Here is a 57,286-nt window from a genome sequence, read left to right as displayed (position 1 = left end):
CTGGATGCCGCTATCATGATCGTGGGCGGCAACCTGCTGGCCGCGCAGGGTGCAGCGCTGATGGACGGTCTGATCGGACATTTTATCCCATTCGGGGTAAGCTATACCGGCGCGGCTGCTTCGGCAGCAGCATCGGCAGCGGGCATTGCCATCATTGGCGGCGCAGATGGCCCTACGGCGATCTTTGTCACGACCCTCATTACAGCGCAGGAGCTGTGGGGTCTGTGCGTCAAGGTATTCTCCAACGTGGTGGTCGTGGTGCTGAACTATGTGTTCAGCAAGCTGATCATCTTTAAAAATCGCAAGTGAGATACTTTCTCCGCCGCAGGCGGAGAAAATATCCAATATAATTTAGGAGGTACGGTATTATGAAACGTGGTCTGAAAGGGTTCGCATTCCTGGTCTCTGGTCTGGTGCTGGGCATCATTGGTGCAACGGTATCGGCGACTGCGATCGCACTGAGCGCTGTGGGCATGGCAAAGGTGCGCCGTGCCAGCAAGTAAAATAACGGAGGAACAAGCATGAACCGCGAAGAGATCCTGTCCCATGTCGATCATACCCTGCTGAAGCCGGAGGCCACCTGGCCCCAGATCCAGCAGCTGTGTGACGAAGCCATTGCAAACCACACCGCATCCGTCTGCATCAACACCTGCTACGTCAAGCAGGCTGTGGAGTATATGGCAGGCCGCATCCCCGTGTGCTGCGTGGTGGGCTTCCCTCTGGGCGCAATGGATACCGCCAGCAAGGCCTTTGAAGCCAAGACTGCCATCGCCAACGGTGCAGCCGAGGTGGATATGGTCATCAACATCGGCCGTCTGAAGAACAAGGAGTACGATGCTGTCCGCGAGGACATCCGTGCCGTGAAGCAGGCTGTGGGTGATAAGATTTTGAAGGTCATCATCGAGACCTGCCTGCTGACCGAGGAAGAAAAGGAAAAGATGTGCGACATCGTCTGCGAGGCCGGTGCCGACTACATCAAGACCAGCACCGGCTTCTCTACCGCAGGTGCAAACTTCCACGATGTGGAGCTGATGGTCAAGGGCGTGCATGGCCGCTGCAAGGTCAAGGCTGCCGGCGGCATTTCCACCGTGGAGGATATGGAGACTTTCCTTGCACTGGGCGCTGACCGTCTGGGCACCTCCCGCGCTGTCAAGATCCTGAACGGCGAGCAGGCAAAGGGCTACTAAGCTTTCTGCGTAGAAAGGGCATTGTCAGCCAAGCCTGCGGCTAGGCTGAGCTGCAAAGGATGATTTCCCAAAGGCTGCTGCACAAATTGCCGTGCAGCGGCCTTTTTTGCGCCCAAGCCTTGCAAGCAGGGCGCGGCAGGGTGTATAATACAAATAGGTACTGTATAAAATAGGAGCTGCACGCTTTATGGGGTGAGGCGGGCAGAGGAGGAAATGCAATGAATATACCCGAGATCCTTGTAGCCAATGGCACAGGGGCGGTGCTGGTAAGCTTTCTGCTTTTACTGCGGGTGCGCGGCGAGAGTAAAAACAGCGTGGGAACAGAGCTGTTCTGCCGGATGCTGGTGGTGACGCTGCTGGCACAGGCAACAGAGACGATCAGCTTTCTGCTGGACGGCGCGCCCGGCGCGGCAAGCCGCTTCTGGCTGTACCTGACCAACACCATCTGCACCGGCGCTACCGTGTGCGTGGGCTATGCGTGGTGCTTGTATGTGGACTTCCGGGTCTACCGCAGCACCGGACGCCTGCGCAGAAGGCATCTGCTGCTGGGCGCGCCGCTGCTGGCGCTTTTGGTGCTGCTGGTGGCAAACCTTTTTGGCACGGGGTGGATCTTTACCATCTCCGCGGACAACGTCTACCGCCGCGGTCCGCTGAACATTTTGCTGTATCTGCTGCTGTTCGGCTATTATGCCGAGAGCGTGTGGCAGGTGCATAAGGCAAGGCGCGATGGCGTTACGGTGGAGTTTTTCCCGGTGTACTACTTCGTGGTCACCTGTGCGGTGGGCACGGTGCTGCAGGGCGTGTTCTACGGTATGGCCTTTGGCTGGCTGTCGGTGGCCATCGCCTTTGTGTTCGTGGACAGCCAGACCCGCAGCCTGCGCGGCTATACCGACGAGCTGTCCGGTCTGTTTGGGCGCAAGTACATGAACTACTGTCTGGACCGCATCCACGCCACACAGGAGAAGGACGTTTACGGCATCATGATGGACGTGAACTGCTTCAAGGAGATCAACGACACCTACGGTCATGCCGAGGGCGACCGGGCAATCCAAGAGATCGGGCATATCCTGTCCGGGGCGCTGGCGGCAAACTCGGTGGCCATCCGCATGAGCGGCGATGAGTTCATGGTGCTGATCCGGCACGGCTCGGAAGAACTGCTGGATAAGACCTGCGCCGCCATTGAGCAGCGGGTGCAGCACTATAACGCCACCGCCCCGGCGGGCAGCTTTCAGCTGTCCTTCTCCACCGGTGTGGCAAAGTACGAGGGCGGCAGTGTGGAAAAGTTTCTGGTGGAGCTGGATCGGCGGATGTACGCGGAAAAGCGCGCTTTCCACGCCGCCCGGGACGGCCATGCCGCACCGGAGCAGGGAAATACTCCATCAATTTAAAAGGAATGTCTAAAATAAGTGCGACTTATCTTGACAATCTGACGCTGCAATGATAGAATATGGGACGTACCAATTGAATACCGACTTATCAAGAGCGGCTGAGGGGACAGGCCCTGTGAAGCCCGACAACCTGCGCGAGAGCGTAAGGTGCCAAATCCTGCGGGAAACCGGAAGATAAGAGTGCAACGCTCAGAGCTTTCGGCTCTGGGCGCTTTTATTTTTCAGAACAAACTTGATGGAATGGTAAATACACGCAACTGCAACATTTAGGAGGCAAAAAATGGCTAGACACCTGTTTACTTCAGAGTCCGTCACCGAGGGACATCCCGACAAGATCTGCGACCAGATCTCTGATGCAATTCTGGACGAGATCCTGACCCACGACCCCGATGCCCGCGTGGCCTGCGAGACCTGCGCATCCACCGGCCTTGTGCACATTATGGGCGAGATCACCACCAGCTGCTATGTGGACTTCCAGAAGGTCGTCCGCGAGGTGGTGGCAGATATCGGCTACACCCGCGCAAAGTTCGGCTTTGACGCCGACACCTGCGCCGTCATCTCCAACATTGACGGCCAGAGCCCCGACATTGCACTGGGCACCAACGATCAGGTGGGCGGTGCAGGCGATCAGGGCATGATGTTCGGTTATGCCTGCGACGAGACCCCCGAGCTGATGCCCATGCCCATCAGCCTTGCCCACAAGCTGGCAAAGCGCCTGACCGAAGTGCGCAAGAGCGGCGAAATGGATTACCTGCGCCCGGATGGCAAGAGTCAGGTGACCGTGGAGTACGACGAGAACAACAAGCCCGTGCGCGTGGACGCCGTGGTCATCTCCAGCCAGCACAGCGAGAGCGTGAGTATGGAGCAGCTGCGCGCAGATGTGATGGAAAAGGTCATCAAGGCCACCATCCCCGCCGAGCTGCTGGACGAGAACACCAAGTACTACATCAACCCCACCGGCCGCTTTGTTGTGGGCGGCCCGCAGGGCGATACCGGCCTGACCGGCCGTAAGATCATCGTGGACACCTACGGCGGCTATGCACGCCACGGCGGCGGTGCCTTCTCCGGCAAGGACCCCAGCAAGGTGGACCGCAGCGCAGCCTACGCTACCCGCTGGGTGGCCAAGAACATCGTGGCTGCGGGTCTGGCAAAGCAGTGCGAGGTGCAGGTGGCCTACGCCATCGGCGTGGCAAAGCCTGTGTCCATCATGGTGGATACCTTCGGCACCGGCACCGTGGCAGACGAGAAGATCGAGCAGGCTGTGGAGAAGGTGTTTGACCTGACCCCCGCCGCCATCATCCGTGAGCTGGATCTGCGCAAGCCCATCTACCGCCAGCTGGCTGCCTACGGCCACATGGGCCGCGAGGATCTGGGCGTGAAGTGGGAGAATACCGACCGCGTGGATGCTTTGAAGGCTGCCGTGGCTGCCCTGTAAAAAGCGTTTTACCCTGATGGAAGGTAAGTGAAGAAGGCTCCTCACCGGAATGTGAACGGTGAGGAGCTTTTTGTATATAAATCAGTGCAAACGGTGCTGAAATATGCTATACTGTACATAGGATAAGAGAGGTATTTGAGGTGGTAAAATTCGTAGCGACCACACGCCGCCGGTAACGACAGGAACTTCGGTTCTGAGAGATGCAGGAGAATGCTACGCCTGCCAAATACCAATCGATGGGGAACAGTTTTGATGCCGTTCCCCGTTCCTGTTTTTAGGGGGACTATGGGGATAAGAATATCAACGAGGAAAAGTACTGCTTTTCCTCAAAAATCAGATAAACTTTGCGAAACGGTAAAGATTTTGTCGGGTTTTTGTAAGAAACTCACATTCTCTTGAAGGAAAAGGAAAAACAGCTGTGCAAGGCGCAGAAAATCCGCACATGAAACAAATTGATATGGAACAATCGACAAAATGTGATAAAATAAAACCAGATATGAGCACTTGTGTGCATGATACGGATCGTAAACAGCAATAAGGAGTTATGTGACTATGTCTATTGAAATTTCCCCGAAGTCCTTCTTTGAGCAGCCCAGTGTGGCGGATATGCGGCTGATCGCCTGCCCCGGTGCCGAGGAGCTGACCGGCCTGATCGACAAGCACCTTGTCCGTTGGGCAAAGGCTGCCGGAATTGAAAAAGACACCTTCATTATTCCTTGCGACTGCCCCCGCTTCCAGAGCGGCGACGCCAAGGGTCTGGTCAAGGAGTCTGTCCGCGGCGATGATATCTTTATCGTGGTGGACCCGGGCAATTACAGCGTCACCTACAAGCTGTTCAACTACGAGAACCACATGTCCCCGGACGATCACTTTGCAAACCTGAAGCGTCTGATCCAGGCTGTGGCCGGTAAGGCACACCGCGTTTCCGTCATCATGCCCAGCCTGTACGGCGGCCGTCAGCACCGCCGCGTGGTGCGCGAGAGCCTGGACTGCGCTGTGGCGCTGCAGGAGCTGCAGACCATGGGCGTGCGCAACATCATCACCTTTGACGCACACGACCCCCGCGTGCAGAACGCAGTGCCCCTGATGAGCTTTGATAACGCCATGCCCACCTATCAGGTGCTCAAGAGCCTGCTGAAGAAGGACCCCACCCTGTCCTTCGACAAGGAGAAGTTCACCGTGGTCAGCCCGGACGAGGGCGCGATGAACCGCAATATGTACTTCTCCAGCGTGCTGGGCTGCAACCTGGGTATGTTCTACAAGCGCCGCGATTACACCCGCGTGGTGAACGGCCGCAACCCCATCGTTGCCCATGAGTATCTGGGCGAGAGCGTGGAGGGCAAGACCGTCTTTATCGCAGACGATATCATTGCTTCCGGCGAGAGCATGCTGGAGGTCGCCAGCAATCTGAAGGAGCGCGGCGCTGCCAACATCATCGCCAACGCCACCTTCCCCCTGTTCACCAGTGGTCTGGAGAAGTTCGACAAGGCTGTGGCAGACGGCACCCTGACCTACGTTGTGGGCACCAACCTGACCTACCGTATGCCCGAGCTGCTGACCCGCGACTGGTATGTGGACGTGGACGTTTCCAAGTACGCTGCATACTTTGTGGTGGCTCTGAACCACGATATGTCCGTTTCCAGCATCATCGACCCCCTGAAGAAGATCGAGAACCTGCTGGCAAACCGCAAGTAAGATCGCTTTCCAAAGCCCCTGCACCCTGTGTGCGGGGGCTTTTTGCGTGGGACGATTTAACTCCCTCAGGCAAAGCCGTAGGCTTTGCCAGTTCTCTCTGGGAGGAAGCCTCTGGCGCGAACGGGCACTTTGCACTTGAGCCGGGAACTGTACCGCCATGCCAAGGCCTCTCCCTTTGGGAGAGGTGGATTTGCGGAGCAAAGACGGAGAGGGCGAGGACGGTAAGGTTTGCACCTGCCGCTTCCGGCAGCGACCCCTCCTGTGAAAATAGCGTTTGGAGCGCTCCGCAGAGCGCGACAAACGCGAAATAAAAATAATCATTCCGCTGGATATGTGCAGAGCGCAGCGGAGCACATTCAAAATCGTCCCGCCTCCCGGCAGGGGCTGAGTGTTCAAAAGTCCCCTATGATACACAGGGGGTTTTGAACAACTAAAAAATAGTGCGCAGAAAAGCGCAGCTTTCGGCGGCTTTTCAGCCTTGCGAGAAAATAAATAACGGATATACGTTATATCTCTAGTTGTTCAAAAAGCAGAGGGGGTTTTGAACAACTAGAAACGCTAACCGAACAAAAACGGTGTTTTTTGCCCTAGTTGTTCATCTTGAACAACTAGGAATAAGCATAGATACGTTGAAAAGTTCTAGTTGTTCAAAAGTCCATAGTAGTAATAGAGTTATATAAAGGGGTTTTGAACATTCAGAAGCCCTGCGGCGCATGGGGCAGCGGTCTGTCACCGCCCTTTTACATTTTATGGCGTTGTCTGTTAAGTTTTTGAAAATTCGTGCCGGGGGCTTTGCAAAACCCGGTGGGTTTATGCTATATTTAAGTTGAAATACTTTGCATTCTGACAGAAAGGAAAAACGCCATGGAGCATTTTGTGGAGTTTGAAGATGTCTGTAAATATTACCAGACCGGCAGTGTGAAGATCGCTGCCGCAGACCACCTGAATTTCTATGTGGACAAGGGCGAGTTCTGCATCATTGTGGGGCCCTCCGGCGCGGGCAAGACCACCCTGCTGAACATTCTGGGCGGCATGGACAACTGCGACGAGGGCAACGTCTGGCTGGACGGCCGCAACGTGAGCCGCTTTTCCGCCCGGGAGCTGACCACCTACCGCCGGTATGACGTGGGCTTTGTGTTCCAGTTCTACAACTTGGTGCAGAACCTGACCGCGCTGGAAAACGTGGAGCTGGCCAGCGAGATCTGCCGCGACCCGCTGGACCCCACCGAGACCTTGCGCAGCGTGGGTCTGGGCGAGCGGCTGAACAACTTCCCGGCGCAGCTTTCCGGCGGCGAGCAGCAGCGGGTGTCCATTGCCCGCGCACTGGCCAAAAACCCCAAGCTGCTGCTCTGCGACGAGCCCACTGGTGCGCTGGACTACCGCACCGGCAAGCAGGTGCTGGGTCTTTTGCAGGATACCTGCCGCAAGACCGGACGCACCGTCATTGTTATTACCCACAACACGGCACTGACCGGTATGGCCGACCGCATCATTCAGGTGCGCAGCGGCCGCATCGTGTCCAATCGGGTCAACGAGCACCCGGTGCCGGTGGAACAGATCGAGTGGTGAGTACTGTGCAGAAAAGTTACCGCAAAAATATCCTGCGCGAGATGAAAAGCAGCATCAGCCGGGTGGTGTCCCTGTTTGGCATCGTGGCGCTGGGGGTGATGATGCTCACCGGCCTGATGTGCATTGCCCCCGATATGCGCTCCGCTGCCCAGAAGTACTATGTGCAGCAGAATGTGTTCGACCTGCGGGTGCTGTCCACCCTTGGCCTGAGTCAGAGCGATATCGACGCCATTGCCGCTGTGGACGGTGTGGATGCCGTGCAGGCGGTGAAGTATCAGGATGTGGAAGGCCACTGGACAGGGGACGAGCAGACCACGGTGGCGCGGCTGTATCAGCTGCCTGCCGACCCGCAGGCCGATACGCCGGAGAATATGAACCGCCCGGTGCTGCTGTCCGGCCGGATGCCGGAAGCTGCCGGGGAGTGCGTGGTGCATGTGATGGGCCACGGCAGCCCGGTGGAGCTGGGCACCCAGCTGACCCTGCCCGAGGAGACCGAGGGGGTCAGCGGGCAGGTGTTCACGGTGGTGGGCACGGTGCAGGACCCGCTGCATTTTTCCTCCGATTCCGAGAGCAGCACCGTGGGCGATGGTCAGCTGGACTACATCCTGTTTGTGCCGGAGGGCACTTTGACCGCAGATTATTATACGGTGTGCTATATCAAAGCGAAAAACGCCGGGCTGTATGATAATTATTCCGATGAATATCAGGCCGCAGTGGATGCCGTAGCCGAAAACCTCAAGGCCATTCAGGGCGTGCAGTGTACCGCCCGGCGGGAAGAGCTGATGGACACCGCCAACGACAAGCTGACCGAAGCGCGCGCGGAGTACGACAGCCAGAAGGCCGAAGCCGAACGTCAGTTCGCCGAAGCCGAGGCAAAGCTGGCAGACGCGCAGCAGCAGCTGGAAGCCGCCAAGGCGCAGCTGGAAGCCGGTGAAAAAGAGCTTGCCGCCCAGAAAGCCGCCCTGCCGGACACCATGCAGAGCGGTGCGGACAAGCTGGTGAGCAGCGAAGCGCAGGTTCTGGAATTTGAGGAGCAGCTGCAGCAGATGGAGCTGTTGGTCAACCTGAAAAAGGTGGCAGACCCCTTGCTGAGCTACGCGGAAGCCGCCCTGCGCAACGCCGAAAAGGCGCTGGACGAGGCCGAGCCGGAGGACGAGGATTACATTGAACTGCGGGATGCGCTGGCCAAGGCGCAGGCCGCTTACGACAACATCTATAACCAGCTGCAAGGCTATCAGCAGCAGCTGGACGCGGGCAAGCGGCAGATGTACCAGCAGGGGCTGATCTCCTCGCCGAACCTCTCCAACGACCAGCTGGTGACCGAAGCCAAGGCTGCGCTGCGCAAGATGAAATTGCAGCTTTTGCAGGGGCAATTGCAGCTGACCACCGGCACCGCCAGCGCCTACACCCAGTTCGATGCCGCACAAAAGCAGCTGGAAGAGGGCTGGGCAGAGTATAACGCCGGGCAGACCCAGCTGGAAGCCTCCCGCACTGAGTACGAGAGCCAGAAAGCTGAGGCAGAGCAGAAACTGGCAGACGGCCTTGCCCAGCTGAATGACGCCGAGGAGCAGGTGAGCCAGATCAAAAAAGGCGAGTGGTATGTGCTGGACCGCACCTCCACCATGAGCTGCGTCACCTTTGCCCAGTACGCCGACCGCATGGACGCCATTGCCCGGGTGTTCCCGGTGTTCTTCTTCCTTGTGGCGGCGCTGGTGGCTACCACCACCATGACCCGCATGGTGGACGAGAACCGCCTGCAGATGGGCACCTTAAAGGCGCTGGGCTACTCCAATTTCAGCATCGCGGGCAAGTATTTGTTTTACGCGCTGCTTGCCACTATTCTGGGCAGCATCGTCGGCATGGTGGTGGGCTTTGTGGTATTCCCCATCATTATCTGGAACGCCTATCAGCTGGTGTTCACCCTGCCCACCTTCACCCTGCACTTCTACCCGGGCATGGCAGCTGCCAGCGTGGGCATCAGCGCTGCCGTCATCGGCTTTGCCACATGGTACGCCTGCCGTTCCAGTCTGGCCGAAAAGACCGCAGCTTTGCTGCTGCCCCTGGCCCCGTGGCGGGCAAGCGCATCCTGATGGAGCGCATCACCCCGCTGTGGCAGCGGATGTCCTTCTCCCAAAAGACCACAGCCCGCAACCTGTTCCGGTATAAAAAGCGGTTCTTCATGACCGTGCTGGGCGTGGCGGGCTGCACCGCGCTGCTGCTCATCGGCTTTGGCATTCAGGACTCGCTGCTGCCCATCGTCACGAAGCAGTCTACCGAGCTGACCCACAACGATATGTCCATCACCCTCAGCGACCCCAAAGCCCTGACCATGGAGCAGGGGCTGGCAGAGGAGCTGGACAGCAACAGCGCCGTGCAGAACTGGAGCGCGGTGTATACCAAATCCACCACCATCTACAATGCCGAAGGCGAGAGCGCAAGCGTGAGCATCGTGGCCGCCGCCAAGGACAGCGACCTGACCCGGTACGTCACCTTCCGCACCCGCAAGGGGCACAAGGCCATCAGCTTTGACAGCGGCAGCGCCATCCTGACCGAAAAGACCGCCGAGAACCTGGGCCTGCACACCGGCGATACCTTCTGGGTGGAAAACACCGAGGGTGCCCGGGTGGAGCTGACCCTGACCGGCATCACGGAAAACTATATGTTCACCCGGTTGTACCTCCCCCGCGCACAGCTGGAAAGCCTGCTGGGCACGGCAGAGATCCCGTGGAACACGGTCTACGGGCAGACCACCTGCACCGATGCTGCCGGTTACAACGCCCTGCGCACTGACCTGCTGGACTGCAACTACGTCAGCAGCATCAGCTTTACCGAGGACACCACCGAGCTGTTCGATAATCTCATCGTCAGTCTGGGCTATGTGGTGGTGCTGATCATCATCTGCGCGGCGGCGCTGGCGGCAGTGGTGCTGTATAACCTGATCAGCGTCAACCTTGGGGAGCGCAAAAAGGAGCTGGCGACCATCAAGGTGCTGGGCTTCTACGATCAGGAGGTGTACCGCTACATCTTCCGCGAGATCGAGCTGCTGGCGCTCATCGGCTCCGGCGTGGGCCTGGCGCTGGGTGTGCCGCTGCACAAGTTCATCGTGCTGACCGTGGAGATGGATCAGCTCATGTTCATCCGCACTATCGCTCCCCGCAGCTACCTGTTGGCGGTGGCACTGACCATGGTGTTTACCGTGGCGGTCTGTTTTGTGATGCGGCGGCACGTCCGGCGCATCAGCATGGTGGAAAGCATGAAGGCCCCGGAGTAATTACAAAGTAAAACCATAAAAAAGCACCCCCTGCGGTCTGTACGGGCAGACCGCAGGGGGTGCTTGGCTTTTTAGACGCGCAGGGAATTAGAGGAACACATACTTGAGGATGAACAGCACGGTGAGTACATACATCAGCGGGCTGATCTTCTTCTCCTTGGCCTTGCCGGTGATCACATTGATGATGGTCCAGGAGATGATGCCGATGGCGATACCCTCGGAGATGCTGTAAGCGGTGGGCATAGCCAGAATAGTCAGGAAGGCGGGGATGCCCTCGCTGGGATCATTGAAGTCGATCTTGACGGCAGAGCCCATCATGTAGAAGCCCACGATGATCAGAGCCGGAGCGGTAGCAAAGCTGGGGATGGTGAGGAACAGCGGGCTGAAGATGGTAGCCAGCAGGAACAGCACGCCGGTGGTCATAGCGGTCAGACCGGTGCGGCCACCCTCGGTAACGCCGGAGGCGCTCTCCACGAAGGTGGTGGTGGTGGAAGTGCCCAGCACAGCGCCCACGCAGGTGCCGATGGAGTCTGCCATCAGTGCGCCCTTGATGCGGGGCAGACGGCCGTCCTCGTCCAGCATATCAGCCTTGGAGGCCACGCCGATCAGAGTGCCCAGCGTGTCGAACAGGTCCACGAACAGGAAGGAGAACATCACGGCGAAGAAGTTCAGCAGGCCGACACCGGAGAAGTCGGTCTTGAACACCTGACCAAAGGTCTCGCCCAGTGCGGAGAAGTCGAAGCTGACAAAGGCGGTGGGGATCACGGAGTACATGCCGGCTTCCACATCGGGGACGTAGATGCCGGTCAGCTCGCACACGATGCCCAGCAGCCAGGTGATCAGGATGCCGTACAGGATGCCGCCCTTGACCTTTTTGACCAGCAGAATGGCGGTGATGACCACGCCCAGCAGAGCCAGAATGGCGCCCACGCCAACGCTGTGGAAGGTTGCGCCCTTGAAGTGCTGGTAGGTGACCAGCGTGGAATCGCTGTTGACGATCAGCTTGGCGTTCTGCAGGCCGACAAAGGCCACGAACAGGCCGATGCCCACGCTGACGGCGCTCTTCAGGGTCATGGGAATGGCATTGAAGATGCCCTCGCGCACATTGGTCAGGGACAGTGCAATGAAGATGATGCCCTCAACAAAGACGGCCATCAGAGCCAGCTGCCAGCTGTAACCCATGGTCAGCACGACCGTGTAGGCAAAGTAGGCGTTCAGGCCCATGCCGGGAGCCAGTGCAAAGGGGTAGTTGGCCAGCACAGCCATCAGTGCGGTGGCAATAAAGGATGCCAGCGCAGTGGCGATCAGCACTGCCTTGGAATCCATGCCCGCTGCGGACAGGATGTTGGGGTTGACGGCAAGGATGTAAGCCATGGTCATGAAGGTGGTGATACCGGCCATGATCTCGGTCTTTACATCGGTGTGGTTTTCTTTCAGGTGAAAGAACTTTTCTAACATGAGAAACCTCCTGTTTCTAATAAAACACTCCGCCGGTTGCGGACGGCGGAGAAAGAACAGCTCCCATTCTATCAGCTGAAAACGTTTTTGTCCACACCGGAAACACACAAATTTCGCAATTTGTTCAAATTTTCTTAAATAAGTATGACTTATCCGACAAAAAATCTGGCTTTTTTTGGTAGTTTGGACGGAATGCAGGCAATTTGTGCAGAAAAATGTCTGTGGAAAAAAGCTCGCCCTCTCATGCGCTCCCGCGCCAGATTCCCCCTTTTGTCACCTGCGGTGACATCTTCCCCCGGAGCGGGGGAAGTCTTTCCTCAAAGGGGGAGCCAAGCCATTAACCTCAATGCTAAAGTATTGAGTGCAATGAGAAAGCTTCCGGCAGTGCTCTTGGCTCTCCCTTTGGGAGAGCTGGCAAAGCCAGAGGCTTTGACTGAGAGGGCGTACGCCGTTGCCCTTAGTGCTAAAGGTGTCAAGTGCAGCAAAAACTTTCCCGCCGCACCGCCGCTTCCGCAGGAAGCAGGCGCGGCAGCCGCCGTTTGCCGTTACGACCCCTTCCCGTGAAAATGCAATGCCGGAGCGTCCGCAGACGCTCCGGCATTGCTCTATTAAAAATAATTTTTCCGCTGATTATGGCCAAAGCGCACGCGACGGCCATTTAAAATCGTCCCGCCCGCAGCGCAAACGCTTACAGCGTCTCTACCCGGTCGAACAGATCCTTCGCGGCTTCCACGGCGTCCTTGCTGCCAAAGGCCACCCGCACGCCGCCGGACAGCACGTCAGACAGGGCTGCGGCCTGTGCTTTGAGCAGGGCGGCGTCCACGCTGCACAGCGCCTTGCGGTCGGCGGCGCGCATCTCGTCCGTGATGCCGCAGAAATACCGGTGATCCAATTCCCGGGCAGCGGCACGCGCCTTGCGGGGCGTGTCCAGTTTGGCGGCGGTGCCCACGATGAACTCGTCCAGATCCCGGGCAGTGTAGTCCCGGGCGGCAAGGGCGGCAGGGGCGGCTGCAAAGGTGTCGTAGCTTTCTCGCAGGTGGGGGTCCCGGTAGGTGTACAAAAACTCGATGCCGTCGGCACAGAGCATTCCGGTGCCGTAGGCGCCGCCCACCTCCCGGATGGTGTGCCACAGGTACTCGTAGCTCATCACCCGCGCCAGCACCCGGCGGCGGCTGTCCCGGGGCATGGGCCATGCCAGCACATCGTAGTTCACGCCGCCGTCAATGATAAAGGCTTCGTTCACCGGGGGCGTCAGGGGCTGGGTATAGGGCTGCGCCGGGGTGCGCCGGGCGGCGGCAAAGCGGCTTTCCGGCAGCAGGGCACGCAGCTTTTCCAGTGCGGCTTCGGTGCCGTGCAGGCTGACGGTCAGGGCGGCGTTTTGCAGCACCCGGGCGCGCAGCGCATCCAGCTTTGCGCCCAGTTCCGCCCAGTCGGCCTTTTCCAGCAGACCGCACAGGAAGTGGTAATAGCTCACGCCGGTGCAGGCTTCGTCCGCAGCGCCCTCTACATAATAATGGGCGCGGGCGCGGGTGGAAGCGAACTCGTTGCCCTGCTGGATGAACAGCTGCTCCATGCGCAGCTTCAGCTGGCTGACCACCCGGGCATAGGCGGCTTCGGCGGCAGTGCCGGTAAGGACGGTATCGTACAGCCACTCGCCGCCGATCTCTACCGCCTTTTCTAAGCTGCGCTCCAGCAGGCTCAGGCAGAGGGAAAGCTTTGCGTGGCAGGGGCTGCCCTCCTGCCGCCCGGTCCAGATGTCCAGCTGGGCGCGGCTGTCGCCCAGCCATGTGCTGCGCAGGGTGTTCAGCTGCTGGGCGGTATGGGCGGGGGTATCCAGCTCGTCCAGCACATCGGTGAGCAGGTTCAGGTATTGCAGCTCCTCCGGGGCAACAGTGCCCAGATCATAGTAGAAATTCAGGTACAGGCTGCCGGCAGAGGGGTGGCGCAGCAGGGTGGCACCTGCCAGCTGCTCGACGCTGCCCTGCGGGGCGGTATCGCCCGCGCCAAGGTCGGCGGCGGTGAGAGGGTGCTCCAACACCAGCTTTCCATCGGTGCGCACCGGGGCAGCGGTGTCCTCCGCTTTGGGTGCGGTGGGGATCTGCAGCACCTGCACCGGGGCGGGGGCAAACAGCTCCCGCAGCAGGGTGTCGAACCAGCCCTCTTCCAGCTTGCTGCGCAGGGCGGCGAAGAGCTTGTCGGTATGCAGCAGCAGGGCGGCATCGCCGGTGTGCAGCCAGCCGGTGGCGGCGTTGATGGCGTCCAGCACGCCGTCCGGCAGACTGCCCGGGCGCTCCAGCGAGGCAAACTCGGCCTCGTTCAGAGCAGCCAGCAGCAGCTCGCGGGGGATGCCGTCCTCCAGCAGCTCATCCACGGCCTTGCGCACGGCGGGGGCAAACTTGCGGGCAGAATCCACCGTAGCACCGCGCAGCAGCAGCTCCAAGGTGGGCTGCAGGGTGCTGTCGTCAAAGCCGATGTCGATATCGGCACCCAGCTGCTCGGCCAGCAGAGCGGCCTTGAGGGGGGAGCTGTTGGTGCTCAGAAGCGCACCCAGCAGGATCTCCACACCCAGCTGCCGCTCCCGGTCGGCAAATGCGCCGGTGTACCATGCCAGTGCGCACTGCACCTCGTCCGGCTTGGGCTGGTCGGTGTAGTAGGGCAGCTCCACGAATGCGCCGGGCTGCTCGTCCTGCATGGTCAGGCGGGGACGGGCAGCGGCCTTGGGCATCTTGGACAGGTAATCCTGATCCAGCCGCGCCAGCTTGTCGGCCATGTCCATCTTGCCGTACAGGGTGATGCAGCAGTTGTCGGCGCTGTAATGGCGGCGGTACACCCGCTGGTATTTCTCGTAGGTCAGCGCGGGGATGGACGCCGGGTCACCGCCGGACACAAAGCCGTAGGCGGTATCCGGGAACATCGCCCGTTGCAGGGCGTTTTGCAGCTGAGCATCCGGGGAGGCCAGCGCGCCCTGCATCTCGTTGTAGACCACACCGCTGACCGTGCCGTCCGCATCCCGATGCCAGCCTTCCTGCTCGAACACGGCAGAATCCACCATAGCCAGCGGGCAGAACACCGCGTTCAGGTAGACATCCATCAGGTTGCAGAAATCGGTCTCGTTGGGGGTGGCAAAGGGGTAGACCGTCTTATCCGGGAAGGTCATTGCATTGAGGAAGGACGCCATGCTGCTTTTGAGCAGCTGCACGAAGGGGGAGCTGACCGGGTATTTTTCGCTGCCGGCCAGCACGGAGTGCTCCAGAATGTGGAACACGCCGGTGTCATCGGAGGGAAAAGTGCCGAAGCCGATGCCGAAGGCCTTGTTGACGTCCTCGTTTTCCACCAGCAGCACGGCTGCGCCGCTGACGTCATGGGTGAGCAGGGTCAAAGTACCGTGCTGCTCGGGGCAGTCCTCGGTGCGCAGGACGGTATAACCGGGATAGTGTGCCATTTTTATTCTCCTTTACGGGATGTTTTTCACAGAGGATGCGCCTGCGGCTCAGCCGCCGAACAGGCCGAAAAAGCTGGTGTGGGTCACACCCAGCACAAGGAAAAGAGCGATCAGGGCGAACAGCACGCCGATGATGATGTCCATCTGGTGCACCGTGAGCGGGAATTTATCGTAAAGCTTTTCCTTGGGGTTTACAAAGTCCTTGTTGCCGTTGTCCAGCAGGCGCTTTTTGCCCTGCTCAAAATCGGCCTTCTGCGCCTGCAATTCAGCCTGCTGGCGGGCAAGTTCTGCCTCGCGGGCGGCCAATGCGGCCTCGCGGCGTTCAAGCTCGGTCTGCGTATCCGGGGTGGGCTGTGCCATGGAAAGTCCCTCCTGTAAGCATAAGATGTTTTTCCTTATGATACCACAAAAATGTGGACAAAAAAAGCACCCGCAGTGCAAAGACTGCGGATGCAAAGGGGGATGATGAGGAGATTACTTCTTAGCCAGATACTTGCGGATATCAATGGCGACAGCCACAATAATGACAAGACCCTGAACGATGTAGGTGTAGGAGGAGTTGACGTTCATGAACTGCAGAGCGACCTTCATCAGCTCAAAGACCAGAACGCCGACCAGAACGCCGGGAACAGTACCAACGCCGCCGGTGGTGGAAACACCGCCGATGGTGCAGGCTGCGATGGCGTCCAGCTCATAGCCCATTGCAGTGTTGACGGATGCGCCGCCGGACTTTGCAGCCAGCAGGCAGCCTGCCAGACCGAACATGCAGGAGGCCAGGATGTAGATGCGGATCTTGGTAGCGATCACGTTGACACCGGCCACCTCAGCAGCAGCCTCGTTGCCGCCGATGGCGTACATGTACTTGCCGTGGCGGGTCTTGTTGTACAGGAACCAGAAGCAGACAGCCACGATCAGGGCGATCCAGATCAGCACGGGGACCTTCAGGATGGTGTTGGAGGCCAGAGAGGTGAAGTTTTTGTTCAAAGAGCCGATGGGGGTACCGCCGGTGTACACAAGGCAGATACCGTAGACCACCTGCTGCATACCCAAGGTAGCAATGAAGGGCTGCACCTTCAGGTAGCTGACCACCAGTCCGTTGCACAGACCCACGATGGCGCAGATGGCAATGACCAGAATGAACACCACGGGGGTGGACAGGGTGGGCATATTGGGGTAGAACTTGCCGGAAGCGCCTTCGGTCTGCGCAAAAATGCAGGCAAGGCAGGCGGCAAAACCGGCCAGACGGCCAGCGGACAGGTCGTTACCGGTGGTGATCAGGCAGCCGGAAATGCCCAGCGCGATGATGTAGCGGATGGACACGTTCTTGAACAGGTTGATCATGTTGGTGCCGGAGAAGAAGTTGGGGTGAATGATGCCAACGACCAGAGTGATGGCCAGCATCATCATGATAATGGCGTTGTTGCTGAGCCACTTGCCCACAGCCTTGCCATTCAATTTTTTGGTAGCTTCCACGATAGACAGCCTCCTTAATTACTGATTTGCCGCAGCTGCGTCAGGTGCGGTCTCGAACTGGGTAGCCAGCGCCATGATGTTCTCCTGCGTGGCATCCTTACCGTTGATAAAGCCGGTGATACGGCCATCGCACATGACCATGACACGGTTGGACATACCGATGATCTCGCTCATTTCAGAGGAGATCATGATAATGCTCTTGCCCTGCTTGGCCAGATCGGCGATGATGCAGTAAATTTCGTACTTTGCACCGACGTCGATGCCGCGGGTAGGCTCGTCCAGAATGAGCACATCGGGGTTGTTGGCAAGCCAGCGGGCGATCAGCACCTTCTGCTGGTTGCCGCCGGAAAGGCTCTTGATCTGGGTCTTGGGGCTGGGGACCTTGATGGCCATCTTTTCCTTGTTGGTAGCCACCAGATCTAGGATCTTTTTGTTGTCCAGCATGATGGGACCCTTGCGCAGGGCGTCCAGAGAAGCGATGGAGATGTTATCGGCAACGCTCAGCACGCCCAGAATGCCGGTAGCACGGCGGTCCTCGGTCAGCAGAGCAACGCTCTTCTGGATGGCATCGCGGGGCTGCTTGATGTTGACCTCTTCACCCTTGATCCACACCTTACCGGAGGTATGGGCACGCAGGCCGAAGATGCCTTCCATCAGCTCGGTACGCTGTGCGCCCACCAGACCGGCAACGCCCAGAATCTCGCCCTTTTTCAGCTCAAAGCTGCAATGGCGGAAGGAGCGGGGATGGATGGAGGTGAAGTCCTCCACCTTCATCATGACCTCGTCCGAGGGCACGTTCTCCAGCGGGGGGAACAGGTTGGACAGCTCACGGCCGACCATCTTTGCAATGATCTCTTCCTTGGTCATGTTGGCAACGTCCCACTTACCGATGTACTGGCCATCGCGCATGATGGTGACTTCGTCCGCAATCACCTTGATCTCGTCCATCTTATGGCTGATGTAGACCAGAGCAACGCCCTGCTCCTTCAGCTCCCGCATGATGCGGAACAGGCTCTCGACCTCGTTCGCGGTCAGAGAAGAGGTGGGCTCGTCCAAAATCAGCACCTTACAGTTGGCGGAAACGGCCTTGGCGATCTCCACCATCTGCATCTGGGCGATGCTCAAAGAGCCCAGCTTTGCATGGGGGTCGATGTCCAGCTTCAGTTTCTTCAGCAGTTCATCGGTATCTTTGTACATTTTGGCATGGTCCACAACAGTGACGATGCCGTATTTCTTGGTGGGGTAGCGTCCCAGCCAGATGTTCTCGGCCACGGTACGGGCCGGGATGGGCTGCAATTCCTGATGCACCATGGCGATGCCACGGTCCAGTGCATCCAGCGGGGTGGGAATGGTTACCTTCTGCCCCTCGTATTCGATCTCGCCCTCGTCCATCTTGTAAATGCCGAACATACATTTCATCAGAGTGGACTTACCGGCGCCGTTTTCACCCATCAGAGCCATGACTTTGCCGGGACGGAGCTCCAGCTGTGCATGATCCAGGGCTTTGACACCGGGGAAGGTCTTGACCACGCCTTTCATTACCAGACGGTATTCTGACATTCCGCAAAAGCCTCCTTTTTGGTTGTTTACAGGCGGGCAGTTTTTTCCAAAATAAGGCGCGCGCGTGGAGACGTTTTCTCGCACGCACGCGCTTTTTAGCTTACATTCAAGCCGTTAAGGCCTGCTGCGCACCTTGCATTGGTTCCGGGAAACTTTGGTCTTACTTCAGGTACTGAGAAGCGTTGTCCTTGGTGACCTTGACGTAGTCGACCCAGTAGTACTTCTCGACATCCTTGCCCTCAACGAACAGCTTGGTAGCCTCGGCAGCCTTGGTAGCCTGACCAACGTCGTCGTTCAGAACAGTACCGGTCATGTTGCCGTCCAGAACGTCCTGAACAGCCTCTGCCAGAGCATCGACGCCGACCAGATAGATGTCCTTGCCGACGGTGCGGCCGGCCTGCTGGATGGACTGCAGAGCGCCCAGTGCCATTGCGTCGTTGTTGCAGAAGACGACTTCGATCTTATCGCCGTACTGAGACAGAGCGTTTGCAACGTCCTGCTGAGCGGTGGTCTGATCCCAGTTGTCCAGGTACTCGTACAGGCACTCAACTTCCTTGCCGGCATCGGTCAGAGCCTTGATGGAGAACTCGGTGCGGTACTGAGCATCGATGTTCTCGGGGTCGCCCTTGCACATGATGTAGGTGATCTTGCCGTCACCGTTGATATCGCCCTGGGTCTCGGTCTCGAGGATCAGCTCGCCCTGATAAGTACCGGACTGACGTGCGTCAGCACCAACGTAGCAGCACTTGCCCTTGTAGGAATCCAGCACGCTCTCCTCGGGCTCACGGTTGATGAACACGATGGGGGTGCCGGAGGGAGAAACGGTATCAACGATGGTCTGAGCGGAAGTGGTCTGGACGGGGTTGATGACCAGCACGTCCACGCCCTGCTGCAGGAAGGTGTTGATCTGCTCGGTCTGGGTGTTCTGGTCGTTCTTGCCGTCCATGATGGTGACGGAGTAGCCCATATCCTTCAGGTAGCCTTCCAGATCGGAGCGGTACAGGGTCATGAAGTTATCAGCAAACTGATAGATGCAAACGCCGATGTTGGCAGAGCCGCTGGTAGCAGCGGCAGAAGCAGCGGTGGAAGAAGCAACGCTGGAAGCAGCGGTGCTGGTGGAGGAAGAGCCGCCGCAAGCGGTCATAGCAGCGGTAGCGCCCACAACGGCAGAAGCCTTCAGGAAGTCGCGGCGAGAAATCATTTTCATAATAGTAATCTCCTTCATTTGTGTGTCACAGCATATTCACAGACGCATTTGTCGCATGCGTCCGTAATCCCTGACAGTATTATACCCTTGTATGGGGGTGTTCCGCAAGAGAATAAGTTCACAAGATTGGTGCAAATGTTTTGTTACGTTTCTACAAAAGCGGACCAAAGGTTACAAAATCTTTTCGCGAATTATCACAATTTTTCATGCCGATGCAACCAACATACAAATATGATGCAGGTATGTAAAAAAACATGCTTGAACATGATTGAATGTTGCATGCCTGCTAAAAAACCGCGAAAAGGGGCGATACATTTCTTGAAAGATATTTTCAAGGATACTACACAGCGGAAAGAAAACGCCTTTTATACACTCTTACCGGAAGGGAAAAACAACACGGGTCAAGAAAAATGTTTACTTCCCGGGTGGGGCGGCACTGTACCTTTATAGTAACAGGGCGGTCAGGGCGCAGCGAACGTTTTTGTGGGAAGCGCCCGAAATACGAGCGGACGTTTTCTGCGTGCTGCACTGCCTGAAATAACAAAACTGACGAAGCTGCGTTGTGCCTTGAAACTGTAAAATATACAATATGGATAATGCTTTTACAAAAATACAAAATGGCCCTGCAAAAGTGCACACTGTCGGGTGCGGCGGCCGGATGATATCCTATGTACAGAGCCCGGGACACCGGACGAAAGGAGGATGAACATCATGGGGCAGACAAAGCCCGCCGCCGGGCTGAAGAGCCTGAACCGCGCCGCCGATACCCTGAGCACCCTGCTGGCACAGGAGGTGAAGGAGCTGAACGAGCGGCAGAAGGCCGCCCGGCGGGAAAACACCCCCGACCCCGGGATGATGAAGGGGCTGAAGGAGGCTACCGCCGTGCTTAAGGATCTGGCGGGTGTGGTAAAGACCCTGAACGATCAGGGCACGGAACTGGAAGGAACAGAGTGCGGCGTGGTGCTGCTGCCGCCGGTGGAACAGGAGGAGAAGGAATGAACAGAACCGAGCGCGCAGTCATCGTGTGGAAGCCGCAGCCCCGGCAGCTGGAATTTATGCGCAGACCGGAACCGGAGGCGCTGTACGGCGGCGCGGCGGGCGGCGGCAAAAGCGATGCGCTGCTGATCGAAGCGCTGCGGCAGGTGCATATCCCGCATTACCGGGCGCTGATCCTGCGCAAGACCTACCCGCAGCTTTCCGACCTTGTGGATAAGAGCCAGATGTACTACCGCCGGGCTTTCCCGGAGGCGCAGTACAACGCTACCTCCCATGTATGGGTCTTTCCCAGCGGGGCGAAGATCTGGTTCGGTTCCATGCAGTACACCAAGGATCGCACCAACTATCAGGGCAAAGCCTACGATTTTATCGGCTTTGACGAGCTGACCCACTTTGAGTGGGACGAGTACAGCTACATGATGAGCCGCAACCGTCCCACATGGCCGGGCACCCGGGTGTATATGCGTGCCACCACCAACCCCGGCGGCATCGGTCACGGCTGGGTGAAGGCGCGGTTCATCACACCCGCCCCGCCCGGCACCCCCATTGTGGAAACGGTCACGGTGCGTCTGCCGGACGGCACCGACCAGCAGATGGAGCGGGCGCGGGTGTTCATCTCGTCCAGCGTGTTCGATAACCCTGCGCTGCTGGCCAACGATCCCGGGTATCTGGCAAGCCTTGCCAGCCTGCCGGAAGCGGAAAAGCAGGCGCTGCTCTACGGCAGCTGGGACAGCTTTTCCGGGCAGGTGTTCACCGAATGGCGCAACGACCCGGCGCACTATCAGGATCAGCGCTGGACCCACGTCATCGCGCCCTTTGCCATCCCCAAGCATTGGCCCATCTGGCGCGGGTACGACTTCGGTTTTTCCAAGCCCTTTTCGGTGGGATGGTACGCGGTGGACGAGGAGGGGCGGCTGTACCGCATCAAGGAGCTGTACGGCTGCACCGGACGTCCCAACGAAGGGCTGCGCATCGACCCGGTGGAGCAGGCCAAGCGCATCCGGGAGGCCGAGCAGAACGACCCGCTGCTGCGGGGCAGGGTGATCCACGGAGTGGCAGACCCCGCCATCTTTGACGAAAGCCGGGGCGAGAGCATTGCGGCTATGATGGAGCGCAGCCCGCATTTTCTGCGCTGGCAGCCCGGGGACCACACCCGGCTGGCAGGTAAGATGCAGTTCCACTACCGGCTGCGGTTCGCGCCGGACGGACGGCCGATGCTGCAGGTGTTCAGCAGCTGCAAGCATTTCATCCGCACCCTGCCAAACCTTGTGTACGACGAGAGCAATGTGGAGGATATCGACACCCGGCAGGAGGACGACATCTACGACGAGTGCCGCTATGTGCTGATGGAGCATCCCATCAGCCCGCCCGAGGCTTCTGCCGCGCCGCCAAGGCCGGACGACCCGCTGGAGTTGCACCGGCAGGCGCGGTTCTACCGCATTTGAAAAGAAAGGAAAGACTATGGAAGATACAAGAGCAGAAGCCCTGCCCATCGGCGCGGCAGAGGCGGCGGCTGCCTTGCAGACGCTGCAACGCTACAAGGCGGGCAAGGCGGCGCTGGACAAGCGCCTGATCGATAACGAATTGTGGTTCCGTATGGGACACTGGAAAAACTACCGCGACCCGCTGATGTCCGGCAAGGCACAGTCCTCCAGCGGGTGGCTGTTCAACAGCATCGCCAACAAGCACGCCGATGCCATGGACAACTACCCCGAGCCCATGGTGCTGCCCCGGGCGGCAGACGATCAGGCCACGGCGCAGGCACTTTCCAGCGTGCTGCCGGTAGTGCTGGAGCAGGCGGATTACGAGCAGGTGTACAGCGATGTCTGGTGGCGCAAGCTCAAGCAGGGCACCGGCGTTACCGGCATCTTCTGGGACCCGGCGGCGCGCGGCGGGCTGGGCGACATTGCGGTGCGCAGCGTCAACCTGCTCATGCTCTACTGGGAGCCCGGCGTGCAGGATATTCAGGATTCGCCGGATTTGTTCCACCTCAGCCTTGAGGATACTGCCCGGCTGACCGCGCAGTATCCACAGCTGGCAGGGCACGCCGCCGGTGTGGTGGATGTGCCCCGGTACATCCACGAGGACGGACAGACCACCGCCAACAAGAGCGTGGTGGTGGACTGGTACTATAAGCGCCCGGACGAGAACGGCAAATTGCGGCTGCACTACTGCAAGTTGTGCAACGGCGTGGTGCTGTATGCCAGCCAGAACGACCCGGCGCTGGTGGCGCGCGGATTGTACGACCACGGCAAGTACCCCTTTGTGTTCGACCCGCTGTTCGTGGAGGAGGATTCCCCCGCCGGGTTCGGCTACATCGACGTGATGAAGGACTGCCAGAACGCCATTGACAAAATGAACCACGCCATGGACGAGAACGTGCTGCTGGCGTCCCGCCAGCGGTATGTGCTCAGCGACACCGCCGGGGTGAACGAGGAGGAGCTGGCCGACCTGAGCCGGGACATCGTGCACGTTGTGGGCCGCCTGAACGAGGACAGTTTCCGTCCGCTGCAAACGGCAGGCTTGCAGGGCAACAGCCTGAGCTACCGCAACAGCCGCATTGAGGAGCTGAAGGAGATCAGCGGCAACCGCGACCTGACGCAGGGTGGCACCACCGGCGGCGTGACCGCTGCCAGCGCCATCGCTGCCTTGCAGGAGGCGGGCAGCAAGCTGAGCCGCGATATGCTCAAGAGTGCCTACCGCGCCTTTGCAAGGCAGTGCTACCTCATCATCGAATTGATGCGGCAGTTCTACGATGAGCAGCGGGTGTTCCGTATCACCGGGCAGCGCGGCGAGAGCGAGTTCGTGTCCTTCTCGGCACAGGGGCTGCGCGCAAAGCCTGTACCCGCTGTGGGCGGGGTGGAGCTGGGCAGCCGGGAGCCTGTCTTTGACATCGTGGTCAGCGCCGCCAAAAAAAGCACCTTCAGCCGCCTGTCCCAGAACGAGACCGCCAAGGAGTGCTACAAGCTGGGCTTCTTCGACCCCGCCAACGCGGATGCTGCCCTTGTGGCGCTGGAAATGATGGACTTTGAAGGGGTGGAAAAGGTGCGCGCCCGGGTGCGGCAGAACGGTACGCTGGCGCAGCAGCTGGTGCAGCTGCAAGGGCAGATGGCAAGACTGTCTGCCGCTCTTGCGCAGCAGCCCGGCGGCACCCAAACGGCGCAGGACACCGCCGGGCTGACGGCACAGCTGCCGGTGGCGGCGGCTGCCCGCGCCATGAACTGGAACGGAAAGGAGGTGAAGTGAGATGATCAAGGTATGTTACAGCGAGCTGGATGGCCCCAAGGGGCTGAGTCTGCGGCTGGAAGCCGCCGGTCACGCGGGCTACGCGCCCGCCGGGCAGGATATCGTATGCGCTGGTGCAAGCACCCTGATGCAGGCGCTGGTGTACCTGCTGGCAGGGGAGGAGAGCGCCCGCAGCGATGCTTGGGATGAGCCGGATGGCCCGCGCCTTGCCGTGGCGGCACAGGCACCGGTAGCGCCGTGGGTGCAGGGCGCGTTTGAGCTGGCCAAGGCGGGCTTTACCCTGCTGGCAGAACGCTACCCGGATAACCTGCGCTTTGCGGATGTGAGCCGCAGCGGACAGGAGAGCATGATGGATTTGCAGCTGTTTGCGGAAGGCGAAGCTGCCCCCGCGTTGAGCCCGGAGCAGAGCCGACAGGCGGTGGCTGCGGGCACCCTGAAACCGGAAGCCACCGCCCCGCAGCCGGAAGCGCCCCGGCAGACCCCGGCAGAGCCGGAGCCGCAGCCGGAAGCACCTGCACAGCCGGAACGCCCGGTGCTGCCGCCCCTGCCGCTGCCGGTGCAGAACACGGTGCGCAGCCTGCACGCCCGCTGGGCGGCAGAGGAAGCCGCCATGCGCCGCAGCCAGCCGGGTTTTGACCTGAAGGCAGAGCTGAAGAACCCGGAGATGCGCCGCCTGATGCAGCTGCCCGGGATGCGGGTGCAGGACGCCTACCGCCTTGCCCACTACGAGGACACTCTGCGCACCACGGCACAGACCGTGGAGCAGGGGGTAGTGGAGCGGGTGCAGCAGCGCGCCGCGCGTCCGCTGGAAAACGGCCTGCGCCCCGGCGCTGCCGCTTCGGTACGACCGGACGTAGCCGCCATGACCCGCGCCCAGCGGGAAGCCCTGGAGCGCCGTGTGCTGCACGGTGCACAGATCGAATTGTAAGCCAACAGAAGAAAGGAAAAAAGCATGATGAATTTCAACATCCAGCTGTTTGCGGACGCGCAGACCAACACCACCGGCACCATGTCGGCGGAGATGAAGACCTTTTACGAGAAGCGCCTGATCGATCAGGCAGAGCCGCGCCTTGTGCACGACCAGTTTGCGGACTACTACCCTGTGCCCCAGAACGGCGGCAAGACCATCGAGTTCCGCAAGTACGACAGCCTGCCCAAGGCCAGCACTCCGCTGACCGAGGGCGTTACCCCCAACGGTCAGGCGCTGAACGTGACCAGCATCACCAGCGACCTGCACCAGTACGGCGGCTGGACCCCGCTGACCGATGTTTTGCAGATGACCGCCATCGACAACAACGTGGTGCAGGCCACCCGCGTGCTGGCAAGTCAGGCCGGCCGCACCATGGACAGCATCACCCGCGATGTGCTGGCGGGCGGCACCAATGTCATCTACGCCCCGAAGCTGGGCGCAGACGGCACCGAGACCGCCGTTACCAGCCGCAAGGCGCTGGACAAGAGCTGCACCCTGACCCCGAAGCTCTTCTTTCAGGCAGCGGCGCAGCTGGGCGCAATGAACGCTGACCCCATCGGCGACAGCTACGTTGCCATTATCCACCCCTATGCGGCCTATGACCTCAAGACCTGCAAGGAGTTCATGGAGGTGCACAAGTACGCCGACCCCGACACCATGTTCCGCGGCGAGATCGGCAAGCTGGGCAACATCCGCTTTATCGAGACCAGCGAGGCCAAGATCTGGAAGGACGATACCTGCCCGGCGGGTCTGGCAGTGTTCGGCACGCTGGTGCTGGGTGCCCACGCCTACGGCGTGACCGAGCTGGAGGGCGGCGGCCTTGAGCATATCGTCAAGCAGCTGGGCTACGGCGACGACCCGCTGAACCAACGCGCCTCTGTGGGCTGGAAGGGGATGCGCGCCGCCGAGCGTCTGGTGGAGCAGTACATGGTGCGCATCGAGAGCGTGTCCAGCTACTCTGCCACTGCCACTGCCAACTAAGGAGGTGCCTATGGCTGAAAAGAACGTGCGCATCCGGCTGTTCAAGGACAACAGCCGCTACAAGGGCGATCTGTTCGTCAGCGTCAACGGCGTGAACTACAAGATCCGCCGGGGCGTGGAGGTGGAAGTGCCGCCCGCTGTGGCCGAGGTGCTGGAGCACAGCCAGCGTCAGGACGAACTGACCGCTGCCCGCATTGCCGCTGCGGAGAACGCGGCACAGTAAAAACAACGCTGCCCGGCTGGGAGAAATGCCCCCGGCCGGGCTTTTTATAAAAAGGATGTGATGACATGACCATAGGAGAGGCTTTGGAGCGTGCCGAGCAGCTGCGCCCAAACTGCCGCATTGAAACCGAGACACGGCTGCAATGGCTGCGGGAGGCAGACGCATTGCTGCGCACAAAGCTGTTTGACCGCGCCGCCGCCGGGGCGTTTGATGCCGTGGGCGCAGACCGTCCGTGGGAGCAGCCGGTGCAGGATGACCAGACGCTGCTGGCCCCGCCGCCCTTTGATGCCCTATACCCGCACCTGCTGTGTGCGCAGATGGACGCCGCCTTGGGCGAGACCGACCGCTACGCCGGGGAGCAGGCGCAGTACAACGCCCTGTATGCAGAGCTGGCGGTCTGGCTGCGGCAGAACTACCCGCCCCGCAGCCGGGCGCAGTGGCGCTGGTAAGGGGGTGAGGCGATGGTACTGGCAGACAGAATACGGCTTGCCAACACCCGGCAGCTGCTGCGGGCCTTTGGCGGCCTGAACGAGACTTACGGCTGTTCGGAGGCAGAGTACAGCGCCGGAGTGAACTTTTCCACCCGGGATTTTCCCGCCCTGAGCACCCGCACCCCGCGCCGCAAACTGCGGGCGCTGACCGGGCTGAACGGGATGTACCATCTGAACGGTCTGCTGACCGTCTGCGGGCGGGATATCACCTATACCCCGGACGATGCCGCCGCCCCAGCGGTGACGAAGCTGGATGCCGTGACCGATGGCCGCAAGGCGCTGGTGGGCATCGGTACAAAGATCCTGATCTTCCCGGACAAGCTGGCCTTTGATACGGCAGACGGCAGCGTGACCGCACTGGGAGCGCTGTGGACGGCGGCGGGCCAAAGCGTGACCTTCGCCCCCTGCGATGCCGCAGGCAAGACCTATCAGGTGGAAGCCTTTGGCCGGGAGGAGCCCGCCGAACCCGCAGACGGACAGCTGTTTTTAAAGGTAGAGGATGCCGACCACCCGTGGCGGTACGACAGCACGCTGGAAATGTACAGCAAAAACTCCGGCAGCTGGACAGCCATCCCGCTGGAATACTGCCGCATCACGGCGGCAGGGCTGGGCAAGCTGTTCCGGCAGTGGGACACCGTGACCGTGCAGGGCGCAGCCGCCGAGGCGGCGGGGCAGAGCCCGGAGCTGAACGGAGACCAGATCGTGTATGACGTGGGCGAGGACTGGCTGCGGGTGCGCTGCACCCCGCAGGGCGAGTATTTCTACGGCACACTGGTGCAGAACGCCGCCGCCGCCCAGTGGCAGAGCGTGGACGGCAAGCAGCGCCGCAGCGTGGAAGCCGCACAGACGGTATCCATGGAGCGCCGGGTGCCGGAACTGGATTTTGTGACCGAGTGCGACAACCGGGTGTGGGGCTGCAACAGCAAAGAGAACGTTATCTACGGCTGCAAGCTGGGCGACCCTACCAACTGGTTCAGCTACCGGGGCATCGCCGCAGACAGCTACGCCGTCACCGTGGGCAGCGACGGTGCCTTTACCGGGGCGGCCTCCTGCATGGGCTATGCGCTGTTCTTTAAGGAGAACACCCTGCACAAGCTGTACGGCTCCAAGCCCTCGGATTTTCAGCTTTCCAGCCTGCGCTGCCGTGGTGTGGCAAAAAACGCCGCCCGCAGCCTGTGCGTGCTGAATGAAACGCTGTATTATCTCTCGCCGGACGGTGTCATGGCGTGGGACGGCAGTCTGCCCACCAAGGTATCCGGTGCGCTGGATGCCGCAAAGCTTGCCAACGTGCAAAGCGCCGTGGGCGGTGCGTTTGATGGACGGTACTACCTGCACATCTCCCGGGAGAGTGCCCGACTGCTGGTCTATGATACTGAGAAGGGACTGTGGAGCGAGGAGGACGTCTGCTCCTGCGATATGACCAGCACCGGCGGGCAGCTTTATCTGTGGGACGGGCAGGCGCTGTGGGCGGCAGACCCCACCCGCGAGCCGGACTGGCAGACCACCGACGGCGTGGAAACGGACATCCCCTTTGAGCTGGTCACCGGCGATGTGGGACTGGACGGCACCGAGCAGCGGTATCTTTCCCGGCTGACCCTGCGGCTGGACGCCGAACGCACCAGCACGGTGGAGGTGGCGGTGAGCTATGACGGCGGCGCGTGGGAGACGGTAGCTTCCCTTGCCGCCCAAGGCAGCCGCCGCTGCTATGACCTGCCCTTTGTGCCCCGGCGGTGCGGGTCGCTGCGGCTGCGGCTGCGCGGCAAAGGACAGATCACCCTGCGCGGTCTTGTGCGCACCATTGCCCCGGCAAAGGGAAAATTATGGGAGGAGGATGCCTCATGGCAAGCATGAACGGCCTGAGCAAGCTGGGGCTGCCCAAGCTCAGCGATCACATGGACCCGGAGGATGCCCGGGCACTGCGCAGCTATCTGTACCAGATGCAGGAGCAGCTGCAGTATGTACTGACCAATCTGGATACGGAAAATATGTCCGACACCCTGCGCAGCAAGTTGCAGGGATTATAAGCATGAAAGGAGAATTTTATGGCATCCAAAAAGAAGGAGGAACTGCTGCAGCCGGATGTGCAAACGCAGGCACAGCCTGCCGCGCAGCCCGCTTACAGCACGGAGGGGCTGAACAGCCGCGCCGATGTGGAAAAGGCCATGGCAAACGCCAGCTACCGTCCCAGCCAACAGGTGACGGATGCGGCAGATGCCCTGAAGCAGTGGCAGCAGAACCGCCCTGCAGACTACCAGAGCAGCTATCAGGATAAGATCAACAGCCTGCTGGGGCAGCTGCTGGAGCGGGAGAATTTTCAGTACAGCTACACCCGTGACCCGCTCTACCGCCAGTACGAGCAGCTGTACACCCAGAACGCCCACAACGCCAGCGCGGACGCGGCGGCGCAGGCTGCTGCCCTGACCGGCGGCTATGGTTCCAGCTATGCCACCAGTGCGGCGCAGCAGGCCTATCAGCAGCAGATCGGCGGGCTGGCAAGCGCTATCCCCACCCTGTACAGTCTGGCGCTGGATACCTACCAGAGCGGCGGCGAGGAGCTGGTGAACCGGCTGGATCAGCTGAACGGACAGGAGCAGAACGCCCAGACCCTGTACGACCGTCAGCTGCAGGACTACTACACCCAGCTGCAGCAGAAGGGCGAGGCCTACAACGACGCCTACGCCAAGGACTACGGCCAGTATCAGGAGCATCTGAACCGGCTGGACACCCTGCACGGCTACTACACCGCGCAGGAACAGGCACAGATCAGTCAGCGCCAGCAGGCGTTCAACAACCTTATGACCGTGCTGGGGGTCATCGGGGACGTGGTGCAGCTGGCCATCAGCGGCACCACCGGTCTGGGTACGCTGGCGGGCAGCCTGCTGAACACCGGGTACAACATCTACTCCGGCAACCGCGCCTACGAGGCCGAGCGTGCCGATACCCAGTGGAGCCAGCAGATGCAGGAGAAGCAGCGGCAGGATGCACTGACCCAGCAGCAGTACGACAACGCCGCCAGCGAGCGCGCCTATCAGGATGCACTGAGGCAGCAGGCCTTCAACAATAACGTGACCACCCAGAAGCTGAACATCGCCAAGGGCGAGTGGGCACTGAAGCAGGCAAACGCCCAGCAGAAGGCCGCACAGGCCGCCGGCAAGGCAGCGGCTGCGGGCACAAAGTCCGGCAGTTCCGGCAGCGGAAAGGCCACCGGTAGCAGCGGCTCTGCTTCCGGCGGCAGCCGCAGCACCGTCAGCGCCGGGGTGCCCTACACGGCAGCGCTGCTGCGCAGTCAGGGCAAGAGCGATGTAGCCATCACTTCTGCCTTGCGGCAGGAGGGCTACACCCCTGCCCAGATCGCAAAGATTTTACAGGAGATGAATAAATAAGAGAAAAGGCACCCCGGCAAAGCAGCTGCTTTGCCGGGGTGCCGTACTTTTATAGTATCCCGCCAAAAGGAAAAGTCCGCTGTTTTGAACAGCGGACTTTTTGGTGGGGTGCCCAGTGGGACTCGAACCCACGGTCTCCAGATCCACAATCTGGCGCGTTAACCGACTACGCTATGGGCACCACATAGATGCGCCCGAAGGGACTCGAACCCCCGGCCCACTGCTTAGAAGGCAGTTGCTCTATCCACCTGAGCTACGGGCGCACGTTGTTATCCCAATGGGTTCCATTATGGCGGCAGCGCTGTGTCGGCACAGGCTGCGAAAGAAATAATACCATACCCATCGCATTCTGTCAAGGAAAATCTGAAAAAAGTTTCAACTTTTTTGCGCTGCGGGCAAAAACAGACGCTCCGGCGCGCACAAAACCGCTTTACAGCAGCCACATTCCGGCACAGCCCAGCGCAAAGCCCAGTGCAAAGCCGCACACCACGTCCCGCACATGATGCACCCCGGTGAGCACCCGCAGACAGCAGATGAGCAGTGCGATGCCCACCATCACGCAGCCCGCAGCGGGGTAGAAATACAGCCACACCGCCGCCAGCACGGCGGCGCTCAGCGCGTGGCGGGAGGGCATGGAGTGCCCACGGCTCTCCTTTGCCACCAGCGGGGTGAAGCCGGACTGCTCGTAGGGGCGGGGGAAGTGCAGCCGACTGCGCAGCAGCGTGCCGCCCCAGAACACCAGCCCCGGTACAAAGACGGAGCGGGCGATGAGCACCATAAAGTCCAGCGCGGCCTGCTTCTGGGTGAGGAACAGCCGCGAGAGCCGGACGTTCAGCAGGCACAGCAGCACCGGGTAGCACACAAAGGGCACCAGCGGCAGCCACCGGTCCAGAAAAACGACCAGACGCTTTACAGCCGGGTGGGCGCTGAACCAGTGATAGATGGGCTTATACTGCTCGGTGGTCAAAGCAGCTCTCCTCCTGTCGGGCGGACATCAGAAACAGGTGTCCAGATAGTTTTCCACATCAAAGGGCTCCGGGGTGGAATCCTTGCGCAGGTACAGCGGGTGGTGCGGGTGTCCCTTTTTGCTGCGCTTGCCAAAGGTGACCCACGGGATCTCCCGCTCCCGCGTCAGGGCCACCATCTCCCGCATCAGGCCGGGCAGGTAGTCCCGCTTTTCGATCAGGGTGCCCCATGCCGCCCACATGGTGGGCTCGGTCTGTGCCAGCACCGCCCGCAGCCAGCGCAGGTTTTCATCGCACAGGGCGCGGTCGGGGGTCTTATCCATATCGTTGGGGTCGGTGGCGCGCTGGGGATAGACGTTGAACATGATCCAGCTGTCAAAGCCGTTGGCGGCGGCCAGACGCTCCACGCTTTTTAAGGTGGGGTCCAGCGCGCCGGGCTGGGCGGTGCTGGGGTTGATGCCGATGCACACCAGCGGGTGCTTACCCACGCGGCCAAGGACATAACGGTAGTTTTGGTAGGTGTGTGGTTCGTAATACCAGACGCCGCCGGCGTATTCGCCCGCCGTAAGCACGGGCAGAGAAACGGTTTGCATGATCGTAAACTCCTGTCGGTTTTGAATAGCATTCTTATCGTACCTGAATCTACCGGGAAAATCAACAGTTTTATTCCTAAAATACTGCCTTATTTCTGTTTTTGTGGTATACTGGGGGTGTTCCGGTGCGGCAGAGGGACTGCGGCACCGCGGTTATGATAAAGAAGGAGTTTTTATGCTGGAAGATTATAGAAGTGCACTGCGCGCAGGGCAGCGCGCCTATCGTGCCCGCATAGCCCGCGGCCAGTCGCCCTATCTGGCTGTTCTGGACGATGTGCTCAAGGGCGTGGATATCGTGGCGCAGGAGCCGCTGGGGCTGGTGGAGATCCCGTCAGACAGCCTTGTGGGCACCAAGACCAGCGGACGGCATACTGCCTTTTCGTATGACTTTATGCCTCTGCTGGAGCCGGATACCGAGTTTGCTGTCAAGTGGTCGAACCTGTGTGACGCGCACTTGGAAGAGGGCATCCAGACGCCTATTATTGCCTTTGAGTACATGAACCGGTTCTATGTGCAGGAGGGCAACAAGCGGGTCTCGGTGCTCAAGTATTACGGTGCTGTCAAGATCCCGGGCACGGTCACCCGGCTCATCCCCGCCCGCACGGATGACCTTGAAAATAAGATCTACTATGAGTTTCTGGATTTCTATAAGCTGTCCAAAGTGAACTATGTGCATTTTTCCAAGCTGGGCGGCTATAACAAACTGCAAACGCTGGTGTGCAAGGCCAGCGGCGAGGCGTGGTCGGAGGATGACCGGCTGAACTTTGCCGCCTTCTACACCATGTTCCACCAGCAGTTCGAAGCCTTGGGCGGCACTTCCATGGGGCTGACCACCGGTGATGCGCTGCTGGTGTACCTGTCGGTGTACCGCTACTCCGATACCTACGACGCCACCCCGGCGCAGGTGCGGCAGAACCTGGAAAAGCTGTGGAACGAGGTGAAGGTGCTTACCGAGCCCCACGGTGTGGAGCTTTCACTGGAACCGCCCAAGAGCCCCGCAGAGCCGCTTTTGTCCAAGCTGAATATCTTCAGCCCCAGCAAGCAGCCCAGCGAGCTGCGGGTGGCATTTATCCACGAGTACAACGCCAAGATCAGCGCATGGGTGCGCGCGCATGACGAAGGGCGCGAGGCGCTGGCCAAGGTTTTCCCGGACAAGGTGTATATCAGCTGCTACGAGGATGTGAACCCGGAGGTGGACGCGGAGCAGGTGCTGGAGGAGGTAGCCCACAACAATGCGGACGTGGTGTTCGCCACCAGTGTGCGGATGTACAACGCCTGCCTGAAGGTGGCGGCGCAGCACCCCAAGACCCGCATCCTGAACTGCTCGCTGAACGCGCCGCATCCGCTGGTGCGCACCTACTACCCCCGCACCTATGAGGTGACCTATCTGCTGGGTATGCTGGCCGGTATCATGACCAAGACCGGGCACATCGGCTATGTGGCGGCAAACCCCGTGTACGGCGTGCCCGCTGCGATCAACGCCTTTGCACAGGGCTTAAAGAGCGTGCGCCCGGCAGGCCGTATCTGGCTGCGCTGGGCCTGCCAGCCCGATACCGCCCACCCGCTGGATTTTGCCGACTGCCCGGAGATCGACATGGTCTACGCCCGGGACAGCCGGGAGCCTGCCAACGCCCACCGGGACTACGGCCTGTGCCGCAAGCTGCCGGACGGCAGCCTGCAGCCGCTGGGGCTGCCGATCTGGCGGTGGGATACCTTCTATGTGCAGATCGTGCGCTCCATTTTTGACGGCAGCTGGGACAATGCAGCCACCACCCGCGCAGTGAACTACTGGTGGGGTCTGCGCAGCGGCGCAGAGGATCTGGAGTATCAGGAAGCGCTGCCCAGCGGTACGCGGCAGCTGCTGGATCTGATGGAAATGCTGCAGGGGGCGGACAATGTGCACATCTTCCCGGAAAAGCTGTATGATAACGAGGATAACCTGCACTCCCCGGAAAACAAAGTTTACAGCCCCAAAGAGCTGATGGAGATGGACTGGCTGGATGCCTGTGTGCACGGAAAGCTGCCCCATTACGATGAACTGGACGTCAAGACCCGCACTGTGCTGGCGATCAACGGACTGGACAACGTAAAGGGTCTGGAGAAATGAGCCGGCCTGACCGGAAAAGAATGGAGCATACGAACGTGAAAATTCTTGCCATCTCAGATGTCCCGTCCAAGGCGCTGTGGGACTATGACACCCGTGCCCGGCTGGAAGGCATCGACCTGATCCTCTCCTGCGGGGATCTGCCTAAAAAGTATCTGGAATATCTTACAAACTTTACCGCTGCACCCATCCTGTATGTGCACGGCAACCACGACGGCAGCTACCAGACCGAGGGGGAACCCGGCGGCTGCATCTGCGTGGACGATCAGGTGTACACATGGAAGGGCCTGCGCATCATGGGGCTGGGGGGCTCTCAGCGCTATAATAAAGAGGACACCTACCAGTACACCGAAAAGGCCATGCGCCGCCGTGCGCACAAGCTGGAGCATCAGGCGCACAAAAAGGGCGGCATCGATCTGCTGCTGACCCACGCCCCGGCAAAAGGGCTGAACGATGGGGACGACCGTGCCCACATGGGCTTTGAGTGCTTCAACGAGATTCTGGACGAGTACCAGCCCAAGTGGTTCATCCACGGGCACATACACCTGAATTACAATGCAAAGCTGCCCCGGGTGTGCACCCGCGGCAACACCACCGTCATCAACGCCACCGAGCGCTATGTGTTCGAGATCCCGGACCCGGATCCGGCCGAAGAGCGTAAGTCCCTTTGGCGGATGCTGGGGTTCTGACTGGCTTTCGGCTCTTGGAAAAATGATTTGAAATGCCCTCCGCCTTTACGACCACTCCTGTGAAAATGAGATATCGGAACACCCGCAGGCGTTCCGATATCCCGAAATTTAAAATAATTTTCCGCTGTTTATGCGCGGAGCGCATTCTCAATCGTCCTGGCATAAAAAGAAGCCGCTGCACAGTGCTTGTGCAGCGGCCTTTTTGTTTATGGAGCCTTATTGCGGGAATGGCGGGCGCGGCAGCAGTGCGGTACTGCCTGCGTCTCTGTGAAAAAAATTACAGTTCCAGCTTACCGGAGAATTTGTTGATGACGTAGTAAGCTGCGCCCTCCTCGGGCTTGACGTACACCTTGCAGGACTGCACGCCGACCTTGTGGGTGGTGCGGTAGTCTGCCTTGGCGCGGTCGATGATGTCGGTGATGTTGTACTGCTCACCGCCCATCTCTACATACAACTCGGGTGCCAGCGGCGGGCGGCCACGGCGGGCGGGAGCCTTGGTGGATTTGCGGGTCTTGCCCTCGGCAGCCGGAGCTTCGGCTGCGGGAGCAGAAACTTTCTTTTCAGGCATAATACATAACCTTCCTTCTGTATTTGATCTGATGCAGCGGGGCTGCACCGGCGGGCTCCAATGATCTATCGCAAGGCAGAAGCGGCGCGGAAAGCGCAGAACTCGCTGCCCCATACGAACCGGAACGAAAATGTTTGCGTAAAGAAGTTAAACTTATAATTATATAATAAGTTTTTAAAATTCATTTGTAAAGACTTTTTTATAAAAAACATTGTAAAAACGGGAGGAAACAGTAGAATAAATGCCCGGAGCGGTGTTCCGATGCTTTTTTCTCGGGTATAGTACGACCTTTCGGCAAAACAGGCAGCCATTCCCGGGAAAGCCGGGCAGCATTGCGGCCACAAATACGGCGGGCAAAAACGGCCTTTTGCGAGGGCAGAATAAGGCGGAACGGAACTGTCGGCGCACGCAGGGGCGCAGCAGAGAAAAAGCAGAAGCTGCCGCACAAAAAGCAGTGCGGCAGCTTTCTTTTGCTACGGCAGGTCGTCGCTCGTGTTATGGAACGCCATCTGCGTAAAATTAACAGGATTTCGAAAATATTTTTGTAAAACCTGCGGTTGGAAATTAAAACTGCTTGAAAAAATATAACAGATACAGCGAAAAGAAACCGTACAAAAATGCGATGACGCTGAAAAGCGGGAGTAATGATATCAGGCTGCGCTCAACACAGAAACAGTGCCAGAACCTGAAATACGGCAAACAACACGACGAACAGTATCGCAAGGAAGCCTGCCCGGCGCACCAGCGCCAGCAGCACCAGCGCTCGCCGCCCGTCTGCACCCCGGTGCAGAGCGGACAGGCTGTGCAAAGGGAGACCATCCCAATAATTGTGTAAACCTCCGGAGAGGTGTAAAATAGAAGCATCAGGATGGAGGAAAAAGATATGTCCCGAAAGAATCGAAGTCCGGAAGAAAAAGCCCGTAGAGCAAAAATCCGTGAACTGCTGCAGATGGCAAATATCGACAGCATGGATGACATCCAGGACTTGTTCAAGGAAACCATTGCCGAATTCATGGAGAATGGTTTAGAGGCCGAACTGGATGAGGATCTTGGCTACAGCAAATACGACTACAAGAACAAAGCTACGGACAACAGCCGGAACGGCCACAGCAGCAAAAATCTGCGGACCAGTTTCGGTGAAGTCGAGGTTTCTGTTCCCCGTGACCGGAAAGGTGAGTTTGAACCGCAGCTTTTGAAAAAGAACCAGACCAGCATCAGTCAGGATATCGAAGAGAAGATCCTGTCCATGTATGCGAAAGGCATGACGACCGGCGACATCGAGGCGCATATTCAGGATATCTACGGGCTGTCTGTGTCAGACACTACGGTGAGCCGGATCACGGATAAGATTCTGCCTGTGGCGAAAGAATGGCAGCAGCGGCCTCTGGAATCGATCTATGCCGTAGTTTTTCTGGATGCGATCCACTACCATGTCCGCAGCGAAGGGCAGATTGTAAAGAAAGCAGTATACATTGCCATCGGCCTTGATCTGGATGGCCGCAAAGATGTTCTGGGGATGTGGGTCGGCGAGAATGAGAGCGCAAAGTTCTGGGCGACCGTACTGAATGGTCTGAGGAATCGGGGCGTAGAGGATATTTTTATCGCATGTACAGACAATTTGACTGGTTTCGATACAGCCATCCATGCAGTGTTCCCGGAAACGGAGATTCAGAACTGCATGATTCACCAGCTGCGGAATTCCAGCAAATACGTTTCTTACAAAGACCTGAAGGCTCTCATGTCCGATCTGAAAGCCGTGTATGCAGCAGTGGACGAGCAGGCTGCTCTGGACGCTTTGGAGACTTTCGCGCAGAACTGGGACAACAAATATCCCAAGATCGCAAAGTCGTGGCGGGAAAACTGGGCCAACCTCAGCACCTACTTCAAATATCCTCAGGAAGTCCGCCGTCTGATCTATACCACGAACACGATCGAAGGCTTTAATCGGCAGCTGCGGAAGGTCACAAAATCCAAGAGCGTTTTCCCGACAGACGACAGTCTGCTGAAAATGCTGTATCTGGCGATGATGGATATTACGAAAAAGTGGACGGGTCGGCAGCAGGACTGGAGCCGAATCCATGCGCAGTTGTCCATCTATTTCGCTGAGCGTATGCCGGATTAACACCTGCTGCGGAGGAATGTCAAGGGTATATGAACGGCTTCGCCGCCCTTGACATTCCCCCTTGCCGGCGTTATGTTGTTGTTAAGGCGACAGCCGGTTTCGCCGTCTGCCGCTTTATATTAAAATTGCTCTTGTTTTATAGCTGTCTGGACTTTACACAAAATTTGGGAAAGACCCTAAATGAACTGATTGATATTTTGCGCAAGCATTCCATTGAGGTTCCGGTTCACATTCAGGAACGGATTCAACTGGACACTCCACTTGAATAAAGACATATCCACCAGGGCTATTTACTGGCCCTGGTATTAACAGACGAGCAGTGGCTCAAATATTCGATGTCACAAATGCTACAAATGGCTCAAGTATTCGTTAGCAAAAGTGGCTCAAATATTGGCTGTCACGTGGCTCAAATATTCATTGACATTCACATCATACGAACACACTCCTTTATTTTAGTCTCTGTCCGAGATAAGTATTGGTATATATAACTGACCTTTTTATTCATTTTGTATGAATGCTCATTGAAAAATGAATAGGAGCAAGGTGGGTTTCAACCTTGCTCCTATCGGTCAGTATATGCTATTCAGTTCAACAAATTGAAATATGTCTAACTGTTTTGTAAATTTACATTTTTGTACACTGTAAATAGTCTTTGATCAAATAAATACGGTATCTTAATAGTTCTCTTTTCTTACCTCAAAGTAAGCCTGAGGATGATTACATACAGGGCATTTTTCAGGAGCTTCTGCACTAATTACAAGATGTCCGCAATTGCGACATTCCCACATTGTAATGCCACTCTTCTTAAACACTTCCATAGTTTCAACGTTCTTAAGAAGTGCACGATATCTTTCTTCATGAAGTTTTTCGATCGCAGCAACACCTCTGAACTGAGCGGCTAATTCCGGGAAACCTTCTTCTTCCGCTTCATTAGCCATTCTAGCATACATATCTGTCCATTCTGCATTTTCGCCTTCTGCAGCGTGAAGAAGATTTTCTGCGGTATCTCCAAGTTCACCAAGCGCCTTAAACCAGAGTTTTGCATGCTCCTTCTCATTGTCAGCTGTCTGCAGGAATAATGCTGCAATCTGCTCATATCCGGCCTTCTTTGCTACTGAAGCAAAATAAGTGTATTTATTTCTGGCCTGAGATTCCCCTGCGAACGCTTCCCAAAGATTCTTCTCTGTCTTTGTTCCAGCATACTTACTCTTTACAGGCGACTCTTCCACCTTCTTGAAAACAGATGCAGGCTGCTTACATACTGGACACTGCTCCGGTGCTGCCTCTCCTTCATACACATAACCACAAACACTACATACCCATTTACTCATTTTTATATCTCCTTTTCGATTTAATATTTCACTCTTATCTTCATAAGAAGTGTGTAACATCTTTTCTGCCAATTCACTTAACGGCTTTCCATAAAACTCCTCATAAAGATGAATAATCTCCGGATTCTCATGACTCCGTCTGAGTGTCATCGCCTCATCCCTTGTATAGAGACTTGCAATTCTCGCTTTACGTACCTCGTCCTTATCCTTCATGATATCCTTTGGTTGGCCGCCTCCACCGATACATCCGCCCGGGCAAGTCATAACTTCCACAAAATGATACTGTTTTTCCCCCTTCTTGATGCCCTCAATTAATTTCCCGGCATTGGCTGTACCATATACTACAGCGATATTCACATCTAAATCGCCAACCTTTAAAGTGGCTTCTTTGACGCCTTCATATCCCCTTACAGGTGTAAGGTTGAATAACTGCTCCGGTGATTTTTCTTTTGTAATAAATTCGTAAGCAGTTCTGAGAGCAGCTTCCATAACACCTCCGGTATTGCCGAAAATAATACCAGCTCCAGATGCATCTCCCATAAAATTGTCATATTCACCATCTTCAAGACTGGCAAAATCAATTCCTTCCTCTTTTGCCCACTTTGCAAGCTCTCTGGTCGTGATCACGTAATCCATGTCACGCATCCCCTCTACACCAAGATAATGAGCAGAAGCGTTCATCTCATCTCTGCGAATTTCAAATTTCTTTGCAGTACATGGAGTAAGTGCCACATTTACAATTGATTTTGGATCTATACCCTTCTTCTCAGCAAAATAGGTCTTAATTGTAGGTCCCTGCATTCCGATAGGGCTTTTCGCTGATGAAAGATTCGGAATCATTTCCGGATAATATGTTTCCACATACTTAACCCATGCAGGACAACAACTGGTAAACTGAGGTAAGGGAGCGTTTTTTTTGGTTATTCTCTCAATAAGCTCACTAGCTTCCTCAACAATAGTAAGGTCAGCTGCAAAACAGGTATCAAGGACATAATTTACGCCTAATTTTCTAAGCAACGAAACCATTTTTCCTTGTACAAAGCTGCCATCAGGCATACCGAATTCTTCCCCCAGCGCAGCTCGTACGGATGGCGACGTACTTACAATGACAATCTTTTCCGAATTCTGAACCTCTCTCTTTACATCCAAGTATTCATACTTTTCTATAATACTGTCTACAGGACAGACATTTGCACACTGTCCGCAATTTATACACACAGCCTCTCCACAAGTCTGCTCAAATGTATATGTACCATGCACACCTATGGCATTTGTACATACGTCCTTACACATTCCACATTTAATACATTTTTCTTCCAAACGAGTAATACTCGGATTATTTCCCTCGATTGGAACACGCACATGTAAAGGTAAATGATTCATCGTTTATCCTCCTAAAAATATAGATTTGCAACACTATAAACCCGTTTGTAAGCATACAAATATTGTGTTTCCATAATACCGCAACATCTGTATTTAAGTCAAAAGCTTTTGCATTAGCAAAACAAATTCAAATTTTCATTATTCTTTAGGTAAATCAAAATCATCTTTCCAAAGCCTCTTATAGCTGACAGCCATGTACTTCACCGATCCTTTCTTGTCAACTCTGCTAAGTAGACTTATACTATTTTATAGTATACCACGAACTTGCTTATTTTCAATGGATAATGTTGTGATAACTCTGTTTTTATGGAATATTTTAATAATATCTTTGTTTATATGATCGCATACTTTTTAGGGAGGTTTAAATACGCTCTCAGGCACGATTCACAAATTGGCAAATTGGCAAGCAGTGTAAACCTGTACAGGTTCACGCATTTTCTCGATTTCCCCTCCGGTGCAATCTTCGCAAATCTTCTTGTTGAGGAAGCGTCCCCAATCCCCTTTGAACGGTATCTGCGATACCGGCTGCTCGTTCATTCTGAACGTTTTCCTGAGAAAGAAAAAACCTGGACTACCATTTGGCATCCAGGTTAAAATCTTAATTCCATTTGATTATTCTTACTTCTCAATCCAGCCAATAAAGGTACTGACCTTTTCGAGATTCTCCTCATTCATGGTTCTCAGCTTCTCGCACAAATCACGATACGGGGTATTCGCATCGTCCAGCGGAGTGAAAAATTCTGCCGGTGTCATATCAAAATACGAGATAATATTGAACAGTTCCCTGAGAGATGGCAAGGCCGCTCCGCTGGTTATACCACGAATGTATGAGCCGCTCTTGTCCAAATCCAAACTCATCTTGTGTTCGGAAATATTCTTTGCTATTCTCAGTTCAGTAATTCTGATACGAATAAATTCATCATACTGCGTGTTGGCCACTTCTGTCCCTCCTTCCTCAATTATTGTAGTATGAATTGGAAGGCAGTGTTGGTAGCAAGAAAATGAATTTTCGCTTTATCTTTTCTTTTATTGGTGATGTAATTACCAATATCAGGTTTTGATTGGCGATACCAGTATGAAGTATCTCCAAAGGAGAGATTTTTATGAATTTATTCGCTGTCAGTTTCTTTGGACACAGAGAAGTTGATGATCCGTTTGTGATTGAACAGCAGTTGGAAGCAATCGTCCGTGAGCTGCTTCATTCCAAAGAATATGTCGAGTTCCTTGTAGTGGCTTACTTACGGTCGATACGCCTACGATATAGGCAGGGTCATCATCCGTTATTTTTCAACGATTTTCTCATGGACTGGTTGAAAAGGATGAAGCCCCGTGTGGCGGTCACGACCTATGCAAACTACGAGATCGTGCTCACACGCCGCAGATAAAAAAGAAAACTCCCCCAGACAAGCTGGGGAAGTTCTCTTTTTTATGCCGGTGGTGGGGGTCGAACCCACACGTGTTATTAGCACAAGGGATTTTGAGTTTTCGGGAGGGTTTTCCATTTGGTGTCATCTGGTGATCTTTAAGGTCATCTGACGCCCGGCTTTAAAGCGAAAAAACAACAGCACATCGAATGAATTTTTGATAAATCTACGATTTTTCGTTACGTTTCCCCTCGGCTCCGATTTTTCGATTTGGAAGGCAAAAAAGGAAATTGGAGGGATATTTAGGAGGGATGCAGGGCAAAACGCTCCTCTGCTTAGGCACAAAACGAAAGGAAAGTCAAGGATGATGAACAAATTTCAAGCCAGAAAATTTTACAGGAAAATATTTGCAAACTATCCCGATGTTCTTACCGTGGAGGATGCAACAAATCTCTTGGGCTTCAAAAGCCAGACCGGCGTGATACGGCGCATCCATCAGAACCGTATCCGGTACCTGAAGGTCGGCAGAAACTTTATGATCCCCAAAGAATATCTCATAGATTACCTTTTGAGCGATTGATTCCATATCGACTATATTATATTACATAGCGCACTGCTTTTTCAATGTCAAGAAGCTGTGCGCTTTTATTTTTTCAGACAGGAGGTCAAGTTTTGCACAGCAATAAGAACAGAAAGTTGAAAAAACAGCATGATCCTTGATTATTTCTACGGACAAGCCGGAGAGCTGTTTTCGTTCTACCGCATTCCCAAGGCTCTTTTTCAGGAGCAGCGGTTTCAAAATCTGTCAACCGATGCCAAGACCCTGTACGGCATCTTGCTTGACCGCATGAGCCTGTCCGTGAAAAACGGCTGGCTGGACAAGCAGGACCGGGTGTTCATCCTCTTCACGATAGAGGATGTCAAGAGGGCATTGTGTTGCGCAGACAACAAAGCGACCAAGCTGCTCCGGGAACTCGAAAAGTTTGGGCTGATTGAACGAAAACGCCGAGGGCAGGGAAAGCCAAGTTTGGTGTATGTGAAAAACTTTTCGGCAGAATCTTCAAAAGAGAGTGTCAAGAATCGTGATAATGACGATTCTTGTGGCTTCAAAATCGCGTGTCAAGACCCTGCAAAATCACGATGTAATAAGACTAAAGACCTGCTAATAAAAGTCAAGTCCCAAAACAAGAAAATTCGCTAACCGACCGCTGCCCATGACAAACAGTATTCAAATGCTGGTCAAAACACAGCGAGGGCGACGGAGGGGATAGCAAAGCAAGCCCAGCCAGCCCTCGCAAAATCAGGATAGCATTTGAATGCTTCGGTTTGTCAAGGGTTCGCTGCGCCAGCTAAGCGGTTCTTTGAATTCAGCTCAGGCTCAAGAGGAAATTACGACCAAAAACAAATATCCATGCTTATTTTGAGTGTTTGGAGTCCATTACAGCTTTCACTCTAGCATAATAGATTCGCAAGAACTTGTTGGCTGAAGCCATCATGTAAACTTTGTAGGGTTTTCCCTCAGAGCGCTTTTTGTTCATGAATTGAAAAACCGGCTCATCCTGAGGTTGTGTCTTCAAGATGACAGTCATAATCAGAAAGAGCGTCCTACGTAGAACAGCCGAACCCACTTTACTAATTCCGCTATCGTTGCCCACAATCTTGCCAGAATCATTTGGCTGCGGTTCAATTCCTGCAAATGCAATGAGTGATTTCTTGGATGAGAAACGACGGACATCTCCGATCTCAGCCATCAGTTGAGGACCGAGAGAAGGGCCGACGCCGTACATTTCCATCACAGTATCAAATTCCGGAAGCTGTTGAGAAAGGCGAAGCATCTCCTGCTGGAATGCAGCCACGGACTGAGATACGGCTTTCAGCTGAGCGACCTGTTGCTGAATAAGGAGTTTTGAGGTTGGGGATTTTGGAAGAGAAGCAGCATTGACTGCACAGGCATAGATCGTATCCGATTTTGAGCGAGTGAAATTATATCCGTGCTTCTGACACCACTTTAAATACTTTTTAGCAAAGGCATCAGAGGAAAGGCTTGAAACACACTCACTGTGCCAGAAGTCTCCAATGAAATCGACCCATTTTTCGCACCCGTTGCTCTTTGCGGGGCTTGAAAATAGCTTGTTTGCATCTGGAAAGGTCAGGTCAAGAGATGAGATCAGATTATTCTTCAGCATAGTACGAACTGCCACGGCTTGCTGGTACTGACGATAACAATTCTTCAAAGCCAGCCGGGTATCATCTTCGGGAAGATACTGTCGTAGCCGTGTCCACTTGTCGAGCGTATAGTTGGCGATTTTAACAGCGTCTTTTCTATCCGTTTTGACACGTCTTAAACTGTTGTTGTCATAGTCATGAATCAGAACAGGATTGACTACGGAAACGAATAAGCCCGCATCGTGTAAAACGAAAGCAACTGGTTTGTGGTAATTCCCGGTGGCTTCCATGACGACACGGGTCTCTCCGTCCAAAGCTTTGAGCTTCCCAGCCAGATCGTTCAGGCTTTGGGCGGTATGTAAAACTTCAAAGGGTTCGAGTACTACTTCTCCAAAGGGGCGCATGACGCAAACCATGCTCTTTCCTTTGGAAACGTCAATGCCTACAGCGTTCATAACGGTTCCTCCATTACTTTGTATTTGCAACCGGAATCCATCTTTTACTCGTTGCCGATTCAATCTATTGGGTGACACGAACGCTCCGCTTGGCGGGTGGCTCAACCTGCTTAAAACGAATGCTACAACAAGAGAGATGGTCAACTGTCTTTAGAACGGGCGTAGAAGCCCAGAGAATGATGCGTTAGCCGATTACTCTCTTATTGTAGCTTAGGTACGAGTTGGAATGGAATATGGCTGGCTGCCATATCCGGTTCCATGTTTATTGTAATAGAGAATGATACTGAACTGAGTGAGACTGAGCCTTTCTATTCTGAAGAAGCGGATGGGATGAGCAAACGCACCCAACTGGAAGAATATTTTTCGCAGTCTTTGGAGGTGGAACTACTGCTCCGGCTCTGCCCGGACGATGAGGATACCATCTATCAAATCGTAGATTTGCTGGTGGATACCTGCGCCACCAACCGCAAAACGCTGCGCATTGCCGGGGACGATAAGCCCGCCGAGGTGGTACGCAGCCGGTTTATGAAGCTGAACGCCGACCATATTCGTTTTGTGCTGAAGTGCCTTGCAGAGAACAGCAGCCCAATCCGAAACATGAAACAATACCTGCTCGCATCTCTGTACAACGCACCCACCACGATGCAGCTTTCCTATCAGAACCAAACCAACCACGACTTAGCGAATCGGAGGTGATGAGAATTTCAAAGAAAGCAACCACAATAGCCATCGTCAACCAGAAAGGCGGCACCGGCAAGACCACGACCTGTGAAAATCTGGGCATCGGTCTGGCGATGGAAGGCAAAAAGGTCCTGTTGGTGGACGCTGACCCACAGGGCAGCTTGACCATCAGCATGGGCTGGCAGCAGCCCGATGAACTGCCCACGACCCTTTCCACCCTGATGGCAAAAGCCATGAACGACCAGAGCATTCCACCCGGCGAGGGTGTTCTGCACCATGCAGAAGGCGTTGACCTGATTCCGGCAAACATCGAACTGGCAGGGCTGGAAGTTTCCCTTGTCAACTGCATGAACCGGGAAAAGATGCTCAAACAGGTGCTGGAAGGGGCAAAGTATGAATACGATTTCATTCTGCTGGACTGCACTCCTTCCCTTGGAATGCTGACCGTCAATGCCTTGGCAGCGGCGGACACCACCCTGATTCCCGTGCAGGCGCAGTACCTTTCGGCAAAGGGTCTGGAACAGCTTTTGCAGACCGTGCAGAAGGTCCGGCGGCAGATCAACCCGAAATTGAAAATCGAGGGTATCCTGCTCACCATGACCGACAGCCGCACCAACTACGGACAGCAGATCGACAATTTGATTCGAGGTGCTTACGGCAGCAAGATCAAAGTGTTTGACCAGACCATTCCCCGGTCCGTCCGCGCTGCGGAGATCAGTGCCGTGAGTAAGAGCATTTTCCAGCACGACCCCAAAGGCAAGGTGGCAGAAGCCTATAAATCTCTGACCGAGGAGGTGCTAGCGAATGCCGAAAGGCAGCTTAAACGTGTCGCTGAAAGGGGCAGATGACATTTTCTCCACGGAAGAATCCCGGCAGGAACAGCAGCGGGAACAGGTGCAGCAAATTCCCATCGGGGAGCTGTTTCCTTTCAAGAACCACCCCTTTAAGGTCTTGGATGACGAGTCCATGCAGCGCACCGTAGAAAGCGTAGAACAGTACGGTGTGCTTTCTCCGCTGATTGCACGCCCACGCCCGGAAGGTGGCTACGAAATCATCTCCGGGCATCGCCGTCAGCACGCTGCACAGCTTGCCGGACTGGACACCCTGCCGGTCATTGTCCGCAATATGGATGATGATGCCGCTGTTTTGCTCATGGTAGACAGCAATCTTCAACGTGAGAACATTCTGCCCAGTGAAAGGGCTTTTGCCTACAAAATGAAGCTGGAAGCCCTAAAAAATCAAGGTGCTAGGTCAGATTTAACTTCGGTGCAAGTTGCACCGAAGTTGAGCACCGAGAAAATCGGTGAAGAAGTGGGCATGAGTAAGGATAATGTCAAACGCTATATTCGCCTGACCAATCTTGTACCTGAACTGCTGGACATGGTGGACGAAAAGAAAATTGCCTTCAATCCCGCTGTGGAGTTGTCCTATCTGGACGAAAGCCAACAGCGGGATTTTTTAGAAGCCATGAACGACACCCAGAATGCGCCGTCCCTTTCCCAAGCGCAGCGGCTTAAAAAGCTGGCGCAGGAAGGGCATTTCTCGTATGATGTTGCCTTTGCTGTGATGGGCGAAGAAAAAAAGGACGAGTTGGACAAAGTGGTCATCAAAAACGACACCCTGCGGAAGTATTTCCCACGCAGCTACACCCCGAAACAGATGGAGGACACCATCATCAAGCTGCTGGAACAGTGGCAGCGCAAACAGCAGAGGCAGAACGAACGCTGACTTATACCGTAATGAAAGACCCGAGGGGGTCTTTTTCTTTTGCAAACAAAAGGAGAAAACGCCTATGAAAAACAACGCTACCCGTACCATCCGCTCCGAGGAGATCACCATTGACGTGCGTATCTGCGCTGCGCTGGCGGCAAACCGGGGCGGTGAGGTCTACCTCGCAGCCATTGCCCCGGATATGGAGCTGACCGTCATCACGCTGGACGAGGCTCCCGACATCCTGCCCTGCTTTGACGAGGACGATGCCTGCCTGAACCTTCCCAACACCTCGCTGCTGCTCTGCTACAACCCGGCGCAGGTGCTGAAGATGGGCGGCAAGCACTACCTGACCGGCCCGGTGATTCTGGTTCGTACCAACATGGACGGCGAGGTCATCTCGCTGACCATCGATGAGGTCTACCTGTTCCAGAAGTATCTGGAAAGCCACAGCATCACCCTGATGGCAGATGACCAGAAGCTGCCCTGCATCTGCATGGAGTGAGGTGTGACATGCTGAACTTTTTTATCGGTATCACATTTTTTGAGGCTGGTGCCTTTTTCGGTTTCTTCGTGGCGGCTTTGATGCAGGCGGCACGGAGCGGAGAAATCGGGCGGAACGGAAAGGAGGATTCACATGGAAGAGAACACTCTGTCGGTGCTGAAAATTGCACCGGGACAGTATCCGCAGCAGGTCGAGATCGATAACGACCTGAAAGCCTTGCAGCAGGCAGTGGGCGGCTCTATCGGCGCAAGCTACCCCTTTGCGGATGACCCGGTTGCCATCGTTTATAATGATGACGCAAAGCTCATGGGTCTGCCGCTGAACCGTGCCCTGTGGGACGAGAATGGGCTGATGTATGACGTCGTTGCCGGAACCTTTTTGGTGGTAGGTCTGGGCGAGGAAGATTTTGCGTCGCTCTCCCCGGAACTGGCACAGAAGTACGAAGAGCATTTCCATCAGCCCGAAGCTTTTCTCCCTCTGGGGCGTCGCCTGATGGTCATTCCGGTTCCGGATGAATCGGTTCAGAATGACACAGAAAAAGCTGTGAGCAAGCCCCCGGTGGAACATGACCGCTAAGACAATTTTCTGCACAGGAGGTGGTAACGATGCAGGAAGAAATCGAGCATAAGACGGTCAACCTTGCCATCTCGACCACAAAACTGTCTGCCCGCACCCTGCTGCGCGGGATGCAGTTTCTCCTGCGGCAGTACGACAAGCACGCTTCGCAGGGCAAGCAGTCCATGAAGCGGCTGGTACGGCAGAACCGTGGCGTGACCAATGTGGAGATCCAGAAAACCGGCATCAAGGACTTTGACCGCTATGCTAAGCGGTATCATATCGACTATGCCATCCAGAAAGACCTGTCCTGCACACCGCCCCGGTATCTGATCTACTTCAAGGCACAGGACACGGATGCCTTGAGCGCAGCGTTCAAGGAATATTCGGCATCGGTGCTGGATAAAACCAAGCGTCCTTCCGTGCTGGCAAAGCTGCACGATCTGGCGCAGTCCGTTGCAAGCCTGCCGGACAAGGTGCGGAACAAGCAGGAGGAGCGCAGCTTATGAGCAAAAAGAAGCTTTCCAAGCTGCTGGCGCTCTATCTGCCCTATATCCTGATGGGTCTTGTAGCGACCAACTTTGGTGAAGCATGGCGGCTTGCCGAGGGCAGGGAACTGGGCGATAAGATCATGTCGCTGATGGGAACCATCCCGGCGGCATTCGCAAACCCGCTGCCAAGCCTGCACCCGCTTGATTTGCTGGTGGGATTATGCTGCGGTGCCGCGATGCGGCTGGCGGTCTACCTGAAAGGAAAAAACGCCAAGAAGTACCGGCATGGCATGGAATACGGCTCTGCCCGGTGGGGTGGGCAAAGATATCGAGCCATTCATGGCTCCGAAATTTGAGGACAATATCATCCTAACTAAAACAGAACGGCTGATGATGTCCAACCGCCCGACGGACCCCAAGAACGCCCGGAACAAAAACGTTCTGGTAGTCGGCGGTTCCGGCAGCGGTAAGACGAGGTTTTTCATCAAGCCGAACTTGCTGCAATGTAACTCTAAGGACTTTCCAGTTTCGTTCGTGGTTACTGACCCGAAAGGTAGTATCGGCGTGGAATGTGGAGAGGCGCTGTTAAAGCACGGTTACAAGTTAAAATTCTTTAACAGTATAAACTTTTCCAAGAGCATGAAATACAATCCGATGGCTTATATCCACAGCGAGAAGGACATTTTGAAACTCGTCACCGCACTGATGACCAACACCAAAGGGGAGGGGCAGGGTGGCGACCCTTTCTGGGACAAGGCGGAGAGGCTTTTGCTGGTTTCGCTGATTGCCTACCTTCACTATGAAGCCCCGGTCGAGGAACAAAACTTCGCTACGCTGTTAGAAATGCTCAACACTATGCAGGTTTCGGAAGATGATGAAACTTACCAGAATCCGGTAGACCTGTTGTTTGAAGATCTGGGCAAGAAAAAGCCCAATTCTTTCGCCGTGCGCCAGTACAAGCTCTATAAATTGGCTGCCGGCAAGACGGCCCGTTCGATACTGATCTCCTGCGGTGCCCGGATGGCACCCTTCGACATTCAGGAAGTCCGGGATGCCACCATGTACGATGAGCTGGAACTGGACAAGCTGGGCGACCGGAAAACAGCGCTGTTCCTTATCATGAGCGATACGGACAGCACCTTTAACTTTCTGATCTCTATGATCTACACCCAGCTTTTCAATCTGCTCTGCTACAAAGCCGATGATGTGTACGGCGGTAAGCTGCCCATCCATGTGCGGTGCCTCATTGATGAGTGTGCTAACATCGGTCAGATTCCACAACTGGAAAAACTGGTGGCTACCATCCGCAGCCGTGAGATCTCGGCGTGTCTGGTTTTGCAGACCCGCAGCCAGTTGAAAGCCATCTACAAGGATAATGCGGATACCATCGTGGGCAACATGGACAGCCAGATTTTCCTCGGCGGCAGCGAGCCTACCACCCTGAAAGATCTTGCCGAAGCACTCGGCAAGGAAACCATCGACAGCTACAACAATTCTGATACCCGTGGCAATAGCCCAAGCTATGGCACCAACTATCAAAAACTCGGCCACGAACTTATGAGCCGGGATGAACTGGCGGTGCTGGATGGCGGCAAGTGCATCCTGCAGCTTCGTGGTGTGCGCCCATTTTTGAGCGACAAGTACGACCTGACCCAGCACCCGAACTACAAGTACACCTCCGACTATGACCCCAAGAACGCCTTGGATATCGAGAAGTTCTTGAACCGAAAAGAAAAAATCCACCCGGACGATACCTTCGTCATGGTGGATGCTGATTCGCTTCCGTCTGCCTGACCCGGTAGGCGGTTTTATTTTATCCTGACCAGAGAGGTACACCAGAAAGTCCACTCTCGCCGCAGTTCGCGGCTTCAATAGGCAGCTTCAGGTGTGTACGGATGGCCTACAATTTTTTCAAAATAAAGGAGAAACGACTATGGAATTCTTTAACTCTGCTATCGAAGTTCTTCAGACTCTGGTTGTGGCTCTGGGTGCCGGTCTCGGCGTGTGGGGTGCTGTCAACCTGCTGGAAGGTTACGGCGGCGATAACCCCTCCGCCAAGAGTCAGGGCATGAAGCAGCTCATGGCTGGCGGCGGCGTTGCCCTCATCGGCATCACCCTCATTCCTCTGCTGTCTGGTCTGTTCGGCTAAGTGCCGCAGGCGGGTCTTCCCGCCTGTACATAATCAATCTGCCAATCTATATGCCCAATAGCGGCCATTTCGCACTTTGGCGAGCTTTCCTTCTTTTGTCAAAGTATTCAAGACTCGACTTGCAGTGGCAGGAGAAACATTGAGAAGATTCTGAACATCGACGTTCTGGATAATATGGTTCGTGCGGAGAAAAGCTGCAATCTTCATCCAACGCACTTCTTCCTTACTCTGTGCAACAGGTTGTTCGTTGATTGCTTCGGTCAAAGCCTCTTTGATAATTCCCAGCATAAACTCGATAAAAACTGTTCCTTCCCCCTGTGCGTTAGACTGATTGATTGCTGCGTAATACTCGGCCTGATGGTCGTGAATGATGGATTCGATTGGAAGCCATGCAAACAAGGGGTTCCACTTTGACAGCAGAAGTGTGTGCCAGAGCCGCCCAATACGACCGTTGCCATCCGCAAATGGATGGATCACCTCAAATTCATAATGGAAGACGCAGCTCTTAATTAAAAGCGGTAAAGGACTGTTTTCTGTCCACTGAATCAGTTCCTCCATCAAAGAGGGAACGTACTGCGGCAGGGTGCCGAAATGGAGGACATTACCCTTGCTGTCTACTACGCCGACAGGACGGGAGCGAAACTCGCCAGCCTCCCGGACAAGACCCTGCATCATCGTCCGATGTGCAAGCAAAAGATCATCCATCGAATATGGATTCAACTCTGCGAGATGGTCGTAGATTTCGTAGGCGTTTTTACTTCTGCAATGTCTTTTGGAGGGGCAAGCACACGTTTTCCAGACAGAACAGCCGTCACCTGCTCCAAAGAGAGTGTGTTCTGCTCGATAGCCAGAGAAGAATAAATCGTTCGGATGCGATTCTGGCGGCGCAGAATCGGACTTGTGGAAAGATTCTGGGTGGAACTGATTTTGCCTACCAGTTCGCTGATTCCCATAACCTCTGAAAGAGCTGCTTCTGTGATTTCAAATGGCGGTTTCTTGTTTCGCACGGTGTATACCTCCCATATCATTTCTTTTATCATATCATTTCATCTATCATTCATCAATCAGAATTTTGAAAAAATGATAGATGAAACGAGGCTATTGTTCCATACGGCGGCTTGAACAGCAACGGAAAGCCCTCTGTGGTTTGCAGTTGTTTGAATGTCCGTGCCCCAAGCCGTGTTTTTTATCCACCCATCAACGAAAGGCGGTGCTTTATGCAGTTTTTGACCCACATTATTTTTCTCCTGAACCTTCTCAAGACCCTTATCAACCACTTCAGCTAAGGACGGTGACTGAATGGAGACCGTTCTCAAAGCAATCTCAGATTGGATCAAGTCGCTGCTGACAGCGGCGATCATGTCCAATCTCTCCGGCCTGTTTGATGATGTGAACACCCAAGTGGGCAACATTGCACAGCAGGTCGGCACCAAACCATCCAGTTTTGAACCGCGCGTTTTCGCTATGATCGAAGCCCTCTCCCGGAATGTGGTGCTGCCCATTGCAGGTGTGATTTTGACCTTCATTGCTTGCTATGAATTGATTCAGATGATTATTGAACACAACAATATGGCACAGTTTGAACCGGCATTGATTTTGAAGTGGATTTTCAAAACTGCCATTTCGGTTTGGATGATCTCGAATACGTTTGACATCATCATGGCGGTGTTCGACGTGACGCAGCAGGTGGTGGCAAATTCCAGCGGCATTATTTCCGGCAACACACGGGTCAACGACATCGGGCTTTCCATGCTGCAATCCAGCATGATGCAGATGGACGTAGGCCCCCTGTTCGGGCTGTTCTTGCAGTCCTTCTTCATCGGTATCACCATGCGCATCCTGTCCATCGTGATTTTCGTCATCGTCTACGGAAGAATGATTGAAATCTACATGATGGTCAGCCTTGCCCCGGTGCCCATGGCAACATGGGGCAACCACGAGCAATCCCATGTAGGACAGAACTACCTGAAATCCCTGTTTGCGCTGGGATTTCAGGGCTTTCTGATCCTGATCTGCGTGGCGATCTACGCGGTTCTGCTTCAGAATGTTGCCATATCCGGGGATGCCATCAACTCGATCTGGAGCATCGTGGGGTACACGGTGCTGCTGTGCTTTACGCTGTTCAAGACTGGTTCCGTCGCCCGAAGCATTCTGGGCGCACACTAAGGAGGTGGAATTTTGGCAGCTTATATTTCCGTGCCGCGCGATTTCAGCAAGGTGAAGTCCAAAGTAGCCTTCAACCTGACCGCCCGGCAGCTTATCTGTTTTGGGGCAGCGGCAGTCGTAGGAGTGCCGCTGTTCTTTGTTCTGCGGGACACCGCAGGCAATACTGGCGCTACCCTTGGCATGATGGCGGTCATGCTGCCCATGTTCTTTCTGGCCATGTACCAGAAGAACGGCCAGCCCGCCGAAAAGATCCTGCGGTACTACCTTCAGGCGCGCTTTGTTCGTCCGAAGGTGCGTCCGTATAAGACCCGCAATTACTATGCGCTGCTTGTGAAGGGAGATGACGCCCATGATTCCGTTTCTGAAAAAGAATAAGGACGGCAAAAAGCCGCCCAAGTCCACGGTGCCCCGCACGGCACAGGAGAGCATTCCGTTCCAGCGGATGTTTGAGGACGGCACCTGCCGTGTCCGTCCCGGCTACTACACCCGCACCATCCAGTATCAGGATATCAACTACCAGTTGGCGCAGCAGGAGGACAAGACCGCCATCTTTGATGAATGGTGCAGTTTTCTCAACTTTTTCGACAGCTCTATCCACTTTGAGTTGTCCTTTGTGAATACCGCCACCGATTCCGCAGACTTTGAGAAGTCCATCCGCATCCCGTATCAGCAGGATGGTTTTGATGATGTGCGCGCCGAGTACAGCCAGATGCTGCGGCAGCAGCTTTCCAAGGGCAATAACGGTCTGACCAAGACCAAATTTCTGACCTATGGCATCGAGGGCGACAGCATGGAGCAGGTCAAGCCGCGATTGGAGCACATCCAGAACGACCTGATGAACAATTTCCACAGGCTGGGCGTTCTGGCAAAGCCGCTGGACGGCACGGAGCGCCTGCGGCTGATGCATGGGATGCTGAATATGGACGGAGCCAACAAGTTCCACTTCAACTGGAAAGACCTTGTGCCCAGCGGTCTGTCCGTAAAGGATGCCATTGCCCCTACTGCATTGGCATTTAAGAACAGCCGTACCTTTCAGATGGGCGGCATCTTCGGGGCGGTCAGCTTTCTGAACATCACAGCCTCCGACCTGAGCGACCAGCTGCTGAAGGATTTTCTGGACATGGATTCCAGCCAGATCGTTACCATGCACATCCAGTCCGTTGACCAGAACAAGGCCATCAAAACCATCAAGCACACCATTACCGAACTCGATAGGTCCAAGATCGAGGAGCAGAAAAAAGCTGTCCGCGCCGGATACGACATCGACGTGCTGCCGTCTGATTTGGCGACTTATGGCAGGGATGCAAAAGCCCTGCTGAAAGAATTACAGTCGCAAAATGAGCGTATGTTCCTTGTCACTTTTCTGGTTTTGAACACCGGCAAAACCGAGCAGGAACTGGAAACCAACGTGTTTCAGGCAGTCAGCATTGCCCAGAAGCACAACTGCGAATTATGCCGCCTTGATTTTCAGCAGGAGCAGGGGCTTATGTCCTCGCTGCCGCTGGCAGACTGCCAAATCGAGATCCAGCGGGGGCTGACCACCAGTAGCACGGCGATTTTTGTGCCGTTTACCACACAGGAGCTGTTCGACAACGGCAAGGAAAGCCTGTATTATGGCTTGAACGCCCTGTCCAACAACCTGATTATGGTTGACCGCAAAAAGCTGAAGAACCCCAACGGTCTGATTTTGGGCACTCCCGGTTCCGGTAAATCCTTCAGCGCAAAGCGTGAGATCTGCAATGCGTTCCTCGTGACGGACGATGATATTATCATCTGTGACCCGGAATGTGAGGTGCGACACGAAGTCGCGTAATGTATTGTGTATAAACACTGCTCTATCCATTTGGAGTAACCCTACTGTGACCTGCACTGGTCAAAAGCCGGCGTTGGGAAGCTCACAGGACAATATGGGAAATCTGCCAGCCTAAAGCGGATGTACTGTTAGGGTAAAGAATGCTATGTCGAACGTAATGTGAATCATCGTAAGGATCGTTACAGGGAATAGGTGAAATAAGGCTGATACACCTACACCAAAAGGTGTTGGAGGTGGCCGAGGGGTCTTTCGCTACCCCGAAGCAAATGGACACAAATCCTCCCGGTTCAAAGATGGCGGCTAAGGCATTCGAGAATTATGCATTACGTGGAACGTGGAAAACCCTATGCGTTCCTTGAACAAAGGTATCGACCTCGCAAGAGGAAGAAATGGCGCAGAGGGTATGAGATGGAATAAAAAGCGAAAGGTTCACTGTAACGGTGAGCATAGGGGTTCAAAATTTGCTCTGACCTGAAAGGGTGCTGACTTATTCCGGGTATTTCATGGCAAGATTGGAGGTATTCCTGTGAACGATAAGTATTCAACGACGGAAGGTAAAACTTCTGAGAAGCTGTCGGACGAAGCTATGTTGAGTGCCCAATGGAAAAACATTGACTGGCATAAGGCAGAGCGGGAAGTCAACAGGCTACAAATCAGGATTGTCAAGGCAACTCAGCAAAAAGACTACAACGCAGTAAAACGACTTCAGTATCTTCTGACACATTCCTTTTACGCCAAAGCACTGGCTGTCAAGCGTGTCGTAACCAACGACGGGCGCAGAACTCCCGGTGTGGATGGTGTTCTCTGGAACACTCCGGCGAAGAAAATGGCAGCGGCTCTATCGCTGACAGATAAAAGGTATCGTGCACGTCCTCTCCGTAGAGTGTATATCGAAAAGAAGGACAAGAAGAAAAAACGTCCGTTGGGGATTCCCACGATGTATGACCGCGCAATGCAGGCTCTTTATGCTTTGGCACTGGAGCCGGTGGCGGAAACAACAGCAGATGGGAAATCCTTTGGTTTCCGAAAAGGAAGATGCGCACAGGATGCCTGCGAATATCTGTTCAATGCACTGTCGCGCAAGCACATTTCTCCGAAGTGGGTTTTGGAGGGTGACATCAAAGGTTGCTTCGACCATATCAGCCATGATTGGCTTCTGGCGAACATCCCCATGGACAAGAACATTTTGAAGCAGTTCTTAAAGGCGGGATTTATCTATCAGCGCGAACTCTTTCCTACCGAGGAAGGAACTCCGCAAGGTGGTATTATCTCCCCCATTCTGGCGAACATGACGCTGGATGGTATCGAGAAGAAGCTGGTCGAACGCTTTCACACGAACGCGCTCGGTAAGGTCGATTCAAGATTTAAGAATGCCCACAAAGTAAACTTCGTCCGCTATGCAGACGATTTTGTGGTCACAGCGGCAACACCTGAACTGGCTCTTGAAGCAAAGGAGCTGATTCGAGAGTTTCTCGCTGAACGCGGATTGGAACTTTCTGATGAAAAGACCGTTGTCACCAACATAGACGATGGTTTCGACTTCCTCGGCTGGAACTTCAGAAAGTATAACGAAAAGCTGATTATCAAGCCTTCCCAAAAGGCGGTCAAGGCTATCGTTTCCAATATCTCTGACACGATTCTCCGCAGAGGAAAAGCGTGGCAGCAAGATGTTCTGATTATGAAGTTGAATGAACAAATTCGAGGTTGGACTAATTACCACCAGTCCGTATGCGCAAGTGATGCGTTCGCGCATCTGGACTATGTCCTGTACGAACTGCTGTGGCGATGGGCTAAAAGACGGCACCCAAAGAAGAACAAGTGGTGGATTTCCACGAGATACTGGCATCGTGTCGGTAATCGGAACTGGGTGTTCTCTACGGAAAACAAGGAGCTGATACGGGTGGACAGCACAGCCATTGTGCGACATACCAAGATAAAAGCTACTGCAAATCCGTTCCTCGATAAGGCGTATTTCCAAAAAAGGAAATTCGATAAAGGAATGCACCGGCTGACTGGAAAATTCAAGATGATTTGGAAAAACCAGAACGGACTGTGCTACCACTGCGGAATGCCGATGGATGTAACGGAGGAAAGAGAAATCTTCTACCTGGCACCAAAGGCAAAGGCTGGCATGGAAGATGTTCGCAATATGCGCTACGTTCATTGCACCTGTCAGCGTATTTATGCTGAGAACCGCTTGAAGAAGTGATGAAATGCTTGAGCCGTATGACGGGAAACTGTCACGTACGGTTCTTAGGCGGGAAGGCGGTGGTAACACCGCTGACCCAGCCGATTACGCTCCGCTGGTGGAGCGTCTGCATGGGCAGGTCATCCACATCAGCCCTGCCAGCACCCAGTATATCAACCCGATGGACATCAACAGCAACTACTCGGAAGAGGATAACCCGCTGGCTTTGAAAGCCGACTTTGTGCTATCCCTGTGCGAACTGGTGGTGGGCGGCAAAGAAGGGTTGCAGCCGGTGGAAAAGACGGTCATTGACCGCTGCGTTCATGTGATCTATCGCAAGTATTTCGAGAACCCCACCCCGGAAAATATGCCCCTGTTGGAAGATCTGTACAACGCCCTGCTGACACAGGACGAACCGGAAGCTCGCCATGTGGCGGCTGCGCTGGAAATCTACGTCAAGGGCAGTTTGAACATTTTTAACCACCACACCAACGTGGATATCCACAACCGCATTGTCTGTTTTGACATCAAGCAGCTGGGCAAGCAGCTCAAAAAGCTGGGTATGCTCATCGTGCAGGATGCCGTATGGGGGCGTGTGACCGCCAACCGCAGTGCCGGAAAATCCACCCGGTACTATGCAGACGAGTTCCACCTTTTGCTGAAAGAGGAACAGACTGCGGCATACAGCGTTGAAATTTGGAAACGTTTTCGTAAGTGGGGCGGCATCCCGACAGCCCTAACGCAGAACGTCAAAGATCTGCTGGCAAGTCCCGAAGTATCGAACATTTTCGAGAACTCGGACTTTGTGTATATGCTCAATCAGGCAAATGGTGATCGGCAAATCCTTGCAAAGCAGCTCAACATCTCGCCCCATCAGCTTTCCTACGTTACCCACTCCGGCGAGGGCGAAGGGCTGCTGTTTTTCGGCAACGTGATTTTGCCCTTTGTTGACCACTTCCCGAAAGACCTTGAACTCTACCGCATCCTCACGACCAAACTCAACGAGATCTCGGAGGGCACACAGAAATGAGTAATCCGAAGCTGAACATCAAAGAGGAATCGTCCGCAAAAAAGACCCGTTCTCCCCCGAAGAAAGCGAGGGTGGAACAGTCGGTGCCCAGAAAGAAAAAACTGAAAACCGATGCAGATAAGGCTGCGGAAAGGGCGCAGCACCTGCGGTTTGGCAAAGCGGAGCTGACTCCGGACGAACTGAGCCGGTTGAGCAAGGCGCAGAAGCGGGAGATGTACGCCGCCCATGCCGCCCGGTCTGCGGTGCATCGGGAGGTTGACCAGTACGAGGACGATAATGTGGG

The 57,286-nt window shown here is 55.6% G+C and carries 52 protein-coding genes, 2 tRNA genes, 5 pseudogenes and 1 riboswitch (2 of these 60 only partly in view); of the genes and pseudogenes, 40 read left to right on the top strand and 19 right to left on the bottom strand.

The window, feature by feature from the left end; translation table 11 throughout:
- From ACXPUX_RS00545 to ACXPUX_RS00505, 9 genes are all read left to right on the top strand, one after another.
- Positions 1-309 carry the 3' portion of a GtrA family protein gene (locus ACXPUX_RS00545; RefSeq protein ID WP_458829217.1) on the top strand. The gene continues 273 nt to the left of window position 1, outside the view, so 309 of the gene's 582 nt are visible here — the last part of the coding sequence; the start codon falls outside the window, past its left edge; it ends in the stop codon at positions 307-309.
- A 59-nt stretch (positions 310-368) separates the two neighbouring features.
- On the top strand, positions 369-503 hold the full coding sequence (locus ACXPUX_RS00540; protein ID WP_005944717.1) for a hypothetical protein: 135 nt from the start codon (positions 369-371) through the stop codon (positions 501-503).
- Positions 504-521: 18 nt separating this feature from the next.
- A complete protein-coding gene (deoC, locus tag ACXPUX_RS00535; protein WP_005927144.1) occupies positions 522-1,187 on the top strand; it encodes a deoxyribose-phosphate aldolase in 666 nt (221 codons plus the stop codon).
- A gap of 218 nt (positions 1,188-1,405) precedes the next feature.
- Entirely contained in the window at positions 1,406-2,575 is a 1,170-nt protein-coding gene (locus ACXPUX_RS00530; RefSeq protein WP_458829214.1) for a GGDEF domain-containing protein, read from the top strand.
- An 82-nt stretch (positions 2,576-2,657) separates the two neighbouring features.
- Positions 2,658-2,756, top strand: a riboswitch (SAM riboswitch).
- A gap of 99 nt (positions 2,757-2,855) precedes the next feature.
- Complete coding sequence (gene metK, locus ACXPUX_RS00525; RefSeq protein WP_112090580.1) at positions 2,856-4,010, top strand: methionine adenosyltransferase; 1,155 nt, start codon at positions 2,856-2,858, stop codon at positions 4,008-4,010.
- A gap of 552 nt (positions 4,011-4,562) precedes the next feature.
- On the top strand, positions 4,563-5,705 hold the full coding sequence (locus ACXPUX_RS00520) for a ribose-phosphate pyrophosphokinase (protein ID WP_458829211.1): 1,143 nt from the start codon (positions 4,563-4,565) through the stop codon (positions 5,703-5,705).
- A gap of 864 nt (positions 5,706-6,569) precedes the next feature.
- On the top strand, positions 6,570-7,274 hold the full coding sequence (locus ACXPUX_RS00515; protein WP_458829209.1) for an ABC transporter ATP-binding protein: 705 nt from the start codon (positions 6,570-6,572) through the stop codon (positions 7,272-7,274).
- A 5-nt stretch (positions 7,275-7,279) separates the two neighbouring features.
- Positions 7,280-9,364 carry an ABC transporter permease gene (locus ACXPUX_RS00510; RefSeq protein WP_458829207.1) on the top strand — a complete coding sequence of 695 codons (2,085 nt, stop codon included), beginning with the start codon at positions 7,280-7,282 and terminating at the stop codon, positions 9,362-9,364.
- Positions 9,280-10,545, top strand: a complete 1,266-nt coding sequence (locus ACXPUX_RS00505; RefSeq protein WP_458829205.1) for an ABC transporter permease — start codon at positions 9,280-9,282, stop codon at positions 10,543-10,545. The genes ACXPUX_RS00510 and ACXPUX_RS00505 overlap by 85 nt, the downstream gene beginning before the upstream one ends.
- 87 nt (positions 10,546-10,632) lie before the next feature.
- Here ACXPUX_RS00505 and ACXPUX_RS00500 read toward each other — a convergent pair whose 3' ends face one another.
- The 6 genes from ACXPUX_RS00500 to ACXPUX_RS00475 all read right to left on the bottom strand — a co-directional run bounded on the left by ACXPUX_RS00500 (position 10,633) and on the right by ACXPUX_RS00475 (position 19,685).
- Complete coding sequence (locus ACXPUX_RS00500) at positions 10,633-12,003, bottom strand: NCS2 family permease (RefSeq protein WP_458829203.1); 1,371 nt, start codon at positions 12,001-12,003, stop codon at positions 10,633-10,635.
- Between the two features lie 688 nt (positions 12,004-12,691).
- Positions 12,692-15,445, bottom strand: a complete 2,754-nt coding sequence (locus tag ACXPUX_RS00495; RefSeq protein ID WP_458829201.1) for an insulinase family protein — start codon at positions 15,443-15,445, stop codon at positions 12,692-12,694.
- Positions 15,446-15,493: 48 nt separating this feature from the next.
- Positions 15,494-15,805, bottom strand: a complete 312-nt coding sequence (locus ACXPUX_RS00490; RefSeq protein WP_055185601.1) for a hypothetical protein — start codon at positions 15,803-15,805, stop codon at positions 15,494-15,496.
- Between the two features lie 114 nt (positions 15,806-15,919).
- Positions 15,920-16,918 carry an ABC transporter permease subunit gene (locus ACXPUX_RS00485; RefSeq protein WP_458829198.1) on the bottom strand — a complete coding sequence of 333 codons (999 nt, stop codon included), beginning with the start codon at positions 16,916-16,918 and terminating at the stop codon, positions 15,920-15,922.
- 18 nt (positions 16,919-16,936) lie between these two features.
- Positions 16,937-18,478, bottom strand: coding sequence for a sugar ABC transporter ATP-binding protein (locus ACXPUX_RS00480; RefSeq protein WP_249241382.1), 1,542 nt, complete (start codon positions 18,476-18,478; stop codon positions 16,937-16,939).
- 160 nt (positions 18,479-18,638) lie between these two features.
- Positions 18,639-19,685, bottom strand: coding sequence for a substrate-binding domain-containing protein (locus tag ACXPUX_RS00475; RefSeq protein ID WP_458829196.1), 1,047 nt, complete (start codon positions 19,683-19,685; stop codon positions 18,639-18,641).
- A 711-nt stretch (positions 19,686-20,396) separates the two neighbouring features.
- On the opposite strand from ACXPUX_RS00475, the gene ACXPUX_RS00470 reads away from it, so the two are divergent.
- The 10 genes from ACXPUX_RS00470 to ACXPUX_RS00425 all read left to right on the top strand — a co-directional run bounded on the left by ACXPUX_RS00470 (position 20,397) and on the right by ACXPUX_RS00425 (position 29,975).
- A complete protein-coding gene (locus tag ACXPUX_RS00470; RefSeq protein WP_005927190.1) occupies positions 20,397-20,684 on the top strand; it encodes a hypothetical protein in 288 nt (95 codons plus the stop codon).
- Positions 20,681-22,126, top strand: a complete 1,446-nt coding sequence (locus ACXPUX_RS00465) for a terminase large subunit domain-containing protein (RefSeq protein ID WP_458829194.1) — start codon at positions 20,681-20,683, stop codon at positions 22,124-22,126. The genes ACXPUX_RS00470 and ACXPUX_RS00465 overlap by 4 nt, the downstream gene beginning before the upstream one ends.
- Positions 22,127-22,142: 16 nt before the next feature.
- Entirely contained in the window at positions 22,143-23,927 is a 1,785-nt protein-coding gene (locus ACXPUX_RS00460; protein ID WP_458829192.1) for a portal protein, read from the top strand.
- Between the two features lies 1 nt (position 23,928).
- A complete protein-coding gene (locus ACXPUX_RS00455; RefSeq protein WP_458829190.1) occupies positions 23,929-24,855 on the top strand; it encodes a ribosomal-processing cysteine protease Prp in 927 nt (308 codons plus the stop codon).
- 24 nt (positions 24,856-24,879) lie between these two features.
- Positions 24,880-25,878 carry a N4-gp56 family major capsid protein gene (locus ACXPUX_RS00450; RefSeq protein ID WP_458829188.1) on the top strand — a complete coding sequence of 333 codons (999 nt, stop codon included), beginning with the start codon at positions 24,880-24,882 and terminating at the stop codon, positions 25,876-25,878.
- A gap of 10 nt (positions 25,879-25,888) precedes the next feature.
- The gene (locus ACXPUX_RS00445; RefSeq protein ID WP_005927203.1) at positions 25,889-26,101 is read left to right on the top strand and encodes a hypothetical protein; all 213 of its coding nucleotides are present in this window, start codon (positions 25,889-25,891) and stop codon (positions 26,099-26,101) included.
- A 65-nt stretch (positions 26,102-26,166) separates the two neighbouring features.
- Complete coding sequence (locus ACXPUX_RS00440; RefSeq protein WP_005927206.1) at positions 26,167-26,550, top strand: hypothetical protein; 384 nt, start codon at positions 26,167-26,169, stop codon at positions 26,548-26,550.
- 12 nt (positions 26,551-26,562) lie between these two features.
- The gene (locus ACXPUX_RS00435; protein ID WP_458829185.1) at positions 26,563-28,443 is read left to right on the top strand and encodes a hypothetical protein; all 1,881 of its coding nucleotides are present in this window, start codon (positions 26,563-26,565) and stop codon (positions 28,441-28,443) included.
- A complete protein-coding gene (locus tag ACXPUX_RS00430; RefSeq protein WP_055185609.1) occupies positions 28,431-28,616 on the top strand; it encodes a hypothetical protein in 186 nt (61 codons plus the stop codon). The genes ACXPUX_RS00435 and ACXPUX_RS00430 overlap by 13 nt, the downstream gene beginning before the upstream one ends.
- Before the next feature lie 18 nt (positions 28,617-28,634).
- A complete protein-coding gene (locus tag ACXPUX_RS00425; RefSeq protein WP_458829183.1) occupies positions 28,635-29,975 on the top strand; it encodes a cell envelope biogenesis protein TolA in 1,341 nt (446 codons plus the stop codon).
- Between the two features lie 104 nt (positions 29,976-30,079).
- Here the strand turns inward: ACXPUX_RS00425 and ACXPUX_RS00420 are convergent.
- From ACXPUX_RS00420 to ACXPUX_RS00405, 4 genes are all read right to left on the bottom strand, one after another.
- Positions 30,080-30,156: transfer RNA gene (locus ACXPUX_RS00420), tRNA-His, on the bottom strand.
- Positions 30,157-30,164: 8 nt separating this feature from the next.
- Positions 30,165-30,238, bottom strand: a tRNA-Arg gene (locus tag ACXPUX_RS00415).
- A 167-nt stretch (positions 30,239-30,405) separates the two neighbouring features.
- Positions 30,406-30,942 (bottom strand): phosphatase PAP2 family protein, encoded by a 537-nt coding sequence (locus ACXPUX_RS00410; protein WP_458829181.1) that lies wholly within the window; start codon positions 30,940-30,942, stop codon positions 30,406-30,408.
- A 27-nt stretch (positions 30,943-30,969) separates the two neighbouring features.
- Positions 30,970-31,533 (bottom strand): DUF1643 domain-containing protein, encoded by a 564-nt coding sequence (locus tag ACXPUX_RS00405; protein ID WP_458829179.1) that lies wholly within the window; start codon positions 31,531-31,533, stop codon positions 30,970-30,972.
- 175 nt (positions 31,534-31,708) lie between these two features.
- Between ACXPUX_RS00405 and ACXPUX_RS00400 the strand changes: the two genes are divergently transcribed.
- Both ACXPUX_RS00400 and ACXPUX_RS00395 read left to right on the top strand, forming a co-directional pair.
- Entirely contained in the window at positions 31,709-33,640 is a 1,932-nt protein-coding gene (locus tag ACXPUX_RS00400; protein WP_458829177.1) for a BMP family ABC transporter substrate-binding protein, read from the top strand.
- 35 nt (positions 33,641-33,675) lie between these two features.
- Entirely contained in the window at positions 33,676-34,326 is a 651-nt protein-coding gene (locus ACXPUX_RS00395; RefSeq protein ID WP_458829175.1) for a metallophosphoesterase family protein, read from the top strand.
- 277 nt (positions 34,327-34,603) lie between these two features.
- Here ACXPUX_RS00395 and ACXPUX_RS00390 read toward each other — a convergent pair whose 3' ends face one another.
- Together ACXPUX_RS00390 and ACXPUX_RS00385 are read right to left on the bottom strand one after the other, a co-directional pair.
- Entirely contained in the window at positions 34,604-34,894 is a 291-nt protein-coding gene (locus ACXPUX_RS00390; RefSeq protein WP_458829173.1) for a DUF6465 family protein, read from the bottom strand.
- A 661-nt stretch (positions 34,895-35,555) separates the two neighbouring features.
- The gene (locus ACXPUX_RS00385) at positions 35,556-35,702 is read right to left on the bottom strand and encodes a hypothetical protein (protein ID WP_458829171.1); all 147 of its coding nucleotides are present in this window, start codon (positions 35,700-35,702) and stop codon (positions 35,556-35,558) included.
- A 75-nt stretch (positions 35,703-35,777) separates the two neighbouring features.
- Between ACXPUX_RS00385 and ACXPUX_RS00380 the strand changes: the two genes are divergently transcribed.
- Together ACXPUX_RS00380 and ACXPUX_RS00375 are read left to right on the top strand one after the other, a co-directional pair.
- The gene (locus tag ACXPUX_RS00380) at positions 35,778-37,016 is read left to right on the top strand and encodes an IS256 family transposase (protein ID WP_458829169.1); all 1,239 of its coding nucleotides are present in this window, start codon (positions 35,778-35,780) and stop codon (positions 37,014-37,016) included.
- A gap of 29 nt (positions 37,017-37,045) precedes the next feature.
- The gene (locus ACXPUX_RS00375; protein ID WP_458829167.1) at positions 37,046-37,285 is read left to right on the top strand and encodes a hypothetical protein; all 240 of its coding nucleotides are present in this window, start codon (positions 37,046-37,048) and stop codon (positions 37,283-37,285) included.
- A 405-nt stretch (positions 37,286-37,690) separates the two neighbouring features.
- Here ACXPUX_RS00375 and rbr read toward each other — a convergent pair whose 3' ends face one another.
- From rbr to ACXPUX_RS00360, 3 genes are all read right to left on the bottom strand, one after another.
- Positions 37,691-39,730, bottom strand: a complete 2,040-nt coding sequence (gene rbr, locus ACXPUX_RS00370) for a rubrerythrin (RefSeq protein ID WP_458829165.1) — start codon at positions 39,728-39,730, stop codon at positions 37,691-37,693.
- A gap of 384 nt (positions 39,731-40,114) precedes the next feature.
- Positions 40,115-40,267, bottom strand: coding sequence for a hypothetical protein (locus ACXPUX_RS00365; RefSeq protein ID WP_458829163.1), 153 nt, complete (start codon positions 40,265-40,267; stop codon positions 40,115-40,117).
- Positions 40,268-40,348: 81 nt separating this feature from the next.
- Positions 40,349-40,669: a helix-turn-helix domain-containing protein gene (locus ACXPUX_RS00360; protein WP_458829162.1), complete on the bottom strand. Its 321-nt coding sequence runs from the start codon at positions 40,667-40,669 to the stop codon at positions 40,349-40,351.
- 164 nt (positions 40,670-40,833) lie between these two features.
- On the opposite strand from ACXPUX_RS00360, the gene ACXPUX_RS00355 reads away from it, so the two are divergent.
- From ACXPUX_RS00355 to ACXPUX_RS00345, 3 genes and pseudogenes are all read left to right on the top strand, one after another.
- Positions 40,834-41,115 (top strand): hypothetical protein, encoded by a 282-nt coding sequence (locus tag ACXPUX_RS00355; protein ID WP_458829160.1) that lies wholly within the window; start codon positions 40,834-40,836, stop codon positions 41,113-41,115.
- Positions 41,116-41,458: 343 nt separating this feature from the next.
- Entirely contained in the window at positions 41,459-41,674 is a 216-nt protein-coding gene (locus ACXPUX_RS00350) for a helix-turn-helix domain-containing protein (protein ID WP_156070185.1), read from the top strand.
- Positions 41,675-41,803: 129 nt separating this feature from the next.
- Positions 41,804-42,253, top strand: a pseudogene (locus ACXPUX_RS00345) (replication initiator protein A); the annotation flags it as partial.
- 256 nt (positions 42,254-42,509) lie between these two features.
- Here ACXPUX_RS00345 and ACXPUX_RS00340 read toward each other — a convergent pair.
- Positions 42,510-43,715, bottom strand: coding sequence for an IS110 family RNA-guided transposase (locus ACXPUX_RS00340; RefSeq protein ID WP_154244678.1), 1,206 nt, complete (start codon positions 43,713-43,715; stop codon positions 42,510-42,512).
- Positions 43,716-43,988: 273 nt separating this feature from the next.
- Here ACXPUX_RS00340 and ACXPUX_RS00335 point away from each other — a divergent pair.
- From ACXPUX_RS00335 to ACXPUX_RS00300, 8 genes and pseudogenes are all read left to right on the top strand, one after another.
- Positions 43,989-44,411, top strand: a pseudogene (locus ACXPUX_RS00335) (DUF6017 domain-containing protein); the annotation flags it as partial.
- Positions 44,411-45,244: a ParA family protein gene (locus tag ACXPUX_RS00330; protein WP_458829158.1), complete on the top strand. Its 834-nt coding sequence runs from the start codon at positions 44,411-44,413 to the stop codon at positions 45,242-45,244. The pseudogene ACXPUX_RS00335 and the gene ACXPUX_RS00330, both read left to right, overlap by 1 nt.
- Complete coding sequence (locus ACXPUX_RS00325; RefSeq protein WP_458829156.1) at positions 45,201-46,124, top strand: ParB/RepB/Spo0J family partition protein; 924 nt, start codon at positions 45,201-45,203, stop codon at positions 46,122-46,124. Before ACXPUX_RS00330 ends, ACXPUX_RS00325 begins: the two co-directional genes overlap by 44 nt.
- Before the next feature lie 64 nt (positions 46,125-46,188).
- Complete coding sequence (locus ACXPUX_RS00320; RefSeq protein WP_458829154.1) at positions 46,189-46,611, top strand: hypothetical protein; 423 nt, start codon at positions 46,189-46,191, stop codon at positions 46,609-46,611.
- A 126-nt stretch (positions 46,612-46,737) separates the two neighbouring features.
- A complete protein-coding gene (locus tag ACXPUX_RS00315) occupies positions 46,738-47,187 on the top strand; it encodes a DUF3846 domain-containing protein (protein ID WP_458831264.1) in 450 nt (149 codons plus the stop codon).
- Between the two features lie 29 nt (positions 47,188-47,216).
- Positions 47,217-47,675, top strand: coding sequence for a PcfB family protein (locus ACXPUX_RS00310; protein ID WP_458829152.1), 459 nt, complete (start codon positions 47,217-47,219; stop codon positions 47,673-47,675).
- Positions 47,672-49,451 (top strand): annotated as a pseudogene (locus ACXPUX_RS00305) (VirD4-like conjugal transfer protein, CD1115 family). Before ACXPUX_RS00310 ends, ACXPUX_RS00305 begins: the two are co-directional and overlap by 4 nt.
- Positions 49,452-49,590: 139 nt before the next feature.
- Positions 49,591-49,806: a Maff2 family mobile element protein gene (locus ACXPUX_RS00300; RefSeq protein ID WP_154252848.1), complete on the top strand. Its 216-nt coding sequence runs from the start codon at positions 49,591-49,593 to the stop codon at positions 49,804-49,806.
- Positions 49,807-49,839: 33 nt separating this feature from the next.
- Here ACXPUX_RS00300 and ACXPUX_RS00295 read toward each other — a convergent pair whose 3' ends face one another.
- The 3 genes from ACXPUX_RS00295 to ACXPUX_RS00285 are packed head-to-tail and all read right to left on the bottom strand — an operon-like array spanning position 49,840 to position 51,041.
- The gene (locus ACXPUX_RS00295) at positions 49,840-50,511 is read right to left on the bottom strand and encodes a Fic family protein (protein ID WP_458829150.1); all 672 of its coding nucleotides are present in this window, start codon (positions 50,509-50,511) and stop codon (positions 49,840-49,842) included.
- An 11-nt stretch (positions 50,512-50,522) separates the two neighbouring features.
- Positions 50,523-50,813, bottom strand: coding sequence for a hypothetical protein (locus tag ACXPUX_RS00290; RefSeq protein WP_458829149.1), 291 nt, complete (start codon positions 50,811-50,813; stop codon positions 50,523-50,525).
- Positions 50,814-50,870: 57 nt separating this feature from the next.
- Complete coding sequence (locus tag ACXPUX_RS00285; RefSeq protein ID WP_458829147.1) at positions 50,871-51,041, bottom strand: hypothetical protein; 171 nt, start codon at positions 51,039-51,041, stop codon at positions 50,871-50,873.
- A gap of 64 nt (positions 51,042-51,105) precedes the next feature.
- Here ACXPUX_RS00285 and ACXPUX_RS00280 point away from each other — a divergent pair, with 64 nt between their 5' ends.
- The 6 genes and pseudogenes from ACXPUX_RS00280 to ACXPUX_RS00255 all read left to right on the top strand — a co-directional run.
- A complete protein-coding gene (locus ACXPUX_RS00280) occupies positions 51,106-51,972 on the top strand; it encodes a VirB6/TrbL-like conjugal transfer protein, CD1112 family (protein WP_458829145.1) in 867 nt (288 codons plus the stop codon).
- Between the two features lie 12 nt (positions 51,973-51,984).
- A complete protein-coding gene (locus ACXPUX_RS00275) occupies positions 51,985-52,347 on the top strand; it encodes a PrgI family protein (RefSeq protein WP_458829143.1) in 363 nt (120 codons plus the stop codon).
- A pseudogene (locus ACXPUX_RS00270) lies at positions 52,322-53,764 on the top strand (VirB4-like conjugal transfer ATPase, CD1110 family); the annotation flags it as partial. The gene ACXPUX_RS00275 and the pseudogene ACXPUX_RS00270, both read left to right, overlap by 26 nt.
- 547 nt (positions 53,765-54,311) lie before the next feature.
- On the top strand, positions 54,312-55,994 hold the full coding sequence (gene ltrA / locus ACXPUX_RS00265; protein ID WP_458829141.1) for a group II intron reverse transcriptase/maturase: 1,683 nt from the start codon (positions 54,312-54,314) through the stop codon (positions 55,992-55,994).
- A 73-nt stretch (positions 55,995-56,067) separates the two neighbouring features.
- A pseudogene (locus tag ACXPUX_RS00260) lies at positions 56,068-57,003 on the top strand (VirB4-like conjugal transfer ATPase, CD1110 family); the annotation flags it as partial.
- Positions 57,000-57,286, top strand: the start of a protein-coding gene (locus tag ACXPUX_RS00255) for a C40 family peptidase (RefSeq protein WP_458829139.1). Its footprint extends 1,450 nt past the window's final position; the window shows 287 of its 1,737 coding nt (coding positions 1-287); its start codon is at positions 57,000-57,002; its stop codon lies off the right edge, out of view. The pseudogene ACXPUX_RS00260 and the gene ACXPUX_RS00255, both read left to right, overlap by 4 nt.

It is taken from the genome of Faecalibacterium sp. PGM34 (assembly GCF_054456555.1).
Note: the sequence above shows the minus strand (reverse complement) of the source record. Positions and strands in the feature narration are given on the sequence as shown.

Excerpts from the sequence above, each read along its gene's own strand:
- ACXPUX_RS00540 (WP_005944717.1), top strand. The coding sequence starts at position 369 with ATGAAACGTGGTCTGAAAGGGTTCGCATTCCTGGTCTCTGGTCTGGTG.
- deoC (WP_005927144.1), top strand. The coding sequence starts at position 522 with ATGAACCGCGAAGAGATCCTGTCCCATGTCGATCATACCCTGCTGAAG.
- ACXPUX_RS00530 (WP_458829214.1), top strand. The coding sequence starts at position 1,406 with ATGAATATACCCGAGATCCTTGTAGCCAATGGCACAGGGGCGGTGCTG.
- metK (WP_112090580.1), top strand. The coding sequence starts at position 2,856 with ATGGCTAGACACCTGTTTACTTCAGAGTCCGTCACCGAGGGACATCCC.
- ACXPUX_RS00520 (WP_458829211.1), top strand. The coding sequence starts at position 4,563 with ATGTCTATTGAAATTTCCCCGAAGTCCTTCTTTGAGCAGCCCAGTGTG.
- ACXPUX_RS00515 (WP_458829209.1), top strand. The coding sequence starts at position 6,570 with ATGGAGCATTTTGTGGAGTTTGAAGATGTCTGTAAATATTACCAGACC.
- ACXPUX_RS00505 (WP_458829205.1), top strand. The coding sequence starts at position 9,280 with ATGGTACGCCTGCCGTTCCAGTCTGGCCGAAAAGACCGCAGCTTTGCT.
- ACXPUX_RS00500 (WP_458829203.1), bottom strand. The coding sequence starts at position 12,003 with ATGTTAGAAAAGTTCTTTCACCTGAAAGAAAACCACACCGATGTAAAG.
- ACXPUX_RS00495 (WP_458829201.1), bottom strand. The coding sequence starts at position 15,445 with ATGGCACACTATCCCGGTTATACCGTCCTGCGCACCGAGGACTGCCCC.
- ACXPUX_RS00490 (WP_055185601.1), bottom strand. The coding sequence starts at position 15,805 with ATGGCACAGCCCACCCCGGATACGCAGACCGAGCTTGAACGCCGCGAG.
- ACXPUX_RS00480 (WP_249241382.1), bottom strand. The coding sequence starts at position 18,478 with ATGTCAGAATACCGTCTGGTAATGAAAGGCGTGGTCAAGACCTTCCCC.
- ACXPUX_RS00475 (WP_458829196.1), bottom strand. The coding sequence starts at position 19,685 with ATGAAAATGATTTCTCGCCGCGACTTCCTGAAGGCTTCTGCCGTTGTG.
- ACXPUX_RS00470 (WP_005927190.1), top strand. The coding sequence starts at position 20,397 with ATGGGGCAGACAAAGCCCGCCGCCGGGCTGAAGAGCCTGAACCGCGCC.
- ACXPUX_RS00465 (WP_458829194.1), top strand. The coding sequence starts at position 20,681 with ATGAACAGAACCGAGCGCGCAGTCATCGTGTGGAAGCCGCAGCCCCGG.
- ACXPUX_RS00460 (WP_458829192.1), top strand. The coding sequence starts at position 22,143 with ATGGAAGATACAAGAGCAGAAGCCCTGCCCATCGGCGCGGCAGAGGCG.
- ACXPUX_RS00455 (WP_458829190.1), top strand. The coding sequence starts at position 23,929 with ATGATCAAGGTATGTTACAGCGAGCTGGATGGCCCCAAGGGGCTGAGT.
- ACXPUX_RS00450 (WP_458829188.1), top strand. The coding sequence starts at position 24,880 with ATGATGAATTTCAACATCCAGCTGTTTGCGGACGCGCAGACCAACACC.
- ACXPUX_RS00445 (WP_005927203.1), top strand. The coding sequence starts at position 25,889 with ATGGCTGAAAAGAACGTGCGCATCCGGCTGTTCAAGGACAACAGCCGC.
- ACXPUX_RS00440 (WP_005927206.1), top strand. The coding sequence starts at position 26,167 with ATGACCATAGGAGAGGCTTTGGAGCGTGCCGAGCAGCTGCGCCCAAAC.
- ACXPUX_RS00435 (WP_458829185.1), top strand. The coding sequence starts at position 26,563 with ATGGTACTGGCAGACAGAATACGGCTTGCCAACACCCGGCAGCTGCTG.
- ACXPUX_RS00430 (WP_055185609.1), top strand. The coding sequence starts at position 28,431 with ATGGCAAGCATGAACGGCCTGAGCAAGCTGGGGCTGCCCAAGCTCAGC.
- ACXPUX_RS00425 (WP_458829183.1), top strand. The coding sequence starts at position 28,635 with ATGGCATCCAAAAAGAAGGAGGAACTGCTGCAGCCGGATGTGCAAACG.
- ACXPUX_RS00405 (WP_458829179.1), bottom strand. The coding sequence starts at position 31,533 with ATGCAAACCGTTTCTCTGCCCGTGCTTACGGCGGGCGAATACGCCGGC.
- ACXPUX_RS00400 (WP_458829177.1), top strand. The coding sequence starts at position 31,709 with ATGCTGGAAGATTATAGAAGTGCACTGCGCGCAGGGCAGCGCGCCTAT.
- ACXPUX_RS00390 (WP_458829173.1), bottom strand. The coding sequence starts at position 34,894 with ATGCCTGAAAAGAAAGTTTCTGCTCCCGCAGCCGAAGCTCCGGCTGCC.
- ACXPUX_RS00380 (WP_458829169.1), top strand. The coding sequence starts at position 35,778 with ATGTCCCGAAAGAATCGAAGTCCGGAAGAAAAAGCCCGTAGAGCAAAA.
- ACXPUX_RS00375 (WP_458829167.1), top strand. The coding sequence starts at position 37,046 with ATGAACGGCTTCGCCGCCCTTGACATTCCCCCTTGCCGGCGTTATGTT.
- rbr (WP_458829165.1), bottom strand. The coding sequence starts at position 39,730 with ATGAATCATTTACCTTTACATGTGCGTGTTCCAATCGAGGGAAATAAT.
- ACXPUX_RS00365 (WP_458829163.1), bottom strand. The coding sequence starts at position 40,267 with ATGAACGAGCAGCCGGTATCGCAGATACCGTTCAAAGGGGATTGGGGA.
- ACXPUX_RS00355 (WP_458829160.1), top strand. The coding sequence starts at position 40,834 with ATGAATTTATTCGCTGTCAGTTTCTTTGGACACAGAGAAGTTGATGAT.
- ACXPUX_RS00350 (WP_156070185.1), top strand. The coding sequence starts at position 41,459 with ATGATGAACAAATTTCAAGCCAGAAAATTTTACAGGAAAATATTTGCA.
- ACXPUX_RS00340 (WP_154244678.1), bottom strand. The coding sequence starts at position 43,715 with ATGAACGCTGTAGGCATTGACGTTTCCAAAGGAAAGAGCATGGTTTGC.
- ACXPUX_RS00330 (WP_458829158.1), top strand. The coding sequence starts at position 44,411 with ATGAGAATTTCAAAGAAAGCAACCACAATAGCCATCGTCAACCAGAAA.
- ACXPUX_RS00325 (WP_458829156.1), top strand. The coding sequence starts at position 45,201 with ATGCCGAAAGGCAGCTTAAACGTGTCGCTGAAAGGGGCAGATGACATT.
- ACXPUX_RS00320 (WP_458829154.1), top strand. The coding sequence starts at position 46,189 with ATGAAAAACAACGCTACCCGTACCATCCGCTCCGAGGAGATCACCATT.
- ACXPUX_RS00310 (WP_458829152.1), top strand. The coding sequence starts at position 47,217 with ATGCAGGAAGAAATCGAGCATAAGACGGTCAACCTTGCCATCTCGACC.
- ACXPUX_RS00300 (WP_154252848.1), top strand. The coding sequence starts at position 49,591 with ATGGAATTCTTTAACTCTGCTATCGAAGTTCTTCAGACTCTGGTTGTG.
- ACXPUX_RS00295 (WP_458829150.1), bottom strand. The coding sequence starts at position 50,511 with ATGGATGATCTTTTGCTTGCACATCGGACGATGATGCAGGGTCTTGTC.
- ACXPUX_RS00280 (WP_458829145.1), top strand. The coding sequence starts at position 51,106 with ATGGAGACCGTTCTCAAAGCAATCTCAGATTGGATCAAGTCGCTGCTG.